Annotated in this window: 29 protein-coding genes, 4 pseudogenes and 1 riboswitch; of the genes and pseudogenes, 15 read left to right on the top strand and 18 right to left on the bottom strand. The window is 71.4% G+C overall.

Annotated features, from left to right (window positions below; all coding sequences use genetic code 11):
• Positions 1 to 2399: DUF5682 family protein (locus tag EBH09_RS22545; protein WP_121749495.1), on the bottom strand; the 2399-nt coding region annotated here is incomplete at its 3' end.
• Positions 2400 to 2501: 102 nt separating this feature from the next.
• Positions 2502 to 3686: an AAA family ATPase gene (locus EBH09_RS22540; RefSeq protein ID WP_193776474.1), complete on the bottom strand. Its 1185-nt coding sequence runs from the start codon at positions 3684 to 3686 to the stop codon at positions 2502 to 2504.
• A gap of 131 nt (positions 3687 to 3817) precedes the next feature.
• On the opposite strand from EBH09_RS22540, the gene EBH09_RS22535 reads away from it, so the two are divergent.
• Positions 3818 to 5167, top strand: a complete 1350-nt coding sequence (locus EBH09_RS22535; RefSeq protein WP_121748765.1) for an SWIM zinc finger family protein — start codon at positions 3818 to 3820, stop codon at positions 5165 to 5167.
• A 44-nt stretch (positions 5168 to 5211) separates the two neighbouring features.
• Positions 5212 to 6852 carry a DUF5691 domain-containing protein gene (locus EBH09_RS22530; protein WP_121749493.1) on the top strand — a complete coding sequence of 547 codons (1641 nt, stop codon included), beginning with the start codon at positions 5212 to 5214 and terminating at the stop codon, positions 6850 to 6852.
• A 195-nt stretch (positions 6853 to 7047) separates the two neighbouring features.
• Here EBH09_RS22530 and EBH09_RS22525 read toward each other — a convergent pair whose 3' ends face one another.
• Positions 7048 to 7464 (bottom strand): cobalamin B12-binding domain-containing protein, encoded by a 417-nt coding sequence (locus EBH09_RS22525; protein WP_121748764.1) that lies wholly within the window; start codon positions 7462 to 7464, stop codon positions 7048 to 7050.
• A gap of 518 nt (positions 7465 to 7982) precedes the next feature.
• Here EBH09_RS22525 and EBH09_RS22520 point away from each other — a divergent pair.
• Positions 7983 to 8936, top strand: coding sequence for an alpha/beta fold hydrolase (locus tag EBH09_RS22520; RefSeq protein ID WP_121748763.1), 954 nt, complete (start codon positions 7983 to 7985; stop codon positions 8934 to 8936).
• A 230-nt stretch (positions 8937 to 9166) separates the two neighbouring features.
• Positions 9167 to 10840: a M23 family metallopeptidase gene (locus tag EBH09_RS22515; protein ID WP_121748762.1), complete on the top strand. Its 1674-nt coding sequence runs from the start codon at positions 9167 to 9169 to the stop codon at positions 10838 to 10840.
• Between the two features lie 92 nt (positions 10841 to 10932).
• On the opposite strand, the gene pcrA is transcribed toward EBH09_RS22515, so the two are convergent.
• The gene (pcrA, locus tag EBH09_RS22510; RefSeq protein ID WP_121748761.1) at positions 10933 to 13413 is read right to left on the bottom strand and encodes a DNA helicase PcrA; all 2481 of its coding nucleotides are present in this window, start codon (positions 13411 to 13413) and stop codon (positions 10933 to 10935) included.
• Between the two features lie 241 nt (positions 13414 to 13654).
• A riboswitch (cyclic di-AMP (ydaO/yuaA leader) is annotated at positions 13655 to 13836 on the top strand.
• Positions 13837 to 13842: 6 nt separating this feature from the next.
• On the opposite strand from pcrA, the gene EBH09_RS22505 reads away from it, so the two are divergent.
• Positions 13843 to 15042 (top strand): C40 family peptidase, encoded by a 1200-nt coding sequence (locus EBH09_RS22505; protein ID WP_121748760.1) that lies wholly within the window; start codon positions 13843 to 13845, stop codon positions 15040 to 15042.
• A gap of 27 nt (positions 15043 to 15069) precedes the next feature.
• Positions 15070 to 16095 carry a tellurite resistance/C4-dicarboxylate transporter family protein gene (locus EBH09_RS22500; protein WP_121748759.1) on the top strand — a complete coding sequence of 342 codons (1026 nt, stop codon included), beginning with the start codon at positions 15070 to 15072 and terminating at the stop codon, positions 16093 to 16095.
• On the opposite strand, the gene EBH09_RS22495 is transcribed toward EBH09_RS22500, so the two are convergent.
• Entirely contained in the window at positions 16073 to 16426 is a 354-nt protein-coding gene (locus EBH09_RS22495; RefSeq protein ID WP_121748758.1) for a hypothetical protein, read from the bottom strand. The genes EBH09_RS22500 and EBH09_RS22495 overlap by 23 nt on opposite strands.
• A gap of 300 nt (positions 16427 to 16726) precedes the next feature.
• Here EBH09_RS22495 and EBH09_RS22490 point away from each other — a divergent pair, with 300 nt between their 5' ends.
• Complete coding sequence (locus EBH09_RS22490) at positions 16727 to 17785, top strand: C40 family peptidase (protein ID WP_121748757.1); 1059 nt, start codon at positions 16727 to 16729, stop codon at positions 17783 to 17785.
• A gap of 96 nt (positions 17786 to 17881) precedes the next feature.
• Here EBH09_RS22490 and EBH09_RS22485 read toward each other — a convergent pair whose 3' ends face one another.
• Together EBH09_RS22485 and EBH09_RS22480 are read right to left on the bottom strand one after the other, a co-directional pair.
• On the bottom strand, positions 17882 to 18628 hold the full coding sequence (locus EBH09_RS22485; protein ID WP_121748756.1) for a response regulator transcription factor: 747 nt from the start codon (positions 18626 to 18628) through the stop codon (positions 17882 to 17884).
• Entirely contained in the window at positions 18625 to 19920 is a 1296-nt protein-coding gene (locus EBH09_RS22480) for an ATP-binding protein (RefSeq protein WP_121748755.1), read from the bottom strand. Before EBH09_RS22480 ends, EBH09_RS22485 begins: the two co-directional genes overlap by 4 nt.
• Before the next feature lie 180 nt (positions 19921 to 20100).
• Here EBH09_RS22480 and EBH09_RS22475 point away from each other — a divergent pair, with 180 nt between their 5' ends.
• The 4 genes from EBH09_RS22475 (at position 20101) to EBH09_RS22460 (ending at position 24802) form a co-directional block, all read left to right on the top strand.
• Positions 20101 to 21537 (top strand): PspC domain-containing protein, encoded by a 1437-nt coding sequence (locus EBH09_RS22475; protein ID WP_121748754.1) that lies wholly within the window; start codon positions 20101 to 20103, stop codon positions 21535 to 21537.
• Positions 21524 to 21766: a hypothetical protein gene (locus EBH09_RS22470; RefSeq protein ID WP_121748753.1), complete on the top strand. Its 243-nt coding sequence runs from the start codon at positions 21524 to 21526 to the stop codon at positions 21764 to 21766. The genes EBH09_RS22475 and EBH09_RS22470 overlap by 14 nt, the downstream gene beginning before the upstream one ends.
• Positions 21767 to 22017: 251 nt before the next feature.
• Positions 22018 to 23568 carry a recombinase family protein gene (locus EBH09_RS22465; protein ID WP_121748752.1) on the top strand — a complete coding sequence of 517 codons (1551 nt, stop codon included), beginning with the start codon at positions 22018 to 22020 and terminating at the stop codon, positions 23566 to 23568.
• Between the two features lie 652 nt (positions 23569 to 24220).
• Positions 24221 to 24802, top strand: a complete 582-nt coding sequence (locus tag EBH09_RS22460) for a recombinase family protein (RefSeq protein WP_121748751.1) — start codon at positions 24221 to 24223, stop codon at positions 24800 to 24802.
• Between the two features lie 72 nt (positions 24803 to 24874).
• Here EBH09_RS22460 and EBH09_RS22455 read toward each other — a convergent pair whose 3' ends face one another.
• Together EBH09_RS22455 and EBH09_RS22450 are read right to left on the bottom strand one after the other, a co-directional pair.
• Positions 24875 to 25393: a DoxX family membrane protein gene (locus tag EBH09_RS22455; RefSeq protein WP_193776473.1), complete on the bottom strand. Its 519-nt coding sequence runs from the start codon at positions 25391 to 25393 to the stop codon at positions 24875 to 24877.
• Between the two features lie 191 nt (positions 25394 to 25584).
• Positions 25585 to 26881, bottom strand: a pseudogene (locus EBH09_RS22450) (hypothetical protein).
• A 236-nt stretch (positions 26882 to 27117) separates the two neighbouring features.
• Here EBH09_RS22450 and EBH09_RS22445 point away from each other — a divergent pair.
• Together EBH09_RS22445 and EBH09_RS22440 are read left to right on the top strand one after the other, a co-directional pair.
• The gene (locus tag EBH09_RS22445) at positions 27118 to 28029 is read left to right on the top strand and encodes a DUF4429 domain-containing protein (protein ID WP_121748749.1); all 912 of its coding nucleotides are present in this window, start codon (positions 27118 to 27120) and stop codon (positions 28027 to 28029) included.
• 122 nt (positions 28030 to 28151) lie between these two features.
• Entirely contained in the window at positions 28152 to 28682 is a 531-nt protein-coding gene (locus EBH09_RS22440) for a pyridoxamine 5'-phosphate oxidase family protein (RefSeq protein WP_238697411.1), read from the top strand.
• A gap of 30 nt (positions 28683 to 28712) precedes the next feature.
• Here the strand turns inward: EBH09_RS22440 and guaA are convergent, their stop codons facing one another.
• The gene (gene guaA / locus EBH09_RS22435; RefSeq protein ID WP_121748748.1) at positions 28713 to 30293 is read right to left on the bottom strand and encodes a glutamine-hydrolyzing GMP synthase; all 1581 of its coding nucleotides are present in this window, start codon (positions 30291 to 30293) and stop codon (positions 28713 to 28715) included.
• A gap of 344 nt (positions 30294 to 30637) precedes the next feature.
• Here guaA and EBH09_RS22430 point away from each other — a divergent pair, with 344 nt between their 5' ends.
• The gene (locus EBH09_RS22430; protein WP_121748747.1) at positions 30638 to 30925 is read left to right on the top strand and encodes a chorismate mutase; all 288 of its coding nucleotides are present in this window, start codon (positions 30638 to 30640) and stop codon (positions 30923 to 30925) included.
• A gap of 750 nt (positions 30926 to 31675) precedes the next feature.
• Here EBH09_RS22430 and EBH09_RS39970 read toward each other — a convergent pair.
• Positions 31676 to 31933: a hypothetical protein gene (locus EBH09_RS39970; protein ID WP_345940953.1), complete on the bottom strand. Its 258-nt coding sequence runs from the start codon at positions 31931 to 31933 to the stop codon at positions 31676 to 31678.
• Between EBH09_RS39970 and EBH09_RS22420 the strand changes: the two genes are divergently transcribed.
• Positions 31920 to 32579, top strand: coding sequence for an LAETG motif-containing sortase-dependent surface protein (locus EBH09_RS22420; RefSeq protein WP_121748746.1), 660 nt, complete (start codon positions 31920 to 31922; stop codon positions 32577 to 32579). The genes EBH09_RS39970 and EBH09_RS22420 overlap by 14 nt on opposite strands.
• A gap of 82 nt (positions 32580 to 32661) precedes the next feature.
• Here EBH09_RS22420 and EBH09_RS22415 read toward each other — a convergent pair whose 3' ends face one another.
• The 7 genes and pseudogenes from EBH09_RS22415 to EBH09_RS22385 all read right to left on the bottom strand — a co-directional run.
• The gene (locus EBH09_RS22415; RefSeq protein ID WP_121748745.1) at positions 32662 to 34482 is read right to left on the bottom strand and encodes a GMC family oxidoreductase; all 1821 of its coding nucleotides are present in this window, start codon (positions 34480 to 34482) and stop codon (positions 32662 to 32664) included.
• A gap of 40 nt (positions 34483 to 34522) precedes the next feature.
• Entirely contained in the window at positions 34523 to 36136 is a 1614-nt protein-coding gene (locus tag EBH09_RS22410) for a succinic semialdehyde dehydrogenase (RefSeq protein ID WP_121748744.1), read from the bottom strand.
• 169 nt (positions 36137 to 36305) lie between these two features.
• A pseudogene (locus EBH09_RS22405) lies at positions 36306 to 36998 on the bottom strand (serine/threonine-protein kinase); the annotation flags it as partial.
• Complete coding sequence (locus EBH09_RS22400; protein WP_121748742.1) at positions 36998 to 38686, bottom strand: serine/threonine-protein kinase; 1689 nt, start codon at positions 38684 to 38686, stop codon at positions 36998 to 37000. The gene EBH09_RS22400 and the pseudogene EBH09_RS22405, both read right to left, overlap by 1 nt.
• Before the next feature lie 205 nt (positions 38687 to 38891).
• Positions 38892 to 39731 (bottom strand): annotated as a pseudogene (locus tag EBH09_RS22395) (serine/threonine-protein kinase); the annotation flags it as partial.
• A gap of 116 nt (positions 39732 to 39847) precedes the next feature.
• The gene (locus EBH09_RS22390) at positions 39848 to 41554 is read right to left on the bottom strand and encodes a serine/threonine-protein kinase (protein WP_193776471.1); all 1707 of its coding nucleotides are present in this window, start codon (positions 41552 to 41554) and stop codon (positions 39848 to 39850) included.
• A gap of 145 nt (positions 41555 to 41699) precedes the next feature.
• Positions 41700 to 43001 (bottom strand): annotated as a pseudogene (locus tag EBH09_RS22385) (serine/threonine protein kinase); the annotation flags it as partial.

Here is a 43001-nt window from a genome sequence, read left to right as displayed (position 1 = left end):
CTCGCCGAGCCCACCGCGCCCGCCGTGGCCGACGCGCCCAGGCCCAGCAGCAGCCGGACCACCGGCAGCACGGCGTCGGCGCGTCCGGTGTCCAGGTCGGCCGCGAAGCCGGGTATGCCGGATCCGGCCGTCGTCACACTCCCCCGCCCCGCCGGTCCACGCCGGACCAGCTCGCCGAGGCTGCGGCGCACTCCCGGCTCGTAGGCCGAGAAGGTGCGCCGCAGCAGCGGCAGCACGTCCGTGAACGCCTCCGCCGGTACGCCGGTCAGCCAGGCGTCGACCAGCGCCAGCAGCCGCTCGTCGTGGAGGAACAGCATGCCGCCGCCCGAGCCGCCTCCTACGAAACCCTCGATCCAGGCCGCCGCGTCCGCCGGTGGCGTTCCCGGGGACAGCACCAGGCCCATGAACCGCGCCGCCTCGTCCGGCGCCAGCTCGCCGTCGTCCAGCAGGAGCCGTACGGCACGCCCCCGGACGACGCCGGGCACGGTGTCCCGCGCGGAGAGGGTGCGCAGCACGGTCTGCCAACGGGACCGGAGATCGACGTGGCCCGGCGCGGGGGCGTCACCGAGAAGGCCCACCGCGCCGTGCACGGCGTCCACGTGCCGGCGCATCTCCTCGGCCGCGTCGGCATCCAGCGCGGCACAGGCCGGGGGCAGGCCGACGAAGACCCGTTCGGCGAGGCCCGCGGCGACCTCGGCCAGTGCGCCGGTGTCGGTGCCGCGCACATCGCCGTACCGCAGGGAACGGACCAGGGCCGGCAGGGCCTGGGCGAGGTGGCCGACGTCCGTGTCGAGCGCCGCGCGGTCGGCGAGTATCCGCATCACCGGGGGGAGCGCGTCCGGCAGTTCGGCCAGCAGGCAGCGTTCGGCGAGCGCGGTGACCTCGGCCAGACCCCGCGCGGTGACGGCGTCCGCCTCTGCTCTGGCGGTCGCGGCGGCGAGCACGGTCGTGCCCCACACCCCGGCCTCGGCGACCCGCACCGACAGCTCCGGCTCCCAGCGCAGCCGCCACGTCTCCCGGAACGTACCCGTGCTGCCTCGCGAGGTGGCCGGCTCGCCCCACCCGACGCCGAGCAGCCGCAGCCGGTGCAGCAGTCTGCTGCGCCCCGCGTCGGTCTCCTTGCGCAGGTCGAGCTCCAGCTCCCGCTCCGGCGCCTCGGGTTTGAGCCGCAGCCGCCGCTGGGTCCGGGCGAGGTCCCGCTGCAACGGCACCGCGGGCGCACCGGCGGGCACCTCCCCCAGCACGTCCCCCACGACCAACCGGTCGTGCACCAGCGCCAGCGGCACGTCCGAGCCCTCACACATCACCGCGCGCACGGCGTCCGTCGTCTCGCTCAGCCCGGGCAGCGGACGGCCGCGCAGCACCGCGAGGGTCTCGGCCAGCCGCACCGCCTCGATGACGTGTGCCGAGGAGACGTTCCGGTCCTCCTCCCGCAGCAGCCCGGCCACCTTGGTCAGCCACCGTTCGACGGGCCGGTCCGCCGCGCCGAACAGGTGCCCGTACCAGCCCGGCGACTCGATGCCCGCCCCGTACCCACTGGCCCGGGACAGCCGGCGGTGTGTCCAGGGCACCCAGGTCATGTCCACCTTGGTCCTGGGCAGCCCCTTCAACAGCGCCCGGTCGGCGGCGACGGTGACCTTGCGGCGGAGCGCGGGCACGTGCCAGGCCCCGCAGACCACGGCGACGCCCTGGGTGAACTCGCGCCGCGCCGCCCGTACCTGGAGCCGCATGTACGCCTCCCGCACCAGGTCCCGGTCGTGCCCGCCGCCCTTCTCCGTCTCCCGCAGCGCCCCCATGGCCTCCTCCAGCGCCGTGAACGGGGCGAGCGCGTCCCCGTCTCCCGTGCCCCGGTGCTCGACGACGTCCTCCCACCAGCGTTCGGGGTCGTCGTGGCCGGCAGCCTCGGCCAGGGCCGCGAGCGGATCTGCCCGGACGCCGGGGAAGTCGGTCCCGGACTCGTCCCCCTCCCTCCCCTCGTCCTCCTTCTCCTCGTCGCCGGCGCACTCCGCTGCCTGCCACGCCAGCGTGTGCGTGGCCGGGAGGTCGATGAAGCGGGCCGGGACACCGTGTTCCAGGGCCCAGCGGACGGCCACCCACTCCGGGGAGAACTCGGCCAGCGGCCAGAAGGCCGAACGGCCGGGATCGTCCACGGCGTGGGCGAGGAGTGCGACCGGCGGCCGCATGTCCTCCTCGGCGGCCAGCGGGATCAGGGTGTCGGCCTCCGGCGGCCCCTCGATCAGCACGATCCCCGGCCGGGCCGCCTCCAGCGCGGCGCGGACCGCGCGTGCCGACCCCGGGCCGTGGTGGCGTACGCCGAGCAGCAGCGGCCCACCACCGGGACCACCGGCCCCACCCGGCGTGCCGGACCGCCCGCTCCCGGCCCGGTCAGTGCCCGTCACGCCGTCCCCCTCGCCTACGGGTCCAGCTCGAATCCCCGTCGTCCCCCGTCGTGCCGGCCACGGGGGCACCCGTCCGAAGCGGCGTCCGCCTCCGCATGCCGTTCACGCGCTCACCTCCCGGCACGCCCGGTAGAAGTCCTTCCAGCCGTCGCGCTCGCGGACGACCGTCTCCAGGTACTCCTGCCAGATGACGCGGTCGGCGGCCGGGTCGCGGACGACGGCGCCGAGGATGCCGGCGGCGACGTCGCCGGACCGCAACACCCCGTCGCCGAAGTGGGCGGCCAGCGCGAGGCCGCCTGTGACGACGGAGATGGCTTCGGCCGTCGACAGCGTGCCGCTGGGCGACTTCACCTTCGTACGCCCGTCACTCGTCAGTCCGTCGCGCAGCTCGCGGAAGACGGTGACGACACGGCGGATCTCGTCGATGCCGTCGGGCACCGACGGCAGGTCGAGGGAGCGGCCGATCTCGTCGACGCGGCGGGAGACGATCTCGACCTCGGCCTCGGCGGTCTCCGGCAGCGGCAGCACCACGGTGTTGAAGCGGCGACGCAGGGCGCTGGACAGCTCGTTGACCCCGCGGTCGCGGTCGTTGGCGGTGGCGATCAGGTTGAATCCGCGGACCGCCTGCACCTCCTGGCCCAGCTCAGGTATCGGCAGGATCTTCTCCGACAGGATCGTGATGAGCGTGTCCTGCACGTCGGCCGGGATACGGGTCAGTTCCTCCACCCGGGCGGTCATGCCGTCCGCCATGGCCCGCATGACCGGGCCGGGCACGAGCGCGTCGCGGCTGGGGCCGTGGGCGAGGAGCTGCGCGTAGTTCCAGCCGTAGCGGATCGCCTCCTCGGGTGTGCCGGCCGTGCCCTGCACCAGCAGGGTCGAGTCGCCGCTGACGGCCGCCGCGAGGTGTTCCGACACCCAGGTCTTCGCGGTGCCGGGCACACCGAGCAGGAGCAGGGCGCGGTCGGTGGCGAGCGTGGTGACGGCGACCTCGACGATGCGGCGCGGGCCCACGTACTTCGGGGTGATCACCGTGCCGTCGGGCAGGGTGCCGCCGAGCAGGTAGGTGGCGACGGCCCACGGCGACAGCCTCCAGCGGGCAGGGCGAGGGCGGTCGTCCTGCGCGGCCAGCGCGGCGAGTTCGGCCGCGAAGGCGTGCTCGGCGTGCGGCCGCAACGCCTCCGCCCCGGGCTCGGCCCCATTCCGGTCCGGGTCGACGGACGGCGGTTCCACGGGCGTCGGTTCCACGGACGGCGGTTCAACGGGCTTCGGTCCCGCGGACACGGGCATGGCTGATTCCCCCTCCAGCTCGGCCGGTTCGATCTGTCATCCACGGTGCACCACGCCACTGACAATCGCTCCGACCTGCACAAACGCTCTCGGTCGATCGATTGTCAGTGGCGGGACCTACCTTCGATGGCATGACTCAGCAGGGGGTGCGCTGGACTGCGGACCAGGTGCTGGCACTGGCGCCTGACGCCGCGTCACGCAGAGCGGGCGGCAGACTCGGCGCGGCAGGGCCGTGGTCCGAGGTGGGGAGTTCCGACGAGGGGGCGGTGTGGGGACTGTGCAAGGGCAGCGGCAGCGAGCCGTATCAGACGGTCGTCGACGTCTCGGACATGTCCGGGCCCGCGTACAAGTGCGGTTGCCCGAGCCTCAAGTTCCCGTGCAAGCACGCGCTCGGGCTACTGCTGCTCTGGGCGGTCGGCGACGGTGTGGTGGCGGGGGCCAAGGCGCCGGACTGGGCGGAGCGGTGGATCGCCGGACGGCGCGAGCGCGCGGAGGAGAAGAGGACGGCGGGCGGCTCCGGGGCAGGGACCGCCGATCCCGAGGCGGCGCGGCGCCGGGCGGAGCAGCGGGCCGGGCGGATCACCGCTGGCGCGACGGAGCTGGAGCAGCGCCTGACGGACCTCCTGCGCGGCGGCCTGGCCGGCGCGGAGCAGGCGGGCTATGAGCTGTGGGAGGAGACGGCGGCCCGCATGGTCGACGCCCAGGCATCGGGGCTGGCCGCGCGTGTACGGGAGCTGGGCGCCATACCCTCGTCCGGATCCGGATGGCCGGTCCGCCTGCTGGAGGAGTGCGCCCTTCTCCACCTTCTCGACCAGGGCTGGCTGCGCCGTGAGCAGTTGCCGGACGGCCTGGCGGCGACGGTCCGTGCGCGCGTCGGCCTGTCGGCGTCCGCGGACGGCCCTGCGGTACGGGACCGCTGGCTGGTCCTCGCCCAGTACGACACCTCGGACACGCGGCTGACGACCCGTCGCATCTGGCTGTACGGCGCACAGACGGAACGCGCCGTGCTGCTCCTCTCCTACGGCGCCGCGGGCCGGGCCCCGGAACCCGCACTGCCGGTGGGGCTGGCCCTTGATGCGGAGGTGTCGGCGTATCCGGGCGCCGGGCAGCAGCGAGCCGCCCTGGGAGAGCAGTTCGCGCCGCCCGCCCCCACGGAGCTGCGCCCGAAGGGGGCGACGACGTCCCAGGCGGCCGTTCGTTACGGCGAGGCTCTCCGCGACGACCCGTGGCTGGAGTCGGTGCCGGTGACCCTGGATCAGGTCGTCCCGGTGCCGGACGGCGACCACTGGCAACTGGCGGACGCCGACCGGGACACGGCGCTGCCGCTCGCCCCGGCGGCCGGAAACCGTCCGGGCCTGTGGCGCCTGGTCGCCCTGTCGGGCGGCGCACCCGTCAAGGTCTTCGGCGAGTGCGGCCACCGGGGCTTCACTCCGCTGACGGCATGGCCGGCCGGACCGGGCGGGGCGGTGCCGCTGTGCTGACCCGCCCCACGTATGAGAACGGAATGCCGGCGGAAGGGAACCGCATGACCAGGACACCCGTTCCCGCGGACGCGCCCGTGCCGGGCGTCTGGGAGGAACTCGTCACCTCGGCGCTGCTCGGCACGGACCGGCGCACTCCCCCGGGCTGCGAGCCCGGCCCGCGCGCACCGGCGGAGCTGTTGGACGCGGCGGCGGCCGAGACCGTTCGCCGGCGCGCCGGCCTGTGCCCGGCCCGCGCGGCCCGGCGCCCCGAACCGGTTCCCGACGATCCCCGCCCCCCGTTGCCGGCCGCGGCCGCCCACCGGCTCACGATGCTGCTCACCGATCGGCCCGGGACGGCGGGCGGCGGCCGCAGAGGCACCGCGCCCGACCTGATGGAACTGCTGCCCCAGTGGCTGGCCACGGCGAACGCCCGCGGATTCGCGGCACCGCCACAGGCGGTCCCGGCCCTGCTGGACGCGGCACGGGGGCGTACGGACCTGCGTCCGGCGGCGCTGACGTTCGCGGGGCCCCGCGCTCTGTGGCTGGCCCGGCTGAATCCGGACTGGCGGTTCGCCCTGCGCGCCACGCCTGGCGGAGGCACCGCACTGCCCGGCCCCGAGGCCACGGAGCGGGTACGTCGGCTCTGGGAGGAGGGTCTGTTCGCCGAACGGGTGGCCCTGCTGGCGGCCCTGCGCGCCCGCGATCCCGCCACCGCGCGCGAGCTGCTGGCCTCGACCTGGGCCACCGAGCGGGCCGAGGACCGGCTGATGTTCCTCGACTCGCTGCGAACGGGGCTGGAGCAGGCGGACGAGCCGTTCCTGGAGCAGGCCCTGGCCGACCGCAGCCGCAACGTACGGGCGACGGCCGCGGAGTTGCTGTCGGCGCTGCCCGACTCGGCGCTCGCCGCGCGGATGGCGGCGCGGGCCGTGACGTGCGTGTCCCTCGACCGCGCGCTGTCCCCACCTGCGATCGCCGTCGAGGCGCCCCACGAGTGCGACGCGGGTATGGAGCGGGACGGCGTCGTGGCCAAGCCGCCCTCGGGGCGGGGGGAACGGTCGTGGTGGTTCGGCCAGTTGGTGGAGGCGGCCCCGCTCGGGACCTGGTCGGCACGGCTTGGTGGACGTACCCCCGAGGAGATCGCCGCCCTGCCGGTGACGGACGACTGGCGGAGCGACCTGCACGCCGCGTGGTGCCGGGCCGCGGTACGGCAGCGGAACGGCGCGTGGGCGAGGGCGCTGCTGGGAGCGCCCACGGCACCCGAGGCAGGGGGGCCGGGCGCGGTGTCCCTGGCCGAGCGGGCCAAACTGCTCGGGACCCTCGACGCCGGAGAGCGGGCCGAGTGGGTCGCCGGGTTCATAGCGACGCACGGTCTGTCCGAAGCCTTCCAGCTGCTCGGGATGTGCGGGGTGCCGTGGGCCCCGCCGCTCGGACGGGCGGTGGTCGACGCGCTCAACATCGCCCGTGACGCCGGAAGCTACCCATGGAGTTTCAGCGGCGTCATGGGGCTGGCCGAGCGCTGCCTCGACCCCTCGGAGGCGGGCCGCCTCGATGGCCTGCTGGCGATACCGGACGAACCGGAGGACGCGTCGCCGGGCGCCGGCGGGTACTGGGCGGAGGCGTTCCAGCGGCTCGTGAGGACCTTGCGGTTGCGTGCCGCGATGGCCGAGGAATTGGGGGCGGGTCAGGAGGAGCGTCGGCGTTGAGGCCGTGGGCGGACCACACCGCCCGGCACCCGGAGGTGCCACCCGCGCCACCCGCGCCACCCGCGACCCAGCAGGCCCTGGGCCGCCGACGCCGGCCTCGTGCTGCCGCCACCGGCCGTGTCGTGTCGGCACCCGTGGGCAGTCGTCCGCAGGCACCGGCATCGTGCGCGGCCCGCGCCGCCGGAGGCCGGGTGGCTACGCCCCCGCGGGCTCCCGCACGTTCGCCCGTACCCAGTTCACGATCGACGCCGTCGTCGCGCCGGGCGTGAAGATCTCCGCGACGCCTTTCTCCTTCAGCGGGGCGATGTCCGCCTCGGGGATGATCCCGCCGCCGAAGACCAGGATGTCCGCCGCGTCCCGCTCCCTGAGCAGCTCGATCACGGCGGCGAAGAGCGTGTTGTGCGCACCGGAGAGGATGGACAGCCCGATCGCGTCGGCGTCCTCCTGGATCGCGGTGTCCACGATCTGCTCGGGTGTCTGGTGGAGCCCGGTGTAGATGACCTCCATACCGGCGTCGCGCAGCGCCCGCGCGATCACCTTGGCCCCGCGATCGTGGCCGTCGAGCCCCGGCTTGGCCACCACCACGCGGATCGGACCGGCTGCCACACCCATCACTGCCTCCATGAAGCGACTACATCCATCCGTACCGACAAGTACCGCACACTTCGCCGACGCCGTACACAGCAGCACGGCGCACACGAGGCGCCCATCCGCGCACGGATCGTGCACCGCTTGCGCAAAGTGCACGCCTCCGCGGCACAGACGCCCCGCACCACATCGTCCGGGGAAGTGAACGAACGTTATCGCCAGCATCCCGCAACCGGCAGTTTCACGGTGGATACAGAGGGGGAAATCACACGGTGGGACACGTTCGCCGCGAGCAGTTCCGGGGCGCGGCGGCAACACGCGCACGGAGAGCCGCAGCGAGGGCAGGACAGGGCAGCAGCGGGCCTCGTCGCCGCATCACCGACACCACAGGGCTCACAGGGCTCACAGAGCGCTGACGCGGCATATCGGCACGCCCGCACGGGCAAACCTCGCAAACATCACCAATCACTGGTGTCACGGCTCTCCACGAGGGCACACGGGGGACAGAGGCGTCCCTGCGCGTGCCGACAGGAGGTCGGCCCATGAAGGTCACCACGGCAGCACTGCCCCTTCTCCAGCTCTGTCAGCGTTTCCTGCCAGGGCTACCGGGACCACCGGGACTACCGGGACTGGGACTACCGGAGCTGGCGGCCCTCCCGGGCCGGCTGACGGGGCTTTCCCTGACCCTCCTGAAGGCAAGCGCCCTGGAGGTCGCGATCCTCGCCGGGCACCTTCTCCTCTATCCCTCGGGGATCATCCAGGAGCGCCGCCCGGCGTGCGCCCTCCCGACTGCGGGGTCCCAGGACCCGCAGCCCTCTCCTCCCACTCCCCGCCTCCCGGCCCGCACCAGCCCCCCGGTCGTCCTGGTACACGGCTTCATCGACAACCGCTCGGTCTTCCTCCTCCTGCGCCGCAGCCTGGCCCAGCACGGCAGACACCAGATCGAGTCGCTGAACTACTCCCCGCTGACCTGCGACATCCGCACCGCGGCCGAGCTGCTCGGCCGGCAAGTGGAAGAGATCTGCGAGCGGACGGGCAGCGAGCGCGTCGACATCGTGGGACACAGCCTCGGCGGGCTGATCGCGCGCTATTACGTGCAGCGCCTCGCCGGAGACCTCCGTGTCCGGACACTCGTGACGCTCGGCACCCCCCACACCGGCACTCGGGTGGTCCCGCTGGCGAACGCGCACCCGATCGTGCGCCAGATGCGCCCCGGCTCGGCGGTACTCGAGGAGCTGACCCGCCCCTCGCCCGGCTGCCGTACGCAGTTCGTCAGCTTCTGGAGCGACCTGGACCGCGTGATGGACCCGCTGGAGACCGCCTGCCTGGACCACCCCGACCTGACCGTGCAGAACGTACGGGTGAGCGGCATCGGCCACCTCGCGCTGCCCGTGCACCCCGCCGTGGCAACCGGAATTCGCCAGGCGCTCGACACCGACGCGCCGGAGGCGGACCCGGAGACCGGAAAGCGGGACGGTGGCCTGACGGTCGCCTGAACGGCCCTGAGACGGCGCGAAGACCGCGGAACTCGGCGGACACAACCCGTTCAGCATCGAACAAACATCGAACACAAAGCCAAACTCGTGCCCGCCGTCCCCCAAAACACGGCCGATTGCCCGTTTCCTTCGCGCGTGAAACCTGACGAAGATTGTCGTGCCCGTATACCGCCGGGTACAGTCGCCGCACTGCTCTGGCAGCCCCTGTTGTCGAGGCGAAAGAGAAGTTGGTGAACGACCGTCACCCGTCGGGGACCATGACCACCCCGGCCTCGGCTTCCGACGCCGATCCGGCGCAGTACGCGTCGTACGGCACAGGGGAGGCCCAGTACGGCGACCTCACCACGTACGGCGGATACGACACCACTGGTTTCGCCACCGGCGCCTCCGCCACGGCCACCTTCGACGCCGACCCTCTCTTCGGGAGCCTCCCGGGGCAGGACACCGGCGGCTACAACACCACGGGCTCGTACGACACCACGGGTTCCTACGACGCCACCCAGTGGTCCACCGGCAGCGGGCAGTCGCTGAACTACGACGCGCACGCGGCTCAGCACCACGCCGCCTACGACACCGGCGCCTACGACACGACCACGTGGACGGCGGACGTCCCGCAGCCCGCCTCCGTGCCATCGCAGGCCACGAGCGTCGAGGCCACCGGTCAGTGGGACACCGGCGCCTGGTCCCAGCCGGGCCAGTCGGGCGATCCGTCCGACGGGACCCAGCAGTGGAACTGGGGCACGCAGACCTTCGAAACCGGCACCTTCGCGACCGGCACGCTCGCGACCGACGCCCTGGAAACCGGTACCTACGAGACCGGTACCTACGAGACCGGTATCTACGAGACCGGCGCCTATGGGACCGGCACGTTCGCGACCGGCGCGTTCGACACCGGCGCCTACGACGCCACGCAGTGGAACTCCGACGGCACCACGGCGCAGACACCGGAGGCACCGGAGGAGACGCCGGAGACGCCGGAGAACACCGCGACGGACGCCCAACCCGCTGCCGACGAACCCGGCCCGAACGACGACGGGTTGGCCGCCACCGGCGAACTCCCCACCGTGACCGTTCTCCTGGATGGCCAGGAAGAGGCCACCCCGGCCGCCCTGATCCCTGCCGCACGCACCGCCTCCCGCGGCGGGTCGCGTTCCCGCCGCCGCCAGCCCGCCAAGCGCTCGGCACTGATGACCATCGCCGTACCGTCGGCCTGCGTGATGAGCGTCGCCGGTATCGCCGCCGCCTCCGTCGATGGCCTGACCGGCGACGACGGCACGGAGACCACGGCCTCCGCGGCGGACGCGGGCGGCGGCGCGGAAGCCGCGCCGGTGAAGCCGTCCACCGCCAACAACAAGCTGGACACCCAGCTCACGAGCCTCGCCGCCGGAGCCGACGACTTCGCCGACCGGGCCAGCCGGACGCAGGAACGCATCGACCTCAAGGCCCAGCAGGCCGCCGAGAAGAGGCGGGCGGCGGAGGAGGCGGCCCGCAAGGAGCGGCTGCGCCCCAAGTTCGCGCTCCCGGTCGCCCAGCACGGCCTCAGCGCGTACTACGGCCAGGCCGGCATCAACTGGATGTCCGTGCACAGCGGCATCGACTTCCCCGTCTCGTACGGCACGACGGTGATGGCCGCGACCGACGGCACGGTCCGCACGCAGTACAACAGCGCGTACGGAAACATGATGATCGTGACCGCGAAGGACGGCACGGAGACGTGGTACTGCCACCTCTCCAGTTACCAGGTTCCCTCCGGTACGACCGTCAAAGCCGGCGACGCGATCGCCTTCTCCGGCAACTCGGGCAACTCGACCGGACCGCACCTGCACTTCGAGGTGCGCCCCTCGGGCGGCTCGGCGATCGACCCGCTCTCGTGGCTGCGCAGCCACGGCCTCAACCCGTCGTGACGCCGTAACGTCTCAGCAGGCCGGCCCCGAGATCGCACCCCGGCCGGCGTGGGGCGGGCCAAAGCACCCGCACCACCCACGCCGCCCGCACGTCAGAGCTTCTCCACCGGCGCGTACCGCAGCAGCAGTCGCTTCGGCTTGGTGTCCCCGAAGTCGATCGTCGCCTCGGCGTTCGATCCGGTGCCCTTGATCCCGACCACCGTCCCGAGCCCGAACTGGTCGTGCGTGACGCGGTCACCGACCGACAGCGCGACCGTCGGCTGCTCGGCGGACCGGCGCGTGGCGAAGCCGGACGCGCCCGATGCCGAGGAACGGGACCGGGACGACGACAGCGAGGCCGCCACGCCCGAGACCGGTGCGGAGGGCGCGGGTCCGTTCGCCCCGGTCCGCTTCCACTCCAGGTGAGGTGCCGGGATCTCCTCCAGGAAGCGCGAGGGCGGGTTGTACGACGGCTGCCCCCAGGCGCTGCGCAGCGTCGACCGGGTCAGGTACAGCCGCTCGCGGGCGCGCGTGATGCCGACGTACGCCAGCCGCCGCTCCTCCTCCAGCTCCTTGGCCTGGCCGAGGGCGCGCATGTGCGGGAAGACGCCGTCCTCCATGCCGGTGAGGAAGACGACCGGGAACTCCAGGCCCTTGGCGGTGTGCAGGGTCATCAGGGTGACGACGCCGTCGCCGTCCTCCTCGTCCGGGATCTGGTCGGAGTCGGCGACCAGGGCGACCTTCTCCAGGAAGTCGGCCAGCGTTCCGGCCTCCTCGCTCTCGGCCCGCTCCTGCTCGAACTCCAGGGCGACTGCCGCGAGTTCCTGGAGGTTCTCGATGCGGGTCTCGTCCTGCGGGTCGGTGGAGGCCTGCAACTCGGCGAGGTAGCCGGTGCGTTCGAGGATCGCCTCCAGCACGGTCGCCGGACCGGCGCCGGACTCGACGATCGTGCGGAGGTCCTCCATGAGCGTGTTGAACCGCTTGACGGCGTTGGCGGAGCGCGCGGCCATGCCGTACGCCTCGTCGACCCGCTTGAGGGCCTGCGGGAAACTGATCTTCTCGCGCTGGGAGAGGGCGTCGATCATGGCCTCGGCACGGTCGCCGATGCCGCGCTTGGGGACGTTGAGGATGCGGCGCAGCGGCACCGAGTCCTCGGGGTTGGCCAGCACCCGCAGGTAGGCCAGGACGTCCCGGACCTCCTTGCGCTCGTAGAAGCGGACGCCGCCGACGACCTTGTAGGGCAGGCCGACGCGGATGAAGACCTCTTCGAAGACACGGGACTGCGCGTTGGTGCGGTAGAAGACGGCGACGTCGCCGGCCTTCGCCTCGCCCGCGTCGGTGAGGCGGTCTATCTCGTCGGCGACGAACTGGGCCTCGTCGTGCTCGGTGTCGGCGACGTACCCGGTGATCTGCGAGCCGGCGCCCTGGTTGGTCCACAGGTTCTTGGGACGGCGGGACTCATTGCGCTCGATGACCGCGTTGGCGGCGGTGAGGATCGTCTGGGTGGAGCGGTAGTTCTGCTCCAGGAGGATCGTCGTCGCGTCCGGGTAGTCCTCCTCGAACTGGAGGATGTTGCGGATGGTGGCGCCGCGGAAGGCGTAGATCGACTGGTCGGCGTCGCCCACCACGCACAGCTCGGCGGGCGGGACCTCGGCCTCGGGCGGCACGTCGACGGCGTGCTCGGTGGTGCCGACGAGCTCGCGGACCAGGGAGTACTGGGCGTGGTTGGTGTCCTGGTACTCGTCGACCAGGACGTGCCGGAAGCGGCGGCGGTAGTGCTCGGCGACGTCCGGGAAGGCGCGGAGCAGGTTGACCGTCGTCATGATCAGGTCGTCGAAGTCGAGGGCGTTGGCCTCGCGCAGCCGCGACTGGTAGAGGGCGTACGCCTGCGCGACGGTCTTCTCGAAACCGTCGGCCGCCTGGGCGGCGAAGTCCTCCTCGTCGATCAGCTCGTTCTTCAGGTTGCTGACCTTGGCGCTGAAGGACTTGGGCGGGAAGCGCTTGGGGTCCAGGTCCAGGTCGCGGCAGACCAGCGCCATGAGCCGCTTGGAGTCGGCCGCGTCGTAGATCGAGAAGGACGAGGTGAACCCGAGCTTCTTCGACTCGCGGCGCAGGATGCGGACGCACGCGCTGTGGAAGGTCATCACCCACATCGCGTTCGCGCGCGGGCCGACGAGCTGCTCCACGCGCTCCTTCATCTCGCCCGCGGCCTTGTTGGTGAAGGTGATGGCGAGGATCTGGCCGGGGTGAACGCTCCGCTCGGCCAGCAGGTGGGCGATGCGGTGGGTGAGCACGCGGGTCTTGCCCGAGCCCGCGCCGGCCACGATGAGCAATGGGGAGCCGGAGTGGACGACGGCGGCGCGCTGGTTCTCGTTCAGCCCCTCCAGGAGCGCGGCCGCGTCCAGGGCGGGGCGCGGGGCACCGTCCCGGTAGTGGGTGTCCCGCTCCGGCGGCGCGTCGAACTTCCCGGCGAACAGATCGTGCGGAACCGGCTCCGGTCCGTGATCGTCCTCGGGCGGCGGCGGAGGTTCCTCCTCGTGACCCCGGGGGGTCTGGAGGCTCGCCAGGAAGCTGTCGTCAAAGAGGCTGCTCATCGCTCTCCGAGTCTAGGGCGCCCCACCGACAACCCGCCGCCACCCCGGAAAATGGCCGGGACCCCGCCTCCGGGCACGCCCTGCGACAGAGCGGGCGACGAAGAGTGACCGAAGTGGGGCCGCACACCGGAGGTCACGAAAATGTATCGGGCATATCACCCACCAACCTTCACAGCCGCCACACGAGTTGGCTACGGTGCGGGCAGGCCGCACGACCCCCTCCGGCGAACCTCGCCGGGCCGCGCGGCCTCCGCCGAGTCCGGCGTGCCCGCACGGCGCCCGGAGCCGGGGACCCGACCGAGAACCTTGGGGTGAATCGGCCGCACCGCCCTCCACGGGGCGGATCCGCCGTAGGGCAACCCTTCCGAACCACACCGCCCGAACCCGACAGCTAACCCGGTAGGCGGAACTTTGGAAGGAGTCGCCTCCTTGGCGTCGCACCGCAAGTCGCGTCCCACGGGTACGCGCGTCGCAGGCATACGGACCCCCGCCCTCGCCACGGCGGCCCTCACCTCCGTCGCCCTGCTGTCCCAGACGGCCACCGCCGCGCCGACGGACGACGACAGGCCGAGCCTCGAAGAGGTCGAGAAGAAGGTCGACGACCTGTACCGCCAGGCGGGGTCGGCGACGGAGAAGTACAACGCGGTCAAGGAGAAGACCTCCAAGCAGCGCAAGCGCGTCGACACCCTCCTCGACGACGTCGCCGAGCGCACCCAGAAGCTCAACGAGGCGCGCGAGGAGCTGGGTTCCTTCGCCTCCGCCCAGTACCGCACGGGCTCCACGGTTCCGGAGACCGCGACCTTCCTGCTCGCGGACTCGCCGCAGGACTATGTCGACCGGACCCACCTGATGGACCGGCTCACCGGGCGCCAGAAGGACGCGGTCGACGACTACGTCACACAGCAGTCCGAGACGATGGAGAAGCGCCGGGAGGCCACCGAGAGCCTCCAGACGCTCACCGAGTCGCAGAGCGACCTCAAGACGGCCAAGGCCACCGTCCAGAAGAAGCTCGCCACCGCGCGTGAGCTGCTCTCCGAGCTGACCGCCGAGGAGAAGGCCAGGCTCGCGGCGATCGAGAAGAGGAAGCAGGAGGAGGCCGCCCGCAAGGCCGCGGAACTCGCGAAGCAGCAGGCCGAGGAGCGCAAGCGGCAGGAGGAGGCCGACCGGCGGGAAAGCGACGCCTCCTCGGGCTCATCCACCTCCTCGGGCTCGTCCGGCTCCAGCGGCGCCGGTACGGAAGCCGGGTCCTCCACTCCGGACTCCGCCTACGGCACCAAGGCCGAGAAGGCGCTCGCCTTCGCCCGCGCCCAGATCGGCAAGCCGTACGTCTGGGGCGCCACCGGCCCCGACTCCTACGACTGCTCGGGCCTGACCCAGGCCGCCTGGAAGGACGCGGGGGTGACACTGCCGCGCACCACCTACGACCAGGTCGACGCCGGCACGACCGTCCCGGTCTCCCAGGCCCGGCCCGGCGACCTGGTCTTCTTCTACGACGACCTCAGTCACGTCGGCCTCTACATCGGCAACGGCATGATGATCCACGCCCCGAAGCCGGGCGCGTACGTCCGCGAGGAGTCGATCTTCTACGACGGCGAGTCGTCGATCCACAGCGTGGTGCGCCCGGCCTGAGCCGCGCGGGTCCTTAGCATCGGGCGCATGTCATCCGGCACCCCCACCACCACCCCCCACCCCCTGCGCGCCTGGTGGGCGCAGCGTCCGCCGGCGGCCGGGGCGGCGGTCATGGCGACCGGCATCCTGTCGGTCGCCCTGCACCTGACGGGCCACGAGGTCCTGTCCCGGATCGCCCTGGTCCTGGCCTGCGCCGCCTGGCTGACACTGACGGCGAACTTCGTCTACCTGCTGCTGGTCGAGCGGGCGCAGTGGGTGACGCGAGCCGGGACGCCGGGCGCGCTCACCGCCGTCGCCGCGACGACCGTGCTCGGCACCCGCATCTCCCTGTTCGGCTGGTCACCCGTGGCGGCGGCGCTGCTGGCGCTGGCGGCGCTGCTGTGGCCGGGACTGCTGTACCTGGTCGTCACGCACTGGGGGCGCCGCATGCCCGGCGCGGTGTTCCTGGGCTGCGTGGCCACGGAGGGGCTGGCCGTACTGGGCGCCACACTGGCCGCCGCCACCTCGACGGCCTGGCTGGCGCACGCGTCCCTGGTGCCGTTCTGGCTCGGGATCGTGCTCTACCTGATCGCACTGTTCCGCTTCGATCTGCGGCAGGTGGCCCGAGGTTCGGGAGACCACTGGGTGGCGGGCGGCGCCCTCGCCATCTCGGCCCTCGCCGGCGCCAAGCTCCTCGCGGCGGCCGGGTCGGGCATGTACCTGTGGAACGACGACGACTACGCCGTCCTGCACGACGTGACCGTCTTCCTGCTCGCTCTCGACCTAGCCTGGTACGCCGTACTGCTCGCCGCCGAGATCGCGTGGCCCCGGATCCGCTACGACGTGCGCCGCTGGTCGACCGTGTTCCCCCTCGGTATGACGGCGGCGGCGACGCTGTCCGTCGCCGCCGTCCTCGACGTCCCGTGGCTGGACGCGCCCGGTCAGGCGCTGCTGTGGATCGCGGTGGCCGCGTGGCTGGCGGTCGCGGCGGGGGCGGTCTTCCAGGCCCGGTCGGGGCTGCGGTCGGCCGCGGGTGCGGACGCCGGGGAGATCAGGTCCACAGCACCGCGATGAAGATGTTCGCCACGGTCAGCAGGCCCACCAGGCCGAACAGTGGCTTCTCCACCTTCTCGTCGTCGCGCTTCACGTAGACGAGGCCGAGGATCACGATCAGCAGGGCGAGCTTGACGCCCATCTTGACGTTGTCGACGGACTGATCGTCGGCCTGGTTGAGGCCGATCAGGACGACGCCGGTGACCAGCATCGTCAGTGCGCCGTGCAGCATCGCGGGGACGAAACGGGCCGTGCCCTGGCCCATCGCCTTCATCTGGGTCAGGAAGCCCCCGAGGAGCGAGGCGATGCCGATGATGTGCAGACCGACGAAAAAGTGGATGAGTACGTCCATGGGGCCGGAGCCTAATCACGGGTCGGACACCCTCGGACACCGGCCCGGCGGAGGCAACGACCCGGGGCGCATATATGCACCCCATAACACCTCATGCCCCTCGTGCGTCTCCGATGCGGGACATCGGTCATCACCCTGCGTGAAGACGACGGCCGCAGGGCGAGCCCTCAGTCACATTCGGTCGCCCGTCGATCCGGTACCGCCACTTCCGCGCATCCCGTCACCCGGCCGTTACCGCCGCGCCTAGGTTCCTCCCGCAGGCAACCGGAGTCGAGTCGTACGGAAGGACGTGCATCGCAGGTGGGAACGCACCGCAGGCCGCGACAGCGCACGACGGGCGGCGGGAGGGCCCGAACGGCGGCCACGATCACCCTCGCGGGCGCGGCGACGGCGACCGGGCTGGCCGCCGGCACCGGGCACGCCGATCCGGAACCGACGCCGGCGCAGGTCAAGGCCAAGGTGGACAAGCTCTACCAGGAGGCGGAGGTCGCCACCGAAAAGTACAACGGCGCGAAGGAGAAGGCGGACGCCGCCGAGCAGCGCCTGGAGAAACTGCGGGACGAAGCGGCCCGCAAGGCGGCCCGGCTCAACTCCACCCGGGAGCGACTCGGTTCGGTCGCGGCTGCCCAGTACCGCAGCGGCGGCCTCGACCCGGCCCTGCAACTAGCGCTCTCCGCCGACCCCGACCGGTATCTCGACGGCGCCGCCTTCATCGAGCGGGTGGGCAGCCGGCAGGCGGCCGCCGTGGGCAGGGCCCGCGAGGAACTGCGGGAGATCGAGCAACTGCGCGGAGCCGCCCGCATCGAGGCGACCTCACTGACGTCACGCCGGGCGGAGCTGAAACGTCACCGCACGACCATCACCGGCAAGTTGGACACGGCCCGCCGCCTGCTGTCCCGGCTGACCGCCGAGGAACGCGCCCGCCTCGGCCACGGCACGGACGACCGTGCCTCGCGCTCGTCGGCGGACTCCCGGGACGCCTTGCCCGCCGCTTCCGCCCAGGCCCCCGACTCCCGCGCCGCGGCGGCCGTCGCCTACGCCCACCGGAAGCTCGGCAGCCCCTATGTGTGGGGCGCGACCGGCCCCGACGCCTTCGACTGCTCCGGCCTCACCCAGGCCGCGTACCGCGCCGCCGGCGTCTCCCTGCCCCGCACGACCTACGCCCAGATCGACGCGGGCCGCCGTGTCTCACGCTCCGAACTGCGTCCGGGGGACCTGGTGTTCTTCTACTCGGGCATCAGCCACGTCGGCATCTACATCGGCGAGGGGCAGATGATCCACGCCCCGAACCCGTCGGCACCGGTCCGCGTCGCCCCCGTCGACCAGATGCCGTTCGCGGGGGCTGCGCGGGTGGCGTAGCGCCGGTACCCGCGTGCCCGACGAGGCGCTCCTGGCCGCTTTGGCAACGGTGGACCGGAGGCTCCGGGGGCCGGACCGCATGCCGTGCGCGCACGGTCACACCAGCCGCCGTGCCGTGGCCCATCGCGTCAGCTCGTGCCGGTTGGACAGCTGGAGCTTGCGGAGGACCGCCGAGACGTGGGACTCGACCGTCTTCACCGAGATGTACAGCTGCTTGGCGATCTCCTTGTACGCGTAGCCGCGGGCGATCAGGCGCAGCACCTCGCGCTCGCGCTGGGTGAGGCGGTCGAGGTCCTCGTCGACCGGCGGGGCGTCGGTGGAGGCGAACGCGTCGAGGACGAAGCCGGCCAGGCGCGGGGAGAAGACGGCATCGCCCTCCTGGACGCGGAAGACCGAGTTCACCAGGTCCGTACCGGTGATCGTCTTGGTCACGTAGCCCCGGGCGCCGCCGCGGATCACGCCGATCACGTCCTCCGCCGCGTCCGAGACGGACAGGGCGAGGAAGCGGACGGGCCGATCGGCGTCGCTCATCAAGGGGGCGCAACGACGCAGGACTTCGACCCCGCCACCGCCCGGGAGGTGTACGTCGAGGAGGACCACCTCCGGCCGGGTCGCGGTGATGACCGTGACGGCCTGGTCGACGTCGGCGGCCTCGCCGACGACCTCGACGCCGGTCTGCGCGGTCTGGCCGATCTCGGCCTGGACGCCGGTGCGGAACATGCGGTGGTCGTCGACGAGCACCACGCGCACGTGACGCTCCCCCGCGCCGCCGTTCGCCGGCTGTGCGGGCTGGGCCGCCTCGCCCTCTCCCGCCGTTCCGTTCGCCTCGGTCGGGTCGCTCATGACGTCTTCTCCGCCCTCTCCATCTCCAGCTCGACCTCCGTGCCGCCGTCCGGCACCGCGCGCAGCCGCGCCGTGCCGCCGTTGCGCTCCATGCGGCCGATGATCGATTCTCTGACGCCCATCCGGTCGGCGGGTATCGAGTCGAGGTCGAAGCCGGGGCCGCGGTCCCGGACGGACACGAAGACCGTCCTGCCCTCGACTTCGGCGAAGACCTGTACGGCGCCGCCCTCGCCACCGTACTTGGCGGCGTTCACCATCGCCTCGCGTCCCGCCTGCATCTGTGCGCTGATTCTCTCGTCGAGCGGGCAGTCGCCGACCACCACGACCTCGATGGGGACGCCGTGCTTGTCCTCGACCTCCGCGGCATCGCGCTTCACGGCCTCGGCGAGGGTGGTGGGCTCGTCGTCCTCGTCCTTGCCGTTGCCCTCCGGCTTGTAGAGCCAGGCGCGCAGGTCGCGCTCCTGGGCGCGGGCGAGACGGCGCACCTCGCCCGCGCTCTCCGCGTTGCGCTGGATCAAGGTCAGGGTGTGCAGCACCGAGTCGTGGACGTGGGCGGCGACCTCGGCCCGCTCCTGGGCCCGGATGCGCATCAGCCGCTCCTCGGAGAGGTCCTGCGTCATGCGCACCAGGTAAGGGCCGGCGAGGAGCGTTATACCGACGAGGACGGCGAGGGCCGCCTGCAGGACGGAGCCGAGGTGGGCGGCGGATCCCTGGAGGACGAAGATGCCGGTGACACCGGCCGTCACCAGCAGGACGCCGGCCACGGAGCGCAGCAGGGTGACGGTGCGCCGGTGGCGTCCGACCTCGGCCCAGCGGGCCCTGCGGGCGTTGTCCGCCTGGCGCCAGACGAGGGCGACGCCGGCGCCGACGAGCACGGTCGGCCAGAGGTAGGCCTTGGCTCCGCCGCCGAGGTCGACGTTGCCCACGAAGACCAGGGCCACGACGACCATGAGGAGCAGGGCGACGATCTGGCCCTTGTCGGGCTTGCGGGCGACGAGTCTGCGGCGGCCGTCCGGCGAGGTCTCGGAGGTGACCAGGGACGGCGGCCGCTGCGCGTCGACACCGCCGACGCCCAGCGGTACGAAGAACCAGAAGGCCGCGTACAGCAGCGCGCCCAGGCCGTCGGCCATGAACAGGCCGACGAAGGCGAACCGCACCCAGATGACGGGCAGCCCGAGGTGTCCGGCGAGCCCCCGCGCCACGCCACCGAGCCAGCGTCCGTCGCTGCTGCGGTAGAGCTTGCGCGGCGGCCGCGGTTCGACGAGTGGTGCTGCAGCTGCGGCTTCCGGCATGACACAGATGGTCACACGGCCGGGGGAGCCGGAGCATCAGGGTCGGCCCCCGAGACTCCCCTGATCTTCGGGCCCGGGGATCCTCGAACACTCCCCCGGCGTCGTGTCAGGGCCGATATCAGGGTCCGACCAGGGTCGAACCGACTGCCGTCACGGCGCCGCGCCCGTCACCATGGACTCATGACAGATCACGAGCACGCCGCGACGGGTCCGGGACCCGGCCCCGGCCCGCGCCCTCCGCTGGGCGCCGGGCCGCAGGGCGCCGCGCCCGCCGCGGATGCCTCGGACGCCGCGCGCGGTGCCGCGGCCGACGCGGGCGCCCACGCCGGCGCCGATGTCCCCGGCCCGCCCCACAGGTTCCGGCGCGACCGGCGGCACAAGACGCTCGCCGGGGTGTGCGCGGGCCTGGGGCGGCAGTGCGACATGGATCCGGTGATCTTCCGGATCACCCTCGCCGTGCTCTCCGCGACCGGCGGCATCGGTCTCATCTTCTACGGCTTCGCCTGGCTCTTCGTCCCTTACGACGACGAGGACGAGAACGAGGTGCGCAAGCTGCTGACCGGCCGGGTCGACGGCCAGGCGCTGGCGGCCGTGCTGTTCGCCCTGGTCGGCTGCGGGGTCTTCCTGACCATGCTGAACAACGGCGGAGTGCTGACCTTCGCCGTCGTCCTCTCCCTCGTCCTCGCGGGCGCCGGGTACTGGTCCAGGCAGCGGAAGGCTCCCGACCCCGATCCGCTCTCCGCCCAGGCCGCCGCCGACGCTCCACCGGAGGCCCAGGCGCCCCCGATCATGTTCACTTGGCCCTCCTGGTGGCGCGACCCCATAGTCAAGGACGGCACCCACGTCGGCGGGACGGGCTATCTGTGGGGCCCACCGGACTCCGAGGCCCGCGACATCGCGGCGGCCGTCAACATCGGCCGCGGCGGCCAGGGCCATGACCGCCCCGCCGCGAACGACCGGCGCGCGCGGTCCCCGCAACCGCGCGGTCCCCGCGGAATCGGCGGTGCCGTGTTCCTCCTCGCCCTGCTCGCGGCATTCCTCGGCACCCGGCTGACCTGGGACGAACACCCGCTCGGCACCAGTCTGCAGACCGGCCTGGCCTGCGCCCTCGCCGTCTTCGGCGTCGGCATCGCGGTCAGCGCCTTCCTGGGGCGCACGGGGGCCGGTTCGATCTTCCTGGCGGTCATCACGGCGGGCCTGCTCGCCGGGGCGACCGCCGTGCCCGAGGACGTCGGCACCGATTGGGTCCGGACCACCTGGGAGCCCACGACGGCGGCCGGCGTACGCGAGCAGTACGACATCGGTACCGGCAGCGGCACCCTCGACCTGTCCGGGCTGGACCTGGCCGAGGGGCAGACGGTGACCACCCGGGCGGACGTGGGCATGGGCCGAATACAGGTCGTCGTGCCGCAGGACGTGACGGTGCGGCTGAGCGTCGAGGTGGGCGTGGGCGACATCCAGCTGCCCGGCGACGACAAGAAGGACGTGGACGTGGCACCGGGCAAGCACAAGGAGATCACTCTGGCCCCCACCACGGGCGGCAAGAACGCCGGCACGCTCGACCTCGACCTCCAGGTCGGCGTCGGACAGGCGGAGGTGACCCGTGCTACGCCATAGGTTCCAGCCCGGACGACTGGTCGCCGGCTTCTTCCTGACCCTGACAGGCGTCATCTACGCCGGCGACGCGGGCGGCCTCTGGGAAACGCCGTGGTTCGTGCTGATCCCCCTCGTCGTGGGCGGCCTCTGTACCGCGGGAGCGGTCGGGGTCCTGGCCCAGGCCGCACACCGACGCCGCGGAGCACTCCGCTCGGGCAGGGACGAGCCCCGGGCAGACCTGCCCGGCTGACGGACCGCCCACATCCGCAGAGAGCCACCGGTATCCGTGGGCGAAAACCGGTACCCGCAATGGACTACCGGTATCCGTGGGCGACTACCGGTGCCCCGCCGGCGACTACCGGTACCCGCCCGTCCGCCGGCGTCGGCGGGAGCGCAGAGCGGCGTCCAGTGACAGCAGCGGGGCGCCCGCGAGGACGAGGGGGATCCAGGCCATGAGGTAGGCGAGGGTACTGGCGTACTGCTGTTGTAGGGTCACAGACTGTGAAGACTGTGCGGGTACTGATCGCCCTGCGGATCAGCAACGAGACCGACGCATCCACCTCCCTGGAGCGGCAGCTACAGGACTGCATGGCCTACGTCGAGGAGAGGCAGAACCTGGGATGGCAGGTGGTGGGAGTAGCGAGGGATGCTCATATCTCCGCCACCAAATCTCACCCATTCGACAGGCCGGAACTCGGGGAATGGCTGAATAATCGAGCCCCAGAATTCGACCTTCTGCTTTTCTGGAAGATGGACAGGTTCGTCCGCAAAGTCGTAGACATGCAGGACATGATCAAATGGGCGACGGCTCACGGGGGTAAGTCCCTGGTTTCAGCCAAGGAACCTGCACTCGACATGGTCGGCCCTTTCAGAGCCGTTATCATTGATTTGTTTGCGGCTATCGCCGAGACCGAGGCGCAGAACATCTCAATGCGCGTCAAGTCTTTCCAGAGCTATGCAAAGCCCAAGGATGTCTGGGCCAAGGGAAATCCTCCGTACGGTTACGAGTCATTCCGTGACGCCGACGGAACAATGAGACTCCGAGTACGCGAGACCCAAAAGAGCGTGATTCGGGAGCTTTATAAGCGAGTAGTTGAGGACGGAGAGCCTTACTCGGCCATCTGTGACGACCTCAATACCAGAGGCGTTCCCTCCCCTGGAGCTGAGAGGATGTCGAACCGCCGAAAAAATAACGGCGACTCTATGCCGATATGGCGCAGTCGCACCGTCACTTCCATTCTGAGGTCTGAGACCATCCTCGGCTGGAAGTGCGAGGAAGTGAAGGTGCCCGGGAAGAAATACGGGACGTCTCAGCCCATTGTGACTTCTGCGGGAAAGATCAGAATGGCTGACCCGATTCTCACAGACGACGAATGGGCCAAGCTCCAGGAGGAAATGAATGGGCGACCCAGCGCTGCCCGTCGCTCCATCAAAAATACAACTGCATATCGTGGAATCGTACTGTGTGGCGGGTGTGGCAGGAACCTGTATCTCTTCAATCCGGAGCGGCAACAGGGCAAGCCTGTATACCGCTGCAACAAGTCAGCCAACCGCAATTCCTGCGGCAGAGGGTATGCATTCAGGGCCGAGAAGGTCGAGGAAGTTGTAGAGACAATCATTCTGGGGGTCATCGGCGATGTCCCCATGTATGAGCGCTACTACGTCAAGGGATCAAACAATACTCAGAGGCTTCACGAGATTGAGCAATACGTAACGGAACTTCAGAGGTCTATCCGCCCCGGCGGCAAGAACTCTTCCGGGTTCGCCAAGAAGTCCACCGAGGAGGAAATTGCGGCCCTGTTCGAAGAGCACGACTCCTTGTCGACAGAAGGCGATAAGCCCGACCGCTACGAATACCGGGACACAGGAGAGACCTTCCGACACATGTGGGAGAGGAACGTAGGGAACAAAGATGAGAGGACGCGTCACCTACTGAAAGCGGGAGTCAGTATCCGACTTAATCCCCTCGTTAAGGGCGTATCGAATACGGTCGACTTCGGCGCAGAGGTCGACCTAGGGAAGAGTATGCATCAGCCATTCACTATTCATTAAGGAATAAATCACTCGCCGCTCTGGCTCTCTGATCTCCAGGGAGCCAACTCACCAGTCTTCTGTTCCCAACGACAATCCTGGCAGTTTCCTGCCCTGCCACCTTTACGGCGAGGATCTTTCCTGAACATCGAGACAGGCAGTGTCCGCTTACACCTTGGACATACCCGAGTCTCTGACACTGACATTCTCCAGACATGCAAAAGGACCGGCTAGGCGTACCCAACCGGTCCCATTGCGGTGACTCTATTTACTCCTCTGGGTAAGGCCAGAGGAGGCAGAGCACAGCACAGAGCGTCCAAGGAAGGGCCCTGTACGCCGTTCTAACGGCCTAGCACCCCTCTCTGGCCCCCCCAAAAGTCCATCCAGGATGCTCAGAGGCTCTCAGAGAGCCTTCTGAGCCTTCAAACCCGTACAGGATCGAAGGACAGCGCTCCTGCGGTTCACATGACGCACCCGTACATGCATTACCCCGGGGGTGCATGACATGAGGGTGCAGAGGGCGTCTCATGCCGTCTCAGAATCGATGCTTTGCGAGACACTCTCAACCTTCACCGGCATGCCCGTTTCACCCATGCTTGGCATGTCTCAGTACCCGTCTCGTAACCTCCCCGTCTCACTACCTATCGAGACACGTTTATGAGACACTGGGGGCATGGCGACGACACAGAGCACCACAGGCCACCTGACCGGATACAAGCGAGTCAGCACCAAGGCTCAGGATGCACAGCTACAGGCTGACGCCCTGGCAGAGGCGGGATGCTCCAAGGTGTTCGAAGACAAGCTGTCCGGCAAGAACACTGAGCGTCCGGGCCTACTGGCAGCGCTGGACTACATGAGGGAGGGAGACACCCTCTGTGTCTGGAAGTTGGACAGGCTTGGAAGGTCCACGAAGGACGTGCTCACCATCGCTGAAGAGCTGCACAGTAAGGGGATCGCTCTGCGCATCCTCACTGGGACTCTCGCCGGTAGCTACTCCCCCAAGGGAGAGGGAAAGTTCTTCTTCACGATGATGGTTGCCTTCGCTGAGCTGGAGCGAGACATGATCGTTGAGAGGACCAGGGCCGGTCTGGAAGCTGCCAAGGCTCAGGGGCGTACCGGAGGAAGGCCCACGGTCATCACGGATGACCTTCTGACCGTGGCCAGGGCGAGGAAGGCCAAGGGAGAGAGTGTCAGTGCCATAGCTGAGGCCCTGGGGGTGTCCAGGGCGACCCTGTACCGACACCTGGCCGACTGAGCGCGAAGTCTCCGGGGCCCTCCAGTGCCACGCTGGAGGGCCTTCTCATGCCGTCTTGCCGCTGCTCCTGGCCTAGTAGACCCGCCTGCGGCGTCGGTTCCTGATCAGGGCATCCAGTGACCAGAGGGGTGCGCCAGCCAGCACGAGAGGGACCCAGCAAAACATGTACGGGAGGTCGTTGCCGTAGTAGTACGGGTCGGAGGCCCAGCTGACGGTCAGCCACAGGCTGAGCGAGATCAGCGCGCCGCCGAGCGCCGCCAGTCGGGTCAGCAGTCCGAGCAGGGTGCCGATGCCGACCGCCAGCTCGCCCAGGGCGATGGCGTAGCCGAAACCGGCGGGGCTCTTCAGAGCCAGGTCCACCAGGGAGGGGATGGCCGAGGAGTCGCGGACGGTACGCATCATGTCGCCGACCGAGCCGGCGCCCGTGTCCTTCATGAAGGCGCTGTCCGTGAGTTTGTCCAGGCCCGCGTAGATGAAGGTGACGCCCAGAAAGATCCGTAGGGGCAGGAGGGCGTACCGGGTGGCGTTCTCCCGCCAGTCTCCGCCGCCGGGATGCGAGGTGTACGCATCCGTCCGCATTCCGTGAGTCATCACTGCCAGCCGCCTCTCGCCCGCGCGTGCCGAGACCCCCACCAGACCATACGTACGACGTGGGGGCCTCTCTCAATCCCTCTGCGAGCGGATTCTTCCTGTCGGTTTCGACAGGTCCCGTTTCGACAGGGACCGTTTCGACAGGTCTCCGTTTCGACAGGCTGACGGTCGGCAGCTGGTTCGGCGGGGCGTCAGTCCGTCACGTCGATCGCGTACCGGTTGGTTTCCACGCCCGCGCTCGTGACGACCTGCACGTCCACCCGGCCCGGTTCCACGTCCGCCGGTACCGGGACCGTCAGCAGGTCGTCCGTTGGGTTGCTGAAGCCGCCGGTCACCGGGACCAGAGGTACGTGGACGTTGACCACGCCGATGCGGACGACCATCCGGGACAGGCGGTCCGCGCGCTGCGCGCCCGGCGGTACGAAGCCGGCGCCCCGGATCTCGATGTCGTCGCCGGTGCGGATCGGGGCGTCCAGGTCACCGGCCTCCCGTGCCCGGACCACGGAGAGGATCACGGGGCGCCCCCCCCTCCGCGTACTTCCCGGCCACGTAGGTCGCCGCCGACACCAGCACCACGACCGCCAGCCCCCACGGCAGGTCGGGCAGTTGCTCCGGACGCCGGGCCAGCCGTACGGCCCCGAACACCAGGGCGACGGTACTGATCGCCACGTACTGGATGTCGGCGAAGGCCCCGCGTCCCGCGTCGTCCGTCAGCAGGTCGGCCGCGCGCGGCCGGTCCGCCCGTACCTTCTGCAGCCGCTGGCCCAGCACCCGCAGTCCGACCACCCGGCGCACCAGGACCGCGATCCCGCACACCACCGCGAGTACGGTCACCGCACCGGCGCCGCGGGCGAGTCCGAGTCCGGAGATCAGCGCGTCCCGCCGACCGGGGCCCGAGGCCACCGCCAGTTGTCCGGCCAGGACGAGCACCGCGTAGGCGACGAAGAGCACCCAGGCCGCCGCCACCGCCCGGGACGTGGACAGGCGGTTGTCCTCGCCGATGACCGGGGCCAGCGCCCCGCCCCGCGCGCGGTGGAACCACGACGCCGCCGTCAGCGCACCGGCCACGACCAGCGCCGCCGCGAGCCCGGCGGTGCGTGCCGCGGTCCAGCCGGCACCGATCGCGGTGAGCGACTGCCCGAGCAGCAGCAGTACGACCCCGGCCCACACGACGGCCGCCGTGCGGCGCCCGAGTGCCGCGAGCCACGCCTCGCCCTCGGCCCGACCGCGTTCGGCGACGACTTCCGCGGACTGGGTCAGCTCCTCCGAGACCCACTGCCGGGAAGCGGAGGCCGAGTGGGCCACCGCGGCCGGCAGGCCCTGCCCGGCCGCGAACTCGTCCCGCCGCAGCAGGAACGCGGCGACCGCCCGGCGGTGCCCCTCACGGGCGCCGTGCGGGCAGTCCCCGCAGGTGCAGCCGCCGCCGTGCGCCGCCTCGTACGCGCCTCTGTCCGAGCCGCTCCCGCGTCTCGCCTCCTGCACCGCCACGACCGAACGCCCGCCTTCCCGAACCGCTGCGAAAACCCAGTGACACCGTCTGCGCCGACACCTGCGCCGGCATCCGCGACAGTACTGCCGCCACCCGTGGAGGAACCGTAAGTCCCTTGGGACGACAGCGAATTGTGCCGTACACCAGCCCCCGCGCGCCCGGCGCCCCCGGTCCGCTCTGCTCAGCGCGGGTGACACGTGGACCACCGTGTTGACCCGGCTGCGAGAATTCCCTTATGGCCGAGATCATCCAGCGCGACGGGACCTGGGCGTTCGACGGCAGTACGGTCCGGATCACGCCGGGCCTGCACCGCTCGGTGCCGCTGTTCCGGCAGACGTACGGAGAGGTCTCGGTGCCGCTGGAGGCCGTCGCGGGCGTCGGCTTCGAGCCGGAACGCAGACGCGGACGGCTGCGGCTGAGGCTGCGCGAGGGTGCCGACCCCCTCCTCCAGGCAACAGGCGGCCGGCTGCCCGACGCGGCCGACCCGTACCGGCTGACCGTGGAGATCGACCGCTGCGGGGTCGCCGAGTACGTCGCCGAGGAGATCCGGCACGCGCTGCTCCTCGACCGGATTCCCAAGGAGCCCACCGAGGGCTACCTGCTGCCCGGGCCGCCGGTGCCGGTCTCGGTGCGTTCCTCGGACGGCACGGTCTCCTTCGACGGCACCCAGGTGCGCATCGACTGGGCCGACGCCTCCGACCGGGTCAAACGCGCCACCGGTCCGCGGATCATCGACGTCGGTGAGCTGGTGCGGGTCGAGTGGCTGCCCAACTCCGGGGCCGAGGAGGGTTTCCTGCGGTTCGTGACCCGGGAGACGGTGTCCTCCGAACTGCCGCCGGAGAAGGACCCGTACGCCCTGGACCTGTGGGGCAGCGTCCGCCGCGACCTGCTCACCGCACTGATCGCCACCGCGGTCACGGCCCGGCTGCCGCATCCCTCCGCCCGTACGGCCGACGCGGACGGCACCGCCCCGAAGGCCGCGGGGAGCGGGCCCCGGCCCGGGGTTCCGAGTCCAGCGCCGCCGCCGTCCGACCATCACGACGTCCTGCTGCGCCGACTGCGCGAACTGGGCGAGCTGCACCGCGCCGGCGTCCTCACGGACGCGGAGTTCGCCATGACGAAGGCGGCGGTGCTGCGGGGCTTCTGACGACGACCGGCTCCTGATGACGACCGGCCGCGATGTCCGACAGGGCGCCCGACAGGGTGCCCGACAGGGTGCCCGGCGAATATCCGACAGAAGGTGTCCGCTTTCGGGTCCAGACTCGACGTATGACGCCGAGCACCGCCGCCACGAGCACCGCCGCCACGAGCAGCACCGCCGCGAGCGCCGCCGCCAACTGGGCCGGCTTCGCCACCGCCGAACCCGAGCTGGCCGCCACCGTCGAGGCACGTTTCGGCGCGTACACCCACCACATCCTCGCCACCCTGCGCAAGGACGGCTCGCCCCGCACCACCGGCCTGGAGGTGCGTTTCCTCGGCGGCGAGCTGTGGCTCGGCATGATGCCGGGTTCGGTCAAGGCGCTCGACCTGCGCCGGGACGAGCGGTTCGCGTTGCAGGCGAACCCGGGGGACGGAACCGGGATGGGCGGCGGGGACGTGCGTATCGGCGGGCGGGCGGTCGAGGTCGAGGACCCCGAGGTACGGGCCGGATACGCGGAAGAGGTGGAACCGCCGGAGCCGTTCCACCTCTTCCGTACCGAGCTGACGGAGGTCGTGCGGACCTACGTGGAGGACGACGCGTATCTGGTCGTCCAGGTCTGGCAGCCCGGGAAGCCCCTGCGCACCGTCAGGCGCACCTAGCGGCCACCCGGGTCACCCGGGTCACCCGGGTCACTCCCACTCGATGGTGCCCGGCGGCTTCGACGTCACGTCGAGGACGACCCGGTTGACGTCCTTGACCTCGTTGGTGATGCGGGTCGAGATCTTGGAGAGCACGTCGTACGGCAGCCGGGACCAGTCGGCCGTCATCGCGTCCTCGGAGGAGACGGGCCGCAGCACGATCGGGTGGCCGTAGGTGCGGCCGTCGCCCTGGACGCCGACGGAGCGGACGTCCGCGAGCAGCACCACGGGGCACTGCCAGATGTCGCGGTCGAGGCCGGCCGCGGTCAGCTCCTCGCGGGCGATGGCGTCGGCCTCACGGAGCAGGTCGAGCCGCTCCTTGGTGACCTCGCCGACGATCCGGATGCCGAGGCCCGGACCGGGGAACGGCTGGCGCTGGACGATCTCGTCCGGCAGGCCCAGCTCCTGGCCGACCATCCGGACCTCGTCCTTGAACAGCTTGCGCAGCGGCTCGATGAGCTGGAACTCGAGGTCCTCGGGGAGCCCGCCGACATTGTGGTGGGACTTGATGTTCGCCGCGCCGGTGCCGCCGCCGGACTCGACGACGTCCGGGTACAGGGTGCCCTGGACGAGGAACTCGACCGCGGGGCCCTCGTCGGCGATGATCTCGGCCTGGGCCTGCTCGAAGACCCGGATGAACTCGCGGCCGATGATCTTCCGCTTCTCCTCGGGGTCGGAGACCCCGGCCAGCGCCTTCAGGAACCGCTCCTGCGCGTCCACGACCTTCAGCTGTACGCCGGTCGCGGCGACGAAGTCCTTCTCGACCTGCTCGGTCTCGCCCTGGCGCATCAGGCCGTGGTCGACGTAGACGCAGGTCAGCTGGGAGCCGATGGCCTTCTGGACGAGGGCGGCGGCGACGGCGGAGTCCACGCCGCCGGACAGACCGCAGATGGCGCGCCGGTCGCCGACCTGCTCGCGGATCGCCGCGACCTGCTCCTCGATGACGTTGCCCGTGGTCCAGTCCGGGCGCAGGCCCGCACCCCGGTACAGGAAGTGCTCAAGCACCTGCTGACCGTGCGTGGAGTGCATCACCTCGGGGTGGTACTGGACGCCGTAGAGCTTCTTCTCGTCGTTCTCGAAGGCGGCGACCGGGACGACGGAGGTGGAACCGGTGACGGTGAAGCCCTCGGGGGCGGCGGAGCAGGCGTCGCCGTGGGACATCCACACGGCCTGCTCGGCCGGGGTGCCCTCGAAGAGGGTGGAGGACGGCTTGGAGACCGACAGGTCGGTGCGGCCGTACTCACGGGCGCCGGAGTTGTCGACGGTGCCGCCGAGGGTCTGCGCCATCAGCTGGAAGCCGTAGCACATGCCGAAGACGGGGACACCCGCCTCGAACAGGGTGCGGTCGAGGGTGGGGGCACCCGGCTCGTACACCGACGAGGGGCCGCCGGAGAGGATGATGGCCGCCGGGTTCTTGGCGAGCATCTCCGCGACCGGCATGGAGCTCGGCACGATCTCGCTGTAGACCCGCGCCTCGCGGACACGGCGGGCGATGAGCTGGGCGTACTGCGCGCCGAAGTCGACGACCAGGACGGTGTCGGGGGCGGCGGCAGCGGGAGTCGCTGATGACACGGGGTGCCTTCCGGCGGTCGGGCGGGGGTCTTGTACTGCCGATTCTACCGAGGTGGGCGGGTGGCCCCGCCCCGCGCACGGCGGCAGGGTCGCCCCTCCCCCGGCGTCTCACCATACGAACCGGCTTGGACCCCGTCCGCCCCCGGGGCATACTGGCCCCATGCTCACGCACCAGACCTTCCTGTTTACCTATGGCAACCGGCCCACCGGCTGCCATGGTCGTGCTGCTTGAGCAACTGACAAGCGACTTCCCAGGCGCCCCGGGCCGACAAGGTCCGGGGCGCCTGGCGTTTGCGGATCCCGTCGGCCGGGGGCACCGCCCCCTTCGGCGAGGAGACACCGACATGACCGTCACCGCGGCAGACAAGACCGGCGCCCGCACCACCGAGGCAGCCGACGTGATCACGGGCGCCCGGGAGCGCATCGACGCGCTGGACGACCGGATCATCGGGCTGATCCAGGAACGGATGGCCGTCTCCGCGGTCATCCAGGAGGCGCGGATCACCTCCGGCGGCCGGCGCGTGAACCTCTCCCGCGAGATGGAGGTCCTCGACCACTACCGGCACGCGCTGGGCAAGCCGGGTACGGCGCTGGCGATGACGATGCTGGAACTGTGCCGCGGGCGCGTCTGAGCGCCGGGTCCGAGCGTCGCATCCGAGTTCGGGCGCTTCTCACCCGTACGGCGCGTGACCGGCAGGCGAGTGGCTTCGTTGTCCCGGTGTCCGTGTCAGCCAGGGACGGGCCCGAAAGAACCACGCGTGGCTCACTGGAGCGATGAGACGTACGGATCGTGCCGCACGTCGTGGGACCTCGCTCCAGGAAAGTGACCGGACGGCAGGGGACAGCAGCCCGGTCACCCAAGAGAACGGCCGGCTCCGGGGACGCCCGGGGCCGGCCGACGGGGCGGCGGCCGAGTCCCTCGGCCCACTCGACTGCACGGCCATTCGGAACCGCATGCCATTCGAAGCAGGCGGCGCAACCCCCCGGCGCCGCTTCCCGAGGCACCGGCGCTGCCCTGACGCCGGTGCTGGCCGATGAAGGGCCCCGCGGCTCACTCCGCCGCGGGGCCCTTCGCCATGTCGACGCCCCCCCGACGGTCCGGAGTGACGCACGCCACATAAAAGTTCTGTGAGTTCGAGGACAACCATTCACAGCTTTCACAGATCAAACAGGCGTACGGACCGAACCAAGGGCCACACCCGCGCCCCACACGCGGAGGCCTCCCTGACTCTCCCGTATCGCCGTGCGCGGTACGCCGGACTATTCGAGGTCTTCATGAAGCTTCGTCGCGCCATGGCAGCAGCGGCCGCCACGGCAGTGATCGCCCCGGTGGCGCTGCTCGCGGCGCCGGCCGCCTACGCGACCGGTGACACGCCGACGTCTCAGCCGCCGACCAGTTCCGCCGCCGAAACCGCACCGGAGAGCACACCTCCGACGGACCCGGCCCCGAGCCAGTCCACGAGCGAGACCGCTCCGCCGCCGAGCGACTCCACGAGCAGCTCCCCGAGCAGCTCTCCGAGTACCTCGGCCCCCGAGTCCCCGGCGCCCAGCACCTCCGCGCCCGCCTCGCCGTCGCCGAGCACCTCGGCGCCCGAGGAGTCCGAGACCCCGGCCCCCGAGCCGTCGGTGTGCGAGGACACCAAGGTCGACGTCAACATCAGCGGCCTCCCCGGTGAGATCGCGGCGGGCAGCGGCTGGCACAAGTTCTCGCTCAACGTGGCCAACGACTCCGGCTCCACGCTCCAGAACCTCGAGTACCTGGCCGGCGCCTCCGCCGACCGGAACGGCGAGGAGCTGTTCGAGAGCAAGAAGGTCAGCCTCCAGGCCTGGAACCCCGACGACAAGATCTGGGAGGACCTCAACGAGTTCGGCTACGCGGTCGGCTACATCGGTTACACCGACGAGCTGGCGCCCGACTACGAGGTCGACATCCCGATGCGGATCAACGTGAGGTCCGACGCCCCGGTCGGCGCCGGCTTCACGCTCGGCGCGACCATCTACGGCGACGCGGACGGCGAGTGCACCGGCTTCGGTGACGTCGCCTACAAGTTCCAGATCGTGGCCGCAGGCACGGACACCGAGGGCACCAAGCCGACGGAAGGCGGCAAGGCTCCCGTCGCCGTCGAGAAGCCGGCCGCGGGCACGCCCGAGGTCACCGGCAGTCTCGCCGAGACCGGTTCCAGTTCCGCACTGCCGATGATCGGCCTCGTCGGCGGGCTCGCCGTCGTCCTCGGTGGCGGCGCGGTGTTCGCGGTGCGGCGGCGCAAGGCCGGCGCGGAGGCGTGACACAGCACGGACCGGCGTGACACAGGCCGGGTGAGAGGGACCTGCGCTCGGAGGGGGGCGCAGGTCCCTCTCGCCTTTCGCGCTACTCCTTCGGCGGCACCGCCGGTATTCCCAGGAACGGCAGCCGCAGCGAACCGAAGGCCTCCGCCGGGACCGCCGGGGACTTGGGCTCGACGGCGGCCAGGCGCTCGTAGGCCGTGCCCTGCGCCGGGCGCGGGTCGCTCTCGCCCTTGTTCGGCCAGTACGACATCGCCCGCTCGGCCTGCGCCGTGATGGTCAGGGACGGGTTGACACCCAGGTTGGCGGAGACCGCGGCGCCGTCGACGACCGAGATGCCGGGGTGGCCGTAGAGACGGTGGTACGGGTCGATGACGCCGGTCTCGCGGGAGGCGCCGATCGGGCAGCCGCCGAGGAAGTGGGCGGTGAGCGGGGTGCCCATCAGCTCGCCGACGTTGGAGCCGGCGAAGCCGTTGATCTCGGCGGCGAGCGCGGAGGCGCCCTCCGTCGCCGCCTTGATCTGCTTGGGGTTGGGCGAGCCGTGGCCCTGGCGGGCGGTGAGCAGGCCCTTGCCGACGCCCGTCGGTTTCAGGTGCGTGGTCAGGGAGTTGTCCAGAGACTGCATCACCAGGCCGATGATGGTCCGCTCCGACCACTTGCGGTTGGAGAGCGAACGCAGGACAAGCAGCGGGTGCTTGGCCGCGTGGCCCAGGAAGCCCAGGACACGGGACGCGCCCGAGGCGGTGTGCCCGGCGTACGGGACCTGGAGGATGGACAGGCCGCCCATCGAGTTGGAGCCCTTGCCGTAACGGACCGGCTCGATGTGGGTGTTGGCGTCCGGGTGGATCGAGGACGTTATGGCGACGCCGCGCGTGAAGTCGGCCCGTGTCTCGCCGGTGGCCTTGCGGTAGCGCCGGTCGTCGGTCTGGGCGCCGACCAGGGCCTCGGAGTTGGTGCGGGTCAGCTCGCCGAGCTTGTCGGATATGTGCGGCAGCTGGCCGTTCGCCTTCATGCGGTGCAGCAGGGTCTGGGTGCCGTAGGTGCCGGCGGCCAAGACGACCCGGCGGGCCGTGAACGTGCGGCCCGCGCCCCTCTTCTGCCGGTCGGTGGGCAGGGTGGCGACCGCGAACCCGCCGCGCGAGTCGTCGGTGACCGAGACGACCGTCGTCATCGGGTGGACGACGGCACCCGCCTTCTCGGCGAGGTACAGGTAGTTCTCGTTGAGGGTGTTCTTCGCGCCGTGCCGGCATCCGGTCATGCACTCGCCGCACTCGTTGCAGGCCTTGCGGTCGGGGCCCGCCCCGCCGAAGTAGGGGTCGGGCACCTTCTCACCCGGCTGGGCCCTGGCCGTGCCGTCGGCGTCCTCGCCGTCGCCGAAGAAGACGCCGACCGGCGCCATGTGGAAGGTGTCGCCGACGCCCATCCGCTCGGCGGCGGCCTTCAAGTGCACGTCGGACGGGGTCATGGTCGGGTTCAGCCGGACCCCGAGCATGCGCTTGGCCTGGTCGTAGTACGGCGTCAGTTCATCGTGCCAGTCGGTGATGCCGCGCCACTGGGGGTCCTCGAAGAACGGCTTCGGCGGCACGTAGAGGGTGTTGGCGTAGTTCAGGGATCCGCCGCCGACCCCGGCGCCCGCCAGGACCATGACGTTGCCGAGCAGGTGGATGCGCTGGAGGCCGAACATGCCGAGCCTGGGGGCCCACAGGTAGTTCTTCAGGTCCCAGGAGTTCTTCGGCAGCGACTCCCGGGTGAAGCGGCGGCCCGCTTCCAGGACGCCGACGCGGTAGCCCTTCTCGGTGAGGCGGAGGGCGGAGACCGAGCCTCCGAAACCTGACCCCACGATGAGGACGTCGTAGTCGTACCCGTTCTCGTCGTCCCGGGTCTGGACGGACTTCTCCTGCGACACGTGCTCTCCTCGTTGAGAACGGGTACGGGTGGCGGGCTGCTCAGCGGAAGCGGAACGCCTTCATCAGGCGCAGGCTCCGGCTCATGAACGCCGCGTACTTCTCGTCGTCCATCCCCAGCGAGGGCGCCATCGGCAGCAGGCGCTGGTGGGCGACCGTCTGGGCCTCGGTGTACTTGAGGATGCCCTCGGAGCCGTGCCGGCGGCCGAGGCCGGAGTCCTTCATGCCGCCCATGGGCGACTGGACGCTGCCGTACGCGGAGGCGTAGCCCTCGTTGATGTTGACCGTGCCGGTGCGCAGACGGGCGGCGGTCTCGCGGCCCAGGCGGGCGTTCGTGGTCCACACCGAGGAGTTCAGCCCGTACGACGTGGCGTTGGCGCGGTCGACGGCCTCGTCCAGCGTCTTGAAGCGGTAGACGGACACGACGGGGCCGAAGGTCTCCTCGCAGCACAGGGTCATGACGTCCGTGACGCCTTCGAGGACGGTCGGCTCGTAGAAGTACGGCCCGATGTCGGGACGGGCCACTCCGCCGGCGACGACGCGCGCGCCCTTGTCGACGGCGTCCTCGACGTGCCGCTTCACGGTCTCCAGTTGGTGCCCGCTGACCAGGGAGCCCATGTCCGCTCCGTAGGCCAGGGCGCTGCCCAGCCGCATCGCGCGGGTGCGGGCGGCGAAGCGGTCGAGGAAGACGTCGGCGACCGACTCGTGGACATAGATCCGCTCGATGGACACGCACAACTGGCCGGCGGAGGAGAAGCAGGCGCGGACGGCGCCTGCCGCCGCCTTCTCGATGTCGGCGTCCTCCAGGACCAGCATGGCGTTCTTGCCGCCGAGCTCCAGCGAGACGCCGACCAGGCGGTCCGCGGCGACCGTGGCGACCTCTCGGCCGGTGCGGGTGGAGCCGGTGAAGGATACGTAGTCACCGTGCTTGACGACCTCGGGACCGATGACCGGGCCGACGCCGATGACGGCCTGGAGGACGTCGGCGGGCAGCCCGGCCTCGATCAGCAGGTCACGGGCCCACAGCGCGGTGAGACAGGACTCGGTGTCGGGCTTCATCACGACCGCGTTGCCCGCGACCAGGGCGGGCAGGGCGTCGCCGACGGACAGTTCGAAGGGGTAGTTCCACGGAACGATCTGCCCGACGACACCGCGCGGGTGGCGCAGTTCGGTGACCTTCGTGAGGGTCGGTATGGCGCCGGTGTGCCGCTTGGGGCGCAGGTACGCCGGGGCCTTGCGGCCGTAGTGCCGGGCGGCGACGGCGACGGCCTGGACCTCCTCGTGGGCGTGCAGGCGGGCCTTGCCGGTCTCCAGCTGGATGAGGTCGAGCACCTCGGCCTGGCGCTCGAGCACCAGGTCGTGGAAGCGCAGCAGGACGGCGGCGCGCTGCCGTACCGGAACGCGTGCCCACACGGCCTGGGCGGCGCGGGCCCGCTCGAAGGCGCCGGCCACCTCCTCGGGCGTCGACTCGGGCAGGTCGGCCAGCTTCTCGCCGGTGAACGGCGTGTGGTTGGCGGTGCGGCCGGAGCCGGCCACGCCCTTGGTGAGCTGGGCGACCAGCTCGGGCGTGACCACGTCGGCCGCGGTGCGGGCGCCCGCGGGAGCGGGGGCGAGAGGGTTCGTGCCGGTGATTTCCGGGGCCTGCGCGTCCGTCATGAGCCGCAGGGTATGACGCCGCGAGGGCTTTGTGTACCCGTCGGTAATCGGGATTCACCGAGTGCTCACACAACGCCAGTGATCGCTGGCAACAAATGCGCTGATCAGGAGGTTACCCGGCGGGGCTGGACCTGATCACTTCTTTTCGGTCCGGCGCGGACCGGGGGGCGCCGGCCACCGCCTCCAGGTGCCGCGCGACCTCCTCGGCATCCGGTCGCCGGGTGGCGTCCTCGGCCTTCAGCCTTTCGATCAGCGGGTCGAGCGGCCCGGAGGACGACCGGTTCTCGACGGCGGTGTGCAGGAGGACGCCCAGCGAGCGCAGGTCCGCCGCGGGGCCGGCACCCCGGGGGGAGTCCTCGCCCGGTGCGCGGGCCGTGCCGAAGTCGGTGAGCACGACGCGGCCGTGCGGGCCGAGCAGCACCTTGGCGGGCCTGACCGCGCGGTGCACGATGCCGACGGCGTGCGCCGCCCGCAGCGCGCCGAGCACCGCGAGCCCTATGCGGGCCGCTTCGGGCGCGTGCACCGGACCGCGCCGGAGCACCTCCCGCAGGGACTCGCCGGGGACCCACTCCATGACGATCCAGGGCAGTCCGTCGAGTTGGGCCTCCTCCACGACCACGTCGCGGATGCGGACGGCCGCGGGGTGGTCGACACGGGTGGCGGCGCGTGCCTCGCGGTAGAGGCGGTGGGCGGCCCGGCGGTACGTCTCGTCCGCCGGGTCGCCGGGCAGCCGCGGCTGCTTGACGGCGACGTCCTGTGCCGCGCGTTCGTCGTAGGCCCGCCAGACGGTTCCCGAGGCGCCGGAAGCTACGCGCCTCAGCAGCCGGTACCGCTCGCCGACCAGGTACCCCTGCAGTTCCATCAGAGCTGGTCGACCTCCCAGTTGGCGACGACGGTCCGGGCAATCTTCCGCCCCTCGTCCGCGAAGTATCCCTTGCGGGGGTAGTCGATGGAGACCTTGTAGATGTCGCCGTTGTCCGCCCGGTAGTAGAGGATGTGGTACTCGCGCTCGCGGGGGTTCTGCGTGTCGGCCGTCGTGTAGGCGATGGTGTTCTCGGCGGCCTTCCTGCCCTTGTACTCGGTCTCGCTCGGTTCACCCCTGGGAGCGGGCTTGTCGGCGAAGTTCCACGAGTACTCGCCGTCCTTGAGCATCTCCCAGTCCGCCCAGGCGTTGGCCCCCGCGGTGTCCGGGAGGTCGTCGTTCTCGTCGTCGGCCTTGATGTCACGGTCCACGTGGACGGTGATCGCGCCGCTCGGGTCGGCGAACGACTCGGTGGTGCCGTCCCATTTGTCGGGGTGCTTCAGCTTCACGAACTCCGCCGGCACACCGACGCTCATGCCGGGCTTCGCACCGAGGTCGTGCTTCTTCCACCCCTCCGGCAGGGACCCCGCGAAGGGGTCCGCGATCACCAGGTACGACGCCACCGCCGCCGCGACGACCGCCGCGCCGAGGGTGATCCACGCGTTGCGGCCCAGCCTGACGCTCCACTTGGACACCGGCCGGGACGGCCCGTCCGCCCCGGCGACGTGTACGACCTGGGTGGGGACCGGCTCCGGCGGGTTCGCGGCGGCGCTCAGCAGGGCGCGGACCCGGGTGGCGTCCGGACGGCGCGCCGGGTCCTTGTTCAGCAGGCCCGTGATGACCTCGGCCAGCGGCCCCTGCGCGGAGGCGGGCGGCGCCGGCGCGGCGTTGAGCACGGACTGGAGCGTGGCGGGGGTGTTGCTGCGGCGGAACGGCGAGACGCCCTCCGTCGCCGCGTACAGCACCACGCCCAGCGACCACAGGTCGCTCGCCGGGCCGGGGCGCTGGCCCAGCACCCGCTCCGGGGCGATGTACTCGGGCGAGCCGACGAAGCCGCCGGTGTCGGTCAGATTGGTCTCGCCCTCGATCTGGGCGATGCCGAAGTCGGTGAGCACGACCCGGTCGTGCCGCCCGAGCAGTACGTTGTCCGGCTTCACGTCCCGGTGCAGGACGCCGGCCGCGTGGGCGGCGTCCAGCGCGCCGAGCACCTCCAGGCCGATCCGGGCAGCCTCGCGCGCACCCAGTGTGCCCTCCTGCAACGCGTCGCCCAGCGAGCGGCCCCGGACCAGCTCCATCACGATCCACGGCTGGCCGTCCACCACCGCCACGTCGTGCACGTCGACCACGGCCGGATGGTCGAGGCGGGCCGCGGCGCGGGCCTCGCGGCGCATCCGTTCGAAGGCGTTGTCCCGTTCGCGTTCGGGAAGGTGGTCGGGTACGCGGGGCTCCTTGACGGCCACCTCGCGGTCCACGGTCTCGTCCTTCGCCCGCCACACCGTGCCCATGCCGCCGTGCCCGAGCCTGGAGATCAGCCGGTAGCGGCCGGCGATGAGCCGCCCGGCGCCCGCGTCCTGTGCGGACGGCTCCGCGTGCGCGGGCTGCGGCGCCGGCGACCGGGGCGGCACGACCTGGGTGGGTGCCGCGTACGGGTTGCCGGGGTGCGGCACGGCGACGGGCGGATTCGGTGGTCGCAGGCCGAAACTCGTCGGCTCGTCCGACCCGTTGCGGGGTCCCCCGTTACTGCTCATGGGTCCATCCATATCGCGCCCGGCGTGCCCGCATCCACCAACCGTGCTCCGTGGTCACAGACCCGTGACGCACGCTGCCGCTTATCTCCTGTTTAGGTGCGTTGCGAAGACGGCGTCACGGACGCCGAACCCGTCGGCGTACCGCGAGTACCAGCGCCATGAGCACGCCCCGCGTCACCCGCCGGGGCTCACCGGTGCGGGGCGGCGCGGGAGTCCGGCCCGTGGTCAGGAAGGCGCGCAGCATCCGCTCGGCCTCCGCCGCGTCCAGCCGCCGTTCCGGGTCGCGTTCCAGCAGGCCCTGTACGACCGGAAGGATGGGCCCGGCCTGCGCGGGCGGACGGATCACGTCGGTGACCACCGCGTGCAGGACGCCGCCCAGCGAGTCGCGGTGGAAGGGCGAGGACCCGCTGAGGACCGCGCACAGCAGCACACCCAGCGACCACAGGTCGGACTCCGGTCCGGTCCCGGCACCGGACATCCGCTCGGGGGCGGTGTACTCGGGGGAGCCGACGAAGGAGCCGGTCTCGGTGAGCGTGGTGGCGCCCGCGACCTGGGCCACGCCGAAGTCGGTGAGGACGACCCGGCCGTCCTCGGCCACCAGCACGTTGGACGGCTTCACGTCCCGGTGCAGGATCCCGGCCGCGTGCGCGGTGCGCAGGGCGTCGAGCAGGGCGACGCCGATCCGGGCGGCCTCGGTGGCGTCGACCGGGCCGTGGCCGAGGACCCGGTCGGCGAGCGAGCCGCCGTCGACCAGCTCCATGACCATGTACGCACGTTCGTCGTCCTCGACGACGTCGTGCACGACGATGACGTGCGGGTGCCTCAGCTGTGCGACCGCGCGGGCCTCGCGCAGGGTGCGCTCGCGGCGCCGACGGGCCTCGGCCGAGGAGAGGGCCTCGTCGAGGGGTAGCGCCTTCACGGCCACTTCGCGGGCGAGCAGTTGGTCGGTCGCCCGCCACACGATGCCCATGCCGCCGCGGCCGAGCCGCTCATGGAGTCGGTAACGGCCCGCGATGACACGCCCGCCGGCCCCCTCGGTCACCATGCGCCCATCATGCCCCACCGGACGGACCGGCTCCGGGGCGCCGTAACCCGGGTGGCCGACAACCGACGGACACGCGTGCGTCGTTGCGACGGCTTCAGGCCATCACACGGCACGGGTCAGGGGGTCTTCTCCTGCCAGCTCTGCAGCACCGTCCGGAACTGCTGCCGCGCGGTCTCCCAGTCCTCGGCGGGCGCCGACATGTAGATGACGTACTCGACGCCGTCACGGGACATGTACGTCTCCTCGACGGCGCGCCGCGGACCGGGGAAGGAGGTGTCCTTGGCCAGCGCGGTCCAGGTGTACTCCCACCGGGCGCTCTTGTGGTCGCGGTAGGTGGTCCGCTCCAGGGTGACGCGCCGGTAGTCGACCAGCCGCTGGAGCTGGGCCTCCAGGTCGAGCTGATGGGCGTACGGGTCGTTGTAGTCGGGCGCGGTGTCGACGGCGATGCGGACGAAGTGCTCGCCTCCGTCGGGGGTGTAGTCGACCTGCTTCAGCTCGCCGTCGTCGTCGAAGACCTTCCGCTGCCAGTTCTCGGGCAGGTAGAGGCTGAAACCCACCGGGTCGTCCCGGCGGACCCAACCGGCCGGGACGGACCCGCCGGGACCCTTGCCGGTCGTGGCGGAGGCGGAAGGGGAGGGGGACGGCGAGTGGGCGGGGTCCTGCCCGGCCGTCGAACCCCCGCCCCGTTGCTGCAGCACCACGGCGGTGCCCGCGCCGATGAGGGCGGCGGCGACGACGACCAGGGCGAGTGTGCGCAGGCGGCGGCGCCGGGACCGTACGGGAGCGACGCCCGCGGGACCGGTCGGCGCGTGCCCCGCCGCCGCGTGACCCATCGCTGTGGGACCGACGGCCGTGGGACCGACCGCCGTCGGACCGGTCATCTGCTGGTACGGCGTCGCCGCTGTCCCGCCGGTCGGCACCGGCCCCGGCGCCCCGGGACGGGCCACGTCGCCCTGCCCCCGCGGGCCCGAGTACTGCGTCGGCACATACGCCTGGGCCGCGTTCGGCCGCCGTCCCTCCGCGGCCTCCGCGAGCATCTGTTCCGCCTCGGTCACGTCGGGCCGCGAGGCCGGGTCCTTGCGCAGCAGGGCGCTGATGACGGGCGCGAGCGGACCGGCGTACCGGGGCTCGGTGGCCTCCTCCTCGACGACCGCCTGCATGGTGGTGAGCGGTGAGGTGCGGCGGAACGGCGACCTGCCTTCCACCGCCGTGTACAGCGTCGCGCCGAGCGCCCACAGGTCGGAGGCGGGGCCGGGGTCGTGACCGCGGACTCGCTCCGGCGCCAGGTAGTCGACGGAGCCGACGACCTCTCCGGTCCGCGTGATGGTGGAGTCGCCCTCGATCTGGGCGATGCCGAAGTCGGTGAGCAGCACCCGGCCGTCGTCGCCGAGCAGTACGTTGCCGGGCTTGACGTCGCGGTGCAGGACCCCGGCGGTGTGCGCGGCACGCAGGGCGCGCAGCACCCACAGACCGACACGGGCCGCCTCCCGCGGCTCGAACCGTTCCTCGTCCTTGACCGCGTCGGCCAGCGAGCGGCCCTCGACCAGCTCCATCACGATCCAGGGCCGGCCGTCGTGTTCGAGGACGTCGTGGACGGTGACGACGGCCGAGTGGTTGATCCGTGCCGCCGCGCGCGCCTCGCCCCGGGTACGCGCCAGCAGTATCGCCTGGTCGCTCTCGGAGACGTAGAGCGCGGCGGTCAGCTCCTTGATGGCGACGGTCCGGTGCAGCACCTCGTCGTGTGCGCGCCACACCCGGCCCATGCCGCCGCTGCCGATGGCGTCCCCGAGCCGGTATCGGCCCGCGACCAGCCGGCCCTGCATCTGATTCACGTTGCCCCGCAATGGTCTTGTCAGGGTCAGACTAGGGACCGGCCACCGTCCGGGGAACGGGCGGGGTGGCATGGAAACCGCTCTGTGACGGTTGTCGCTTTCCGTGTCAGGAGGCAACCATCGGGCCGGACTTGCGTCAGCGGGTGTACCGATAGGTCGCCGACGCCTGTTCGAACAACCGGCTCACCTCGTCCCGCTCCGCCTCCGGGCCACGGACCTGCACGACGTGGTAGCGCCCGTCGATCAGGATCGCGACATTGCGCACGTACAGCTCACCGCCACCGGCGCCGGTCCAGGTGAACTGCCCCTCCGCCATGGTCCGTCCGCCGACCTCGATGGTCTTCAGTCCGCTGGAGGTGGCCCAGCTGGAGGCACGGTACGGCTCCAGCTCGGGCTCGCTGTCGCGCTGGTAGACCATGGGGTCCTCGCCGAACTCGGCCGCGCGGTCCCGGCCCGGGACGACGACGAGTTCGAAGTCGCCCTTCGCGTAGACGACCTGGCCGCTGCCGTTGCGGGGCGTGCGGTTCCAGCCCTCGGCGACGGCGACGTGGAAGCCTTCGGGGTCCTTGCGGAGGGCGAACCCGTCGGCGACGCCGGGGTCGTTGGTCTGCGTCTCGGTGGAGCCGGTGCCCGTCTCCGAGGCGCTGGGGTCGTCCTTCGGGGACGTCTGTTCCGGCCGGGGCTCGTCGCCGGCGTCCGGGGACCGTTCGGGCGGGGCCTGGCTCGCCTCGCCGACGGCGCCCGTCCGGTCGGTGTTCCCGTCGCCCTTCGTGTCGTTCTTCGGCATGAGGAACACGGCGTAGGCGATCGCTCCGGCCAGGGCGAGCAGTATCAGCAGGAGCAGCGTCCGGCCGAGGCTGCGCGGGGAGCGGGCCGTGTCCTGCTTGCCCCGCTTGTGCCGTCCGTGGTGCGCGGGCAGTCCCGCACGCCGCCTGCGCACCAGCTCGCCGCGGCGGCGCACGATGGGCAGCCGGCTGGTCTCGGCGGGCGGGGCCGAGATGACGTGCAGGCCGGCTTCCGGCTCGGGTGCCGACCGCACCAGTGAACGCAGCCAGCCGCGCAGCTCCTCGAAGTCGATGCGCTCGGTGGGGTCCTGACGCAGCAACGACTCCACGACCGGCCGCAGCGGTCCGCACTCCTCGGCGAAGGCCGGCGGCTCCGCGCACACGATCTGCACCAGCTCGGCGGTCGACTCCTCCGGATAGGGCGCATGCCCCTGTACGGCACGGTAGAGCAGCGCGCCCAGCGCCCACAGGTCGGTGGCGGGGCCGATGGGCGCGGCCAGCTGCCAGTTCTCGTGCACCGGACCGGCCTGTTCCGGCGCCCAGCGCTCGGTCACCGGCCCGACCACGGCCATCCGCGTCTGCCGTGCCCGCTCGGCGGCGAGCGCGGTGGCGGGACCGCGCGGCGCGGGGGTGCGGGAGACCAGGTCGTCCCA

Origin of the sequence: Streptomyces sp. E2N166 (genome assembly GCF_003671715.1) — a bacterium.
Lineage (GTDB): Bacteria > Actinomycetota > Actinomycetes > Streptomycetales > Streptomycetaceae > Streptomyces > Streptomyces thinghirensis.
This window is presented reverse-complemented; position numbering and strand designations above follow the sequence as displayed.

Coding starts and splice junctions, on each gene's coding strand:
- EBH09_RS22480 (WP_121748755.1), bottom strand. CDS start 19,920: ATGCCGGAAGCCGCAGCTGCAGCACCACTCGTCGAACCGCGGCCGCCG.
- EBH09_RS22440 (WP_238697411.1), top strand. CDS start 28,152: ATGACGCCGAGCACCGCCGCCACGAGCACCGCCGCCACGAGCAGCACC.
- EBH09_RS22390 (WP_193776471.1), bottom strand. CDS start 41,554: ATGCAGGGCCGGCTGGTCGCGGGCCGATACCGGCTCGGGGACGCCATC.
- EBH09_RS22460 (WP_121748751.1), top strand. CDS start 24,221: ATGGCGACGACACAGAGCACCACAGGCCACCTGACCGGATACAAGCGA.
- EBH09_RS22410 (WP_121748744.1), bottom strand. CDS start 36,136: ATGACGGACGCGCAGGCCCCGGAAATCACCGGCACGAACCCTCTCGCC.
- EBH09_RS22535 (WP_121748765.1), top strand. CDS start 3,818: ATGACTCAGCAGGGGGTGCGCTGGACTGCGGACCAGGTGCTGGCACTG.
- EBH09_RS22500 (WP_121748759.1), top strand. CDS start 15,070: ATGTCATCCGGCACCCCCACCACCACCCCCCACCCCCTGCGCGCCTGG.
- EBH09_RS22430 (WP_121748747.1), top strand. CDS start 30,638: ATGACCGTCACCGCGGCAGACAAGACCGGCGCCCGCACCACCGAGGCA.
- EBH09_RS22445 (WP_121748749.1), top strand. CDS start 27,118: ATGGCCGAGATCATCCAGCGCGACGGGACCTGGGCGTTCGACGGCAGT.
- EBH09_RS22400 (WP_121748742.1), bottom strand. CDS start 38,686: ATGAGCAGTAACGGGGGACCCCGCAACGGGTCGGACGAGCCGACGAGT.
- EBH09_RS22540 (WP_193776474.1), bottom strand. CDS start 3,686: ATGCCCGTGTCCGCGGGACCGAAGCCCGTTGAACCGCCGTCCGTGGAA.
- EBH09_RS22485 (WP_121748756.1), bottom strand. CDS start 18,628: ATGAGCGACCCGACCGAGGCGAACGGAACGGCGGGAGAGGGCGAGGCG.
- EBH09_RS22455 (WP_193776473.1), bottom strand. CDS start 25,393: ATGACTCACGGAATGCGGACGGATGCGTACACCTCGCATCCCGGCGGC.
- EBH09_RS22495 (WP_121748758.1), bottom strand. CDS start 16,426: ATGGACGTACTCATCCACTTTTTCGTCGGTCTGCACATCATCGGCATC.
- EBH09_RS22520 (WP_121748763.1), top strand. CDS start 7,983: ATGAAGGTCACCACGGCAGCACTGCCCCTTCTCCAGCTCTGTCAGCGT.
- pcrA (WP_121748761.1), bottom strand. CDS start 13,413: ATGAGCAGCCTCTTTGACGACAGCTTCCTGGCGAGCCTCCAGACCCCC.
- EBH09_RS22530 (WP_121749493.1), top strand. CDS start 5,212: ATGACCAGGACACCCGTTCCCGCGGACGCGCCCGTGCCGGGCGTCTGG.
- EBH09_RS22525 (WP_121748764.1), bottom strand. CDS start 7,464: ATGGGTGTGGCAGCCGGTCCGATCCGCGTGGTGGTGGCCAAGCCGGGG.
- EBH09_RS22475 (WP_121748754.1), top strand. CDS start 20,101: ATGACAGATCACGAGCACGCCGCGACGGGTCCGGGACCCGGCCCCGGC.